This is a genomic window from Paenibacillus aurantius (assembly GCF_032268605.1).
Lineage (GTDB): Bacteria > Bacillota > Bacilli > Paenibacillales > NBRC-103111 > Paenibacillus_AO > Paenibacillus_AO aurantius.
Genome location: NZ_CP130318.1, coordinates 4,204,608 through 4,260,307, shown reverse-complemented (window position 1 = coordinate 4,260,307; position 55,700 = coordinate 4,204,608). Strand labels below are relative to the sequence as shown.

At 56.4% G+C, this 55,700-nt stretch carries 56 protein-coding genes and 1 other RNA gene (1 of these 57 only partly in view); 36 read left to right on the top strand and 21 right to left on the bottom strand.

What is annotated here, in order from left to right:
* Positions 1-14: 14 nt before the first annotated feature.
* The 3 genes from MJA45_RS19335 to MJA45_RS19325 form a co-directional block, all read right to left on the bottom strand.
* Positions 15-659 (bottom strand): nitroreductase family protein, encoded by a 645-nt coding sequence (locus tag MJA45_RS19335; protein WP_315603536.1) that lies wholly within the window; start codon positions 657-659, stop codon positions 15-17.
* A 190-nt stretch (positions 660-849) separates the two neighbouring features.
* Positions 850-2,052 (bottom strand): MFS transporter, encoded by a 1,203-nt coding sequence (locus MJA45_RS19330; RefSeq protein ID WP_315603535.1) that lies wholly within the window; start codon positions 2,050-2,052, stop codon positions 850-852.
* Between the two features lie 20 nt (positions 2,053-2,072).
* Positions 2,073-3,452, bottom strand: coding sequence for a multi antimicrobial extrusion protein MatE (locus MJA45_RS19325; RefSeq protein ID WP_315603534.1), 1,380 nt, complete (start codon positions 3,450-3,452; stop codon positions 2,073-2,075).
* A gap of 175 nt (positions 3,453-3,627) precedes the next feature.
* Here MJA45_RS19325 and MJA45_RS19320 point away from each other — a divergent pair, with 175 nt between their 5' ends.
* From MJA45_RS19320 to pfkA, 4 genes are all read left to right on the top strand, one after another.
* Positions 3,628-3,945 (top strand): hypothetical protein, encoded by a 318-nt coding sequence (locus MJA45_RS19320; RefSeq protein ID WP_315603533.1) that lies wholly within the window; start codon positions 3,628-3,630, stop codon positions 3,943-3,945.
* Between the two features lie 90 nt (positions 3,946-4,035).
* On the top strand, positions 4,036-4,629 hold the full coding sequence (locus MJA45_RS19315; protein ID WP_315603532.1) for a hypothetical protein: 594 nt from the start codon (positions 4,036-4,038) through the stop codon (positions 4,627-4,629).
* A gap of 47 nt (positions 4,630-4,676) precedes the next feature.
* The gene (locus tag MJA45_RS19310; RefSeq protein ID WP_315608064.1) at positions 4,677-5,705 is read left to right on the top strand and encodes a tetraprenyl-beta-curcumene synthase family protein; all 1,029 of its coding nucleotides are present in this window, start codon (positions 4,677-4,679) and stop codon (positions 5,703-5,705) included.
* Between the two features lie 19 nt (positions 5,706-5,724).
* Entirely contained in the window at positions 5,725-6,690 is a 966-nt protein-coding gene (pfkA, locus tag MJA45_RS19305; RefSeq protein ID WP_315603531.1) for a 6-phosphofructokinase, read from the top strand.
* A gap of 84 nt (positions 6,691-6,774) precedes the next feature.
* Here the strand turns inward: pfkA and MJA45_RS19300 are convergent, their stop codons facing one another.
* Together MJA45_RS19300 and MJA45_RS19295 are read right to left on the bottom strand one after the other, a co-directional pair.
* The gene (locus MJA45_RS19300) at positions 6,775-7,731 is read right to left on the bottom strand and encodes a D-2-hydroxyacid dehydrogenase (RefSeq protein ID WP_315603530.1); all 957 of its coding nucleotides are present in this window, start codon (positions 7,729-7,731) and stop codon (positions 6,775-6,777) included.
* A 40-nt stretch (positions 7,732-7,771) separates the two neighbouring features.
* Positions 7,772-8,230 (bottom strand): peroxiredoxin, encoded by a 459-nt coding sequence (locus tag MJA45_RS19295; RefSeq protein WP_315603529.1) that lies wholly within the window; start codon positions 8,228-8,230, stop codon positions 7,772-7,774.
* A 108-nt stretch (positions 8,231-8,338) separates the two neighbouring features.
* Between MJA45_RS19295 and MJA45_RS19290 the strand changes: the two genes are divergently transcribed.
* Together MJA45_RS19290 and MJA45_RS19285 are read left to right on the top strand one after the other, a co-directional pair.
* Entirely contained in the window at positions 8,339-8,545 is a 207-nt protein-coding gene (locus tag MJA45_RS19290; protein ID WP_315603528.1) for a DUF3906 family protein, read from the top strand.
* 15 nt (positions 8,546-8,560) lie between these two features.
* A complete protein-coding gene (locus tag MJA45_RS19285) occupies positions 8,561-9,103 on the top strand; it encodes an NADPH-dependent FMN reductase (protein ID WP_315603527.1) in 543 nt (180 codons plus the stop codon).
* 279 nt (positions 9,104-9,382) lie between these two features.
* Here the strand turns inward: MJA45_RS19285 and MJA45_RS19280 are convergent, their stop codons facing one another.
* On the bottom strand, positions 9,383-10,552 hold the full coding sequence (locus tag MJA45_RS19280; protein WP_315603526.1) for a putative glycoside hydrolase: 1,170 nt from the start codon (positions 10,550-10,552) through the stop codon (positions 9,383-9,385).
* 283 nt (positions 10,553-10,835) lie between these two features.
* Here MJA45_RS19280 and MJA45_RS19275 point away from each other — a divergent pair, with 283 nt between their 5' ends.
* Positions 10,836-11,981 carry an MFS transporter gene (locus MJA45_RS19275; RefSeq protein ID WP_315603525.1) on the top strand — a complete coding sequence of 382 codons (1,146 nt, stop codon included), beginning with the start codon at positions 10,836-10,838 and terminating at the stop codon, positions 11,979-11,981.
* Positions 11,982-12,026: 45 nt separating this feature from the next.
* On the opposite strand, the gene MJA45_RS19270 is transcribed toward MJA45_RS19275, so the two are convergent.
* The 4 genes from MJA45_RS19270 to MJA45_RS19255 form a co-directional block, all read right to left on the bottom strand.
* Positions 12,027-12,221, bottom strand: a complete 195-nt coding sequence (locus MJA45_RS19270) for a hypothetical protein (RefSeq protein ID WP_315608063.1) — start codon at positions 12,219-12,221, stop codon at positions 12,027-12,029.
* 135 nt (positions 12,222-12,356) lie between these two features.
* Entirely contained in the window at positions 12,357-13,175 is an 819-nt protein-coding gene (locus tag MJA45_RS19265; RefSeq protein WP_315603524.1) for a YitT family protein, read from the bottom strand.
* A gap of 104 nt (positions 13,176-13,279) precedes the next feature.
* Positions 13,280-14,062 carry a DUF4247 domain-containing protein gene (locus tag MJA45_RS19260; RefSeq protein ID WP_315603523.1) on the bottom strand — a complete coding sequence of 261 codons (783 nt, stop codon included), beginning with the start codon at positions 14,060-14,062 and terminating at the stop codon, positions 13,280-13,282.
* A 24-nt stretch (positions 14,063-14,086) separates the two neighbouring features.
* Positions 14,087-14,623: a DUF4178 domain-containing protein gene (locus MJA45_RS19255; protein WP_315603522.1), complete on the bottom strand. Its 537-nt coding sequence runs from the start codon at positions 14,621-14,623 to the stop codon at positions 14,087-14,089.
* Between the two features lie 352 nt (positions 14,624-14,975).
* Here MJA45_RS19255 and MJA45_RS19250 point away from each other — a divergent pair, with 352 nt between their 5' ends.
* From MJA45_RS19250 to fsa, 4 genes are all read left to right on the top strand, one after another.
* On the top strand, positions 14,976-16,559 hold the full coding sequence (locus MJA45_RS19250) for a degradosome RNA helicase CshA (protein ID WP_315603521.1): 1,584 nt from the start codon (positions 14,976-14,978) through the stop codon (positions 16,557-16,559).
* Positions 16,560-16,806: 247 nt separating this feature from the next.
* A complete protein-coding gene (locus tag MJA45_RS19245) occupies positions 16,807-17,658 on the top strand; it encodes a YesL family protein (RefSeq protein ID WP_315603520.1) in 852 nt (283 codons plus the stop codon).
* A gap of 65 nt (positions 17,659-17,723) precedes the next feature.
* Positions 17,724-17,905, top strand: a non-coding RNA gene (gene ssrS / locus MJA45_RS19240) — 6S RNA.
* 138 nt (positions 17,906-18,043) lie between these two features.
* Positions 18,044-18,706, top strand: coding sequence for a fructose-6-phosphate aldolase (gene fsa / locus MJA45_RS19235; RefSeq protein ID WP_315603519.1), 663 nt, complete (start codon positions 18,044-18,046; stop codon positions 18,704-18,706).
* A gap of 194 nt (positions 18,707-18,900) precedes the next feature.
* Here fsa and xylB read toward each other — a convergent pair whose 3' ends face one another.
* Positions 18,901-20,433: a xylulokinase gene (xylB, locus tag MJA45_RS19230; RefSeq protein WP_315603518.1), complete on the bottom strand. Its 1,533-nt coding sequence runs from the start codon at positions 20,431-20,433 to the stop codon at positions 18,901-18,903.
* Between the two features lie 108 nt (positions 20,434-20,541).
* Here xylB and MJA45_RS19225 point away from each other — a divergent pair, with 108 nt between their 5' ends.
* The 7 genes from MJA45_RS19225 to MJA45_RS19195 all read left to right on the top strand — a co-directional run bounded on the left by MJA45_RS19225 (position 20,542) and on the right by MJA45_RS19195 (position 27,965).
* The gene (locus MJA45_RS19225; RefSeq protein ID WP_315603517.1) at positions 20,542-21,705 is read left to right on the top strand and encodes an ROK family protein; all 1,164 of its coding nucleotides are present in this window, start codon (positions 20,542-20,544) and stop codon (positions 21,703-21,705) included.
* An 11-nt stretch (positions 21,706-21,716) separates the two neighbouring features.
* Positions 21,717-22,490 (top strand): DeoR/GlpR family DNA-binding transcription regulator, encoded by a 774-nt coding sequence (locus tag MJA45_RS19220; RefSeq protein WP_315603516.1) that lies wholly within the window; start codon positions 21,717-21,719, stop codon positions 22,488-22,490.
* 165 nt (positions 22,491-22,655) lie between these two features.
* Positions 22,656-23,828, top strand: a complete 1,173-nt coding sequence (locus MJA45_RS19215; RefSeq protein WP_315603515.1) for a galactokinase — start codon at positions 22,656-22,658, stop codon at positions 23,826-23,828.
* A gap of 13 nt (positions 23,829-23,841) precedes the next feature.
* Positions 23,842-24,834 carry a UDP-glucose 4-epimerase GalE gene (galE, locus tag MJA45_RS19210; RefSeq protein ID WP_315603514.1) on the top strand — a complete coding sequence of 331 codons (993 nt, stop codon included), beginning with the start codon at positions 23,842-23,844 and terminating at the stop codon, positions 24,832-24,834.
* Positions 24,835-24,851: 17 nt separating this feature from the next.
* Positions 24,852-26,405 carry a UDP-glucose--hexose-1-phosphate uridylyltransferase gene (locus tag MJA45_RS19205; RefSeq protein WP_315603513.1) on the top strand — a complete coding sequence of 518 codons (1,554 nt, stop codon included), beginning with the start codon at positions 24,852-24,854 and terminating at the stop codon, positions 26,403-26,405.
* A gap of 18 nt (positions 26,406-26,423) precedes the next feature.
* Entirely contained in the window at positions 26,424-27,350 is a 927-nt protein-coding gene (locus tag MJA45_RS19200; protein ID WP_315603512.1) for a hypothetical protein, read from the top strand.
* A 225-nt stretch (positions 27,351-27,575) separates the two neighbouring features.
* Entirely contained in the window at positions 27,576-27,965 is a 390-nt protein-coding gene (locus MJA45_RS19195; RefSeq protein ID WP_315603511.1) for a DUF1499 domain-containing protein, read from the top strand.
* 106 nt (positions 27,966-28,071) lie between these two features.
* Here the strand turns inward: MJA45_RS19195 and tpx are convergent, their stop codons facing one another.
* Positions 28,072-28,575: a thiol peroxidase gene (gene tpx / locus MJA45_RS19190; RefSeq protein ID WP_315603510.1), complete on the bottom strand. Its 504-nt coding sequence runs from the start codon at positions 28,573-28,575 to the stop codon at positions 28,072-28,074.
* A gap of 98 nt (positions 28,576-28,673) precedes the next feature.
* Between tpx and MJA45_RS19185 the strand changes: the two genes are divergently transcribed.
* The gene (locus tag MJA45_RS19185) at positions 28,674-29,564 is read left to right on the top strand and encodes a glutamate biosynthesis transcriptional regulator GltC (RefSeq protein ID WP_315603509.1); all 891 of its coding nucleotides are present in this window, start codon (positions 28,674-28,676) and stop codon (positions 29,562-29,564) included.
* 121 nt (positions 29,565-29,685) lie between these two features.
* On the opposite strand, the gene MJA45_RS19180 is transcribed toward MJA45_RS19185, so the two are convergent.
* Together MJA45_RS19180 and MJA45_RS19175 are read right to left on the bottom strand one after the other, a co-directional pair.
* Positions 29,686-30,372 carry a zinc metallopeptidase gene (locus MJA45_RS19180; protein ID WP_315603508.1) on the bottom strand — a complete coding sequence of 229 codons (687 nt, stop codon included), beginning with the start codon at positions 30,370-30,372 and terminating at the stop codon, positions 29,686-29,688.
* A 24-nt stretch (positions 30,373-30,396) separates the two neighbouring features.
* Positions 30,397-30,828 (bottom strand): MerR family transcriptional regulator, encoded by a 432-nt coding sequence (locus tag MJA45_RS19175; RefSeq protein WP_315608062.1) that lies wholly within the window; start codon positions 30,826-30,828, stop codon positions 30,397-30,399.
* Positions 30,829-31,148: 320 nt separating this feature from the next.
* Here MJA45_RS19175 and MJA45_RS19170 point away from each other — a divergent pair, with 320 nt between their 5' ends.
* From MJA45_RS19170 to MJA45_RS19155, 4 genes are all read left to right on the top strand, one after another.
* Positions 31,149-31,649, top strand: coding sequence for a C40 family peptidase (locus MJA45_RS19170; RefSeq protein ID WP_315603507.1), 501 nt, complete (start codon positions 31,149-31,151; stop codon positions 31,647-31,649).
* A gap of 301 nt (positions 31,650-31,950) precedes the next feature.
* A complete protein-coding gene (locus MJA45_RS19165; RefSeq protein ID WP_407083166.1) occupies positions 31,951-33,348 on the top strand; it encodes an ammonium transporter in 1,398 nt (465 codons plus the stop codon).
* Positions 33,349-33,402: 54 nt separating this feature from the next.
* A complete protein-coding gene (locus MJA45_RS19160; RefSeq protein ID WP_315603506.1) occupies positions 33,403-34,512 on the top strand; it encodes a DUF294 nucleotidyltransferase-like domain-containing protein in 1,110 nt (369 codons plus the stop codon).
* The gene (locus tag MJA45_RS19155; RefSeq protein ID WP_315603505.1) at positions 34,499-35,239 is read left to right on the top strand and encodes an exonuclease domain-containing protein; all 741 of its coding nucleotides are present in this window, start codon (positions 34,499-34,501) and stop codon (positions 35,237-35,239) included. The genes MJA45_RS19160 and MJA45_RS19155 overlap by 14 nt, the downstream gene beginning before the upstream one ends.
* Here MJA45_RS19155 and MJA45_RS19150 read toward each other — a convergent pair.
* A complete protein-coding gene (locus tag MJA45_RS19150) occupies positions 35,226-35,666 on the bottom strand; it encodes a M67 family metallopeptidase (RefSeq protein WP_315603504.1) in 441 nt (146 codons plus the stop codon). The two genes, MJA45_RS19155 and MJA45_RS19150, sit on opposite strands and share 14 nt — an antisense overlap.
* Positions 35,667-35,729: 63 nt before the next feature.
* A complete protein-coding gene (locus tag MJA45_RS19145; protein ID WP_315603503.1) occupies positions 35,730-37,031 on the bottom strand; it encodes an MFS transporter in 1,302 nt (433 codons plus the stop codon).
* A 177-nt stretch (positions 37,032-37,208) separates the two neighbouring features.
* On the opposite strand from MJA45_RS19145, the gene MJA45_RS19140 reads away from it, so the two are divergent.
* Entirely contained in the window at positions 37,209-37,742 is a 534-nt protein-coding gene (locus tag MJA45_RS19140; protein ID WP_315603502.1) for a TlpA disulfide reductase family protein, read from the top strand.
* A gap of 98 nt (positions 37,743-37,840) precedes the next feature.
* Here MJA45_RS19140 and cimA read toward each other — a convergent pair whose 3' ends face one another.
* A complete protein-coding gene (cimA, locus tag MJA45_RS19135; RefSeq protein WP_315603501.1) occupies positions 37,841-39,457 on the bottom strand; it encodes a citramalate synthase in 1,617 nt (538 codons plus the stop codon).
* A 206-nt stretch (positions 39,458-39,663) separates the two neighbouring features.
* On the opposite strand from cimA, the gene MJA45_RS19130 reads away from it, so the two are divergent.
* Positions 39,664-40,962: a DNA polymerase IV gene (locus tag MJA45_RS19130; RefSeq protein ID WP_315603500.1), complete on the top strand. Its 1,299-nt coding sequence runs from the start codon at positions 39,664-39,666 to the stop codon at positions 40,960-40,962.
* A 105-nt stretch (positions 40,963-41,067) separates the two neighbouring features.
* Positions 41,068-41,304 carry a ferredoxin gene (locus tag MJA45_RS19125; RefSeq protein WP_315603499.1) on the top strand — a complete coding sequence of 79 codons (237 nt, stop codon included), beginning with the start codon at positions 41,068-41,070 and terminating at the stop codon, positions 41,302-41,304.
* 98 nt (positions 41,305-41,402) lie between these two features.
* On the opposite strand, the gene MJA45_RS19120 is transcribed toward MJA45_RS19125, so the two are convergent.
* Positions 41,403-43,229, bottom strand: coding sequence for a CHASE2 domain-containing protein (locus MJA45_RS19120; RefSeq protein ID WP_315603498.1), 1,827 nt, complete (start codon positions 43,227-43,229; stop codon positions 41,403-41,405).
* Between the two features lie 208 nt (positions 43,230-43,437).
* Between MJA45_RS19120 and MJA45_RS19115 the strand changes: the two genes are divergently transcribed.
* The 3 genes from MJA45_RS19115 to MJA45_RS19105 are packed head-to-tail and all read left to right on the top strand — an operon-like array spanning position 43,438 to position 48,524.
* Positions 43,438-45,420 carry a FecR family protein gene (locus MJA45_RS19115; RefSeq protein WP_315603497.1) on the top strand — a complete coding sequence of 661 codons (1,983 nt, stop codon included), beginning with the start codon at positions 43,438-43,440 and terminating at the stop codon, positions 45,418-45,420.
* 23 nt (positions 45,421-45,443) lie between these two features.
* A complete protein-coding gene (locus MJA45_RS19110; protein WP_315603496.1) occupies positions 45,444-47,066 on the top strand; it encodes a stalk domain-containing protein in 1,623 nt (540 codons plus the stop codon).
* 45 nt (positions 47,067-47,111) lie between these two features.
* Positions 47,112-48,524, top strand: coding sequence for a L,D-transpeptidase family protein (locus MJA45_RS19105; protein WP_315603495.1), 1,413 nt, complete (start codon positions 47,112-47,114; stop codon positions 48,522-48,524).
* Positions 48,525-48,606: 82 nt separating this feature from the next.
* Here the strand turns inward: MJA45_RS19105 and MJA45_RS19100 are convergent, their stop codons facing one another.
* Positions 48,607-48,738 carry a hypothetical protein gene (locus MJA45_RS19100; RefSeq protein WP_315603494.1) on the bottom strand — a complete coding sequence of 44 codons (132 nt, stop codon included), beginning with the start codon at positions 48,736-48,738 and terminating at the stop codon, positions 48,607-48,609.
* Positions 48,739-48,924: 186 nt separating this feature from the next.
* Here MJA45_RS19100 and MJA45_RS19095 point away from each other — a divergent pair, with 186 nt between their 5' ends.
* The 3 genes from MJA45_RS19095 (at position 48,925) to MJA45_RS19085 (ending at position 51,332) form a co-directional block, all read left to right on the top strand.
* The gene (locus tag MJA45_RS19095; RefSeq protein WP_315603493.1) at positions 48,925-50,025 is read left to right on the top strand and encodes a quinone-dependent dihydroorotate dehydrogenase; all 1,101 of its coding nucleotides are present in this window, start codon (positions 48,925-48,927) and stop codon (positions 50,023-50,025) included.
* A 72-nt stretch (positions 50,026-50,097) separates the two neighbouring features.
* Complete coding sequence (locus MJA45_RS19090) at positions 50,098-50,895, top strand: GTP diphosphokinase (protein WP_315603492.1); 798 nt, start codon at positions 50,098-50,100, stop codon at positions 50,893-50,895.
* 26 nt (positions 50,896-50,921) lie between these two features.
* Positions 50,922-51,332: a DUF309 domain-containing protein gene (locus tag MJA45_RS19085; protein ID WP_315603491.1), complete on the top strand. Its 411-nt coding sequence runs from the start codon at positions 50,922-50,924 to the stop codon at positions 51,330-51,332.
* 65 nt (positions 51,333-51,397) lie between these two features.
* Here the strand turns inward: MJA45_RS19085 and MJA45_RS19080 are convergent, their stop codons facing one another.
* Entirely contained in the window at positions 51,398-51,868 is a 471-nt protein-coding gene (locus MJA45_RS19080; RefSeq protein ID WP_315603490.1) for a thioredoxin family protein, read from the bottom strand.
* A 167-nt stretch (positions 51,869-52,035) separates the two neighbouring features.
* Between MJA45_RS19080 and MJA45_RS19075 the strand changes: the two genes are divergently transcribed.
* The 4 genes from MJA45_RS19075 to MJA45_RS19060 all read left to right on the top strand — a co-directional run bounded on the left by MJA45_RS19075 (position 52,036) and on the right by MJA45_RS19060 (position 55,121).
* Positions 52,036-52,776 (top strand): pseudouridine synthase, encoded by a 741-nt coding sequence (locus tag MJA45_RS19075; protein WP_315603489.1) that lies wholly within the window; start codon positions 52,036-52,038, stop codon positions 52,774-52,776.
* Positions 52,766-53,566, top strand: coding sequence for a Cof-type HAD-IIB family hydrolase (locus MJA45_RS19070; protein WP_315603488.1), 801 nt, complete (start codon positions 52,766-52,768; stop codon positions 53,564-53,566). The genes MJA45_RS19075 and MJA45_RS19070 overlap by 11 nt, the downstream gene beginning before the upstream one ends.
* Before the next feature lie 155 nt (positions 53,567-53,721).
* Entirely contained in the window at positions 53,722-54,732 is a 1,011-nt protein-coding gene (locus MJA45_RS19065; protein ID WP_315603487.1) for a hypothetical protein, read from the top strand.
* Positions 54,733-54,848: 116 nt separating this feature from the next.
* Positions 54,849-55,121, top strand: coding sequence for a hypothetical protein (locus MJA45_RS19060; RefSeq protein WP_315603486.1), 273 nt, complete (start codon positions 54,849-54,851; stop codon positions 55,119-55,121).
* On the opposite strand, the gene MJA45_RS19055 is transcribed toward MJA45_RS19060, so the two are convergent.
* Positions 55,084-55,700, bottom strand: the final stretch of a protein-coding gene (locus MJA45_RS19055) for an RsmF rRNA methyltransferase first C-terminal domain-containing protein (protein WP_315603485.1). It continues 754 nt past the right edge of the window; the window shows 617 of its 1,371 coding nt (coding positions 755-1,371); its start codon lies beyond the right edge, outside the window; it ends in the stop codon at positions 55,084-55,086. The two genes, MJA45_RS19060 and MJA45_RS19055, sit on opposite strands and share 38 nt — an antisense overlap.

Genomic DNA, 55,700 nt, shown 5'->3' with positions numbered 1-55,700 from the left:
GGTGGGCTCTCTGCTTAAACAATCGTCAGAATGTCGTCGATCTCTTTACGGGGCAAACGGCCCGGCGTTTCGGACGGGTGTCCGAGGGCGATGACCATGTTCACCTGGCACTCCTCGGGGATATCCAGAACCTGCCGCAGCTGTTCCTCGGCCAGCAGGACGGGGCCGGTCATCGGACAGGTACCGAGGCCTTTGGCGTGAGCGGCCAGCATGAGGTTCTGGGCAGCGAGGCAGCTGCTCTTGATTCCTTCCTCCGCCCAGACATGCTCGCCGACCAGCTGGACCGGATCGAAGATTTTCTCCCGGAATTTGGACTGGTACGGAGTGGCGAGGCAGACCAGAAGGACGGGAGCCTGCGAGAAGGCCGTCGCATAGGGACCGAAGGATTTCGTCAGAAGCCGGGCTTCTTTGGACAATCCCTTCTTCTCCGCCTCCTCCGCGCGCTTGTGCAGCTGCTCCCAGGTGAGACGCTCAATTTCCTTGATCTTCTCCCGGCTGGTCACGGCAATGAACTGCCACGTCTGCGAATTGGTGTCGCTCGGCGCATAGCGGGCGCAGTCGATGATTTCGCGGATATCCTCCACGGCTACTTCCTGATCGGTATAACGGCGGATGCTCCGCCGGTCGAGAACAATGCTTTTGAATGCCTGATAATCCATTGCTAAACCGCCTTTAAGTAAAATAAGTTCTTTAACTCGCAACGCTTCTCAATCTTAAGACCTGGTCCTAAGGCTATTCTTATTATAACGGCCCTCCCGGGAAAAGCAAAGATAGGTTCCCGATTCCCTTGCTTGGGCTAGAAGGGGCTTGCGGAGCTCCCGGCGGGGGCAGCACTCCTTCGTCGGCTTGTTATAGAGATTCCTCCCCGGATTTCCGGAGCGACAGCCGGCCGAACACAAAGAAACCGACCGTGCTGATCCCGGCGAAGGCGGTCGCGGTTAAGTAGACCTCGTGTCCGCCGTACACATCGAAGAGCTGTCCTCCGAGGAAGCCGCCAATGAGGCCGGACAAGCTGCCCCACGTGACGTTAAAGACGGCCTGGCCGGTGGCCCGGAAGCGGTCTGGAACGATTCCCTGGAGGTAACGGAGCGCGGTAATCAGGAAGATGCCGAAGGACAGGCTGTGCATCGTCTGAACCGCCAGTATCATGCCGGGAGTAAGAGGCAGACTCATCAGAAAGAACCGGACGGTATACATCAACCCCGCAAAAGCAAGCAGCGGCAGCTCACGGAAGCGATCCCCGTACCGGGAGAGCAGGAGAAAAAGGGGGATTTCGCTCAGGGCGGAAACCATCCAGGACGAGCCGATGACGGCTTGGCCGGCCCCCCGTTCCAGCAAATAGAGGGACAGGAACCCGTCGTTGATCCGGGCCGCAACGGCAAGAAGCAGCACGAGAAGAAGGAAGACCGTCAGCCGGGGAGCGAGGAGAACCTTCCCTAATCCGGTGAACTGCATCTTCTTGAAGCCGGCCCCCCTGGCATCCTTCAGCAGAAGAGAGAGAAGGAGAGCCAAAGCGACGTTCCCGATGCAGAGCAGCGCCATTTTTCCGTGCGTAGGGGTCTTCAGCAGCAGGCCGAACAAGAGGGCCGCTACGGCAAAGCCGATAGAGCCCCAGACCCGGTAGGAGGCGTAGCTTTTGCCCGTCTGCTTCGTATGAAGCAGAATTTGGCTGTCGTTCAGCATATTGACCGGAGTTTGAAAGAAATAGTAGAGGGTCAGGAGAACGAAAATAACCGGGTAAGCCTCCGCCCGGAACATAAGGAGAATGAAGACAAGCTGTCCGGAGAGGATGGTCGTTATGATTTTCTTGATAGTCTGGAACCGGTCGCTCGTCACGCCCCAAACCAGATTGGCGATAATGCCAACGGTCGGCCCGATGGAATAAAGCATGCCGAACTGGAGACTGCTGAAGCCAAGCATGTGGAAATATACCGGGAAAATGACGGCGATAAACGCATTGACTCCGTAGTTGGTGAAGGAAAAAAGCTTAAGGAGAAACTCCTGGCTTCTGGATAGGGCTCCGGCGGGCTTCGGAAGGGTAAGGGCAGACATGGGCAAAATTCCTTTGTGAGTTATTTCCTTGAAGTGGGAGAATGGTTTGCCGTAATGGAAGCGGCAAGCCGCTGCTCGGCGGCGGTTTTGCGCAGCACCCAGGCGGCAGCGGCCAGCTCGGCGGCAACCCCTAACGATTGAGCCAGTGCTCCGATTCTGGCGTTCCATTCCGGATGAAAGCCTAAGCATAGAAATAGCGTAATCAAAGTGACGGATACGTTGCAGGCCTGGGACCAGACCATGATTTTGGTTTGGCCGTTAAGCATCAGAATGCCATTGCAGAAATCGAGCCAGGGGAAGATCAGCGTCATGATCATAAAAATTCTTAACGTATGCAGGCTGGCCGTCATCAGCTGTTCGTTAACGCCCATCAGGTGGGTCATGAACCAAGGTCCCGCGGCGGTATAAGAAAGAGTGCCGAGCAGGATAGTAGGAATTAGACACAGCAGGAGGGTGAAGCGGATCACCTGGTCCCGGTCCGCCCGGTAAAAGTTAAGCACGATCTGATGAATATAGCTGAAGAAGCTCTGAACGAGCTGCGTCAGGCTGGCCGCGATGGCAAAGGCGGCGATCGAAAGCTCCATATCCGACGTTTTGCCGAGAATGGCGTTAATGGACGGGCCGACTACGACAGCGAGGAAGGAGGAATAGAGAAGCGGACGATAAAAGGTGAAAACCTCTCCCTTGCGCTCGATCGGATGGTCCTCCAGCTTCTCGGGAATCCGCTTCTTCAGCAGCACGGTTCCTTCCAGGAAGCTGATCAAGCATTCGATGATCATCCCGGTCAGGAAGATAATCGCCCCCACACGGCCGCTGGTCACCTGATCGGTCCGGATGAAGTACTGGGCAAGGGAATACATGCCGACGAGCCGGATGACCATACCGATTGTTAACCAGGTCGTCCTCCGGTTGAAAATAATAAGGCCGTGATATAGACAGCGGACGCCGGAGAATAAGCTTACCCACATGAGAATCCGGTAGACGGCAATAACGTCGGGGACCCTGTCCGGCTCTACGCCGAAGAAATAAGTAAAGATCCACACGCCAAGCGGGGAGTACGAAACAAGGCCTCCGGCAACGGTGATGCAGCCAAACACGACATAGGCTACCGTCCGCATGGCCCGGAAGGAAATCCGGTCCCGTACGAGTGCCGAGCAGGTTTGTCGGAGCAGAACGGCCGGTCGCTCCGTGATGGCGAGCAGGCTCATCGCAATGGCATAGCTCGCTATGACGAGCTCGGGCGTGGAGGAACGGGCCAGGGTGCTGTTAATGATGACATGGGAAATCGTGACCAGGCTGGCGGACAGCCCTAACGGCAAAAAGAAAGCGAGCAGCCGGATAAGCGATACGGGACGGGCGCTCGGGGAGATGGATGAGACGGCGGTGCCGGGCTGTGACATGATTTTCTCCTTTATAAGGGCGGTTCTTTCTCCGGTTGGTTTCTTTAGAATTTTACCGCCTGGACGGGTCCCCGTAAAGGTTTAGTGCCAAACTTTTCGCCGTCTTTCTGTGGCGGAGCAAGGGGGAACATGGTAAAGTTAACGGAAGAAAACTAGGCATCTGAGGAGGAAACCGGTGAGACCCGAATTTGTATACAATGCCAGACTGGGCATTCCGGTGCCGGAACTGGACCGTTATTGGGAGGATTACCGTGACGAGGACCGCGCCGTCATTCTGGCCGAGTGGGAAGAAATCCGCGGGAGGATCCCCGACCGGATCGTGCAGCTGGAGAGGGATATTATCGCCAGGCAGAGCCGCTTGGACAAGGAAGACCATTTTCCGACGGCCTGCCGGTTAAATTCGGAGATCGCGGAGCTGGCCAGCATTATTAACGATCTTCATATTTGGTATCGGACCCAGCAGGACATCCGCTCCGGGCCTGCTCATCATTAGTTATTTGAGGGCGGCTTGCCCCTCATGGCAGGAAGGCTGACAAAAAACTTAAGGACCATGGTGCGTTTTTATCCGGTTTTATTATATAATATGGGAATGCAAACGGCGGGAGGGATGACGATGAACCGCAGCCTGCTGGAAACCTTCAAGCAGCAGCTTTGGGATCATGAGCCCGGCTTATGCCCGGACAAGCCTTGGAATAAGGAACTGGATGACGAGCTCGCCGGCACCCCGGTGAGTGACCTATATGAAGGAGCGGCCGATGCCGATCCTTACGCTTTATGCGTCAAATCGGGCCTGCACCTGTGGAACGAAAGCCTGAATCGTTCTCATTCCATTTCCCAGGAAGTGGAAAATGCGAGCGGCAGCTATTGGCATGGGATCATGCACCGGATGGAAGGAGACTACGGCAACGCCAAGTACTGGTTCCGCCGTGTCGGCGACCACCCCGTTTATGTCTCGTTAGCCCGGGAAGCCATTCAGGCGGCGGCAGGCCGATTGGATGACCGTCTTGTGGGCTCCGGCGGACCTTGGGACCCTTACCGGATGGTGGATCTGGTGGAGAAGTGGCGCGACCAACCGGAAGCGCCGGAAGCGCAAGCCCTCCGTTCCATTCAGAGACGAGAAATGGCTCTTCTGCTAGATTATGTGTACCGGAGAAGCACCGGGGGAGCGGAAGGGTGAGACGCGCCGGCAGCTCTCTGGATTATCCCAGGCATCCCTTTGGGCTCATGTACCGGGTTTACCGGTTTGTCCTGCCTTCGGTCCGGGCCTCGCTTAAGCAGTGGAGAGATGAGGCGGAGCGGATCCCGGATGAGGAGCTCCGGCGGCAGGCACTGGCCAGTCTCGCGACCAAGGCCTTCCACTGCCAGGGAGGAGCGGTCTACGCGGCCGCCGGGCTTCATGCGCGTCATGATCTGATTCCGCTCATCGTCGCTTTCCAGACCATCAGTGACTACCTGGATAACCTGTGCGACCGGAGCACATCGCTCGATCCCGAGGATTTCCGAAGCCTGCATGAGGCCATGCTGGATGCGGTGGATCCGGAACGCGTACCCGGGGATTACTATGCTTTCCGGTCAGAGAAGGAAGACGGCGGCTACCTCCGGCACCTGGTGGAAACCTGCAGGCAGTGCATCGGTCGGCTTCCGTCTTACAGCAAGGTTCAAGCGCCGGTTATCCGGCTGGTCCGGTTATATGCAGAGCTGCAGGTCCACAAGCATATCCGCCGCGACCTGAGGGAGCAGGCCCTTCTTCAATGGTGGGAGAGGCACAAAGCGGAGGTTCCCGGCATTTACTGGAATGAATTTGCCGCAGCCGCCGGCTCCACCCTCGGTGTGTTTTTGTATTTCCTGGCGGCGGCGGACCCCGATTTTCCGGAGGAGGAAGCGAACGTTATTCTGGGGGCCTATTTTCCTTATGTTTGCGCCCTTCATATTCTTCTGGATTATTTGATCGACCAGGAAGAGGACCGCGCCGGGGGAGATTTGAACTTTTGTTTCTATTACCGGGACATGGAGGAGACGGCCGCCCGCGTGGCGGAGGTAGCCGAACGGGCCAAAGAACGAATTGACGGCCTGAAGGCGCCTGCTTTTCACCGGATGATTATAGAAGGCTTGCTTGCGCTCTATCTGTCGGACCCTAAGGTTAAGAAACAATACGAGGTCCGCCGGATTTCCAGAGCTTTAATGAAGAACAGCCCGTTAACCCGGGTCTTTTTCTGGGTCAACAGCATGTGGATCCGGTCTATTGTCAAGTAACAAGGAGGAAGAATGTAAGATGTCTGTTAAATCGATTGCCGTATTAACGAGCGGAGGCGACTCCCAGGGAATGAACGCCGCGGTTCGCGCCGTGGTTCGAAGTGCACTTTTTCACAATTTGGAAGTCTATGCCGTGCAGCGGGGCTACTACGGGCTGATCCATGATGATATCCGCAAGATGGACCTGCGCAGCGTGGGCGATATTATTCAGCGGGGAGGAACCATCCTTCAAACCGCCCGCTGCAAAGAGATGATAACGCCGGAAGGCCAGCAGACGGCTGCCGACAATCTCCGCAAGCGGGGGATCGACGCTCTTGTCGTCATCGGCGGGGACGGCTCCTACCAAGGCGCCAATAAGCTGAGCAAGCTCGGGATCCGGACTATGGGCCTGCCGGGCACGATCGATAACGATATCTCGTTCACCGACTTTACCATCGGCTTCGATACCGCAGTCAGCATAGTGGTGGACGCCATCAACAAGCTCCGCGACACGATGACCTCCCACGAGCGTTCCTCGCTGGTAGAAGTCATGGGACGTCACTGCGGGGATATCGCCCTGTACTCCGGACTGGCGAGCGGAGCGGAGACCATTCTTGTTCCGGAGGTTCCTTATAACCTGGAGGAAGTCGCGAACCGTATGAAAGAGAACTTCCAATCCGGCAAACGCCACAGTATCATCATCGTGGCCGAAGGAGCCGGCAAGGGAGAGGATATCGCCCGGGAGCTGTATGAGCACAATAACATCGACCCGAGGGTGACCGTGCTCGGCCACATTCAGCGGGGAGGAACGCCGACTCACAACGACCGGATTCTGGCAAGCCGGCTTGGAGACTTTGCCGTGCGCCGTCTCTTGGAAGGCGACTCCGGCAAAGCCTGCGGAATTATCCGCGGCGAGCTCGTGGCTACGGATATCGACTTGGTGGTCAACACGAAGAAAGAATTCAACATGGAGCTGTATAACCTGGGCCTTCGTCTGTCCCAATAATCCCCTACGAAAACCGCACAAAGGCCCGCCGCTTGAACCGCGACAGGGCCTTTGTGCTTAGAGTGGGGCGGAGTTCCGGCCGGCTTAGTAGCCGGCTCCGTAATCCACGGTATTTCGCAAGGCTTCTCCCTTAAGGAAGCGCCGGACATTGTCGTAATAAATCCCGGCGAGCCTTTCTACATAATGGGGGGAGTTTCCCGAGACATGGGGTGTCAGGAGCACCTGCTCCATTTCCCAGAAGGGGGAATCCTCCGGCAGGGGCTCCTCCTCGAATACATCGAGCGCGGCGCCGGCAATCCACTTCTCGTTCAGGGCTTGAATCAATGCGGATTCGTCTACGACTTCGCCGCGGCCCAGGTTGATGAAGTAGGCGTTGATTTTCATGCGCTGAAATTGCTCAAGCCCCAAAAGTTTTTCGGTTTCCGCTGTTTTGGGCAGAAGGGATACGACATAATCGCTTTCTCGCAGCAGACGGGTAAGCCCTTCTTGACCGGTCAGCGTTACGTCATACTCGGGGCTGTCCCCGCCCGACCGGTTATAGCCGTAGACGGTCATTCCGAAAGCCTTCGCCTTTTGGGCGATGGCCTTGCCGATGCTTCCGGTCCCCAAGATGCCGACGGTTTGGCCATGGAGTTCGCCGGTCGGGACGCGGCGGGCCCAACGCTTCTCCTGCTGGCTGCGGTCGAACTCCCGGAACCGCCTCGCCCAGTACAGCATGGCGCCAAGGGCATGCTCGCTCATTTGAATGGAGTGGACGCCGCTTGCGTTGGTTAACACAATGTTTCTGTCGGCCAGCGCTTCAAGGGGGACCATATCGACGCCGGCGGATGACACCTGTACCCATTTTAGCTTGGGGGCCGCATCCAGGAGTTGATCTTGGAGACGGTACGAGGTAAGCAGCCCCTCGGTTTCCCCCAGGTGAGGGAGGGCCTCCTCGGCTTTTCGGTACCAAGTAAACTCTACCTGGTCCGTAAGGTCGCGGGGCCAGTTATCAACTAGCGGAGTAAGGTCCATATTGGTGACGGCCGTTAATCTGATCATAGCGGATTCTCCTGACTGAAAGTGTAAAGGCTGGCAGCGGTCAAGACTGCGGGGCCCCGACGGCCGATTCCAGCGCTTCCAGAATTTCGGATGTGGGGCGGTTTCCCTTACGGGCGTAGGCAATCTTCCCGTCCAATCCTATTACGTAAACGATGCGGTTCTGGCCGATCAGGCCAAAAAGAAAGTTCCCTACGTCATAGCTTTTGTTGATTTCTCCATCGGAATCGGACAACAAGGGGAAGTCGTAGCCGTGATGGCGGGCAAACTTCTCGTGCTGCTGAAGGGAGCCTTGGTTGACCCCGAGGACAAGCGCGTGGTAGCGGGCGTACTGCTGCTTGGAGTCACGGACGGCGCATAGCTGCTTCGTGCAGATCGGCGTCTCGTTCTTCGGATAGAAGATAAGCACGATCGGCTGCCTGCCTATGTATGGCTTAAGATCGATCTTTCCTTGTGTACTCTCCGCTTGAAAAGAGGGAGCGGTATCGCCGACTTGGAGCATAGCCTAACCTCCCATTCTTATATGGATTTAGGTGCTTACCTATATAGTACAGCTATTTCTATCCGGATGAAACCAAATAAGCCGAAACCCGGCAGAGGAGGACCCGTTATGTTCCTGTACAAGCTTGAGATTGTTCTGAAAGACCAAACCGTCTATTTGGTCGTCCTGGCCGAATCGGACGAGAAAGCGTTTCAGTCCCTGGAGGGGCAGCTGGCCCGCCACTTCATACGGACCCCCGAGGTCCTGGAGGCGGCGATCGTCGAGAAGAAGCGCGCCGATAAGGGAGCCGGTTATGTTATTGAAACCAAAGCTTAGAGGAGGAATACGACGATGAACATTTTTATTCTAGCGGGAAGCAACCGCAAGGACGCCACAAGCACGCAAATCTGCCGTTACCTGGAGAAAGAGCTGCAGGCCCGCGACTGCGCGACGGTCTTCTTCGACCTGTACGAAAAGCCGGTTTCCTTCTATACGCCGGAGGGCTATCCGGAGGGGGATGCCAACCTGACGGAGATGAAGAAAGCGGCGGCCGCGGCGGATGCCATTATTCTGGCAACGCCCGAATATCACGGGGGCATGTCAGGCGTGCTGAAGAACGCCCTGGACCATATGGGCGGGGCCGAGTTCGATTCCAAGGCCGTTCTGTCCGTCAGCTCGGCCGGGGGAGCCGTTGGGGTAAGCTCCTTGCAGCAGATGCAGGTTCTGGTCCGCAATGTGCACGGAATCAATTCGCCGGAATGGATCTCGATTGGCGGGGACCAGCGGGAGTTCGACTCATCCGGAGAGCCGGCAAGCGTTGCCGTTAAGGAGCGCGCCATACGGGCGCTGAATTATTTCCTCCAGTTGGCCGGTCAATTGAAGAAGGAAGCGTAAATCCGTTTCCTCAAGGGAGAGAGAACTCTATCAAGCGGGGTTCTCTCTTTCGTACATTCCCGCGAAGCGAAACGGGCCAAGCGCCAATAACCGGGCTGAGGCTCAGGGACGAAGCCGGAAAAGCGTCAACCAACGGGGTTGAGGAGGAGAGGAATTAGGGATCCCTACAGCAAAAGGGCGCCTTCCACTAGGGGAGGCGCCCTTTTGCTGCAGGATTATGGGCTTCCGATAGCCGAACGGCCGGTTGATTCGAACCGTTGCAATCCGGCGGGAAGGGAGTTACGGCTTGTAATTTACGTCAGGGGTATACGAATTTCCGGCATTCCACAGAAGGAATTCATTGATTCCGTTGTCTTTCAGGGCGCGGATCTGTTCCTCCACCTCGTGCTTGCCGTATTTGATGTGCCCGGGGATCCAGGTGGCGGTAAAGTCTTGAATCCAGGGCCGGTTGATCGGCTTATTCGTTCCAAGCGGCTCCAGCTTCTTGTGGATGTCGATGCTGGCCCCGTTGATTGTCTTGTAAGGCTCGGCATCCGGCACCTTGGCGCCGAACCAGCCGGCCGTGTAATGGCTCGGGTAAATCATCGGGCAGATAACGTCGACGTTCTGGGATATCTTGCTGAAGTCCTGGCCGATTCCGGCTGCCGGTGCGGAAGCCGCGTAGCCGAAAATATCCACGGAAACCCGGACGCCAAGCGGATTAAGCTGTTCTCTCGCATATTTGACGAATTCCGACACGGCTTGCAGCCGGGTGCGGTCGTCTTTTACGTATTTGAGTTTGTCCGCCCGGGTTTCGAAGCCCTCGGGGAAACGGACGTAATCGAATTCGATTTCCTTGAAGCCGGCCTTCACCGCCTCCTTGGCGACCGTGAGGTTATACTCCCATACGTCCTTGCTGTACGGGTTAACGAAGCCGTCTCCCTTGCCGTTCAGCCAGAGGGAGCCGTCGGGGTTGACGTAAGACAGCTCCGGTTTCTTCTTCGCGAGAATCGTATCCTTGAAGACCACGATCCGGGCAATCGGATAGATGTCATGCTCCTTAAGAGTGGCCATTACCTTCGGAAGATCGGCGATGTATTTCTGTTCCGCACCGGTTGCCGCCAGTTCAGGGTTGCCGGTTAAATACGTTATGTATCCGTTGTCGTCCTTAATATCGATAACCATAGAATTTAGTTCCGTATCGTCCAACAGCTTGACCAGAGAGCTGAACCGGGCCCCGCCCGCACTGTGGGCCGTTGAATAGATGCCTTTGATAACGGGAGCATCCTTCTGGGGGTCCTGCTTGTTAACAGGCATTAAATAGTCATCGGATGAGCCGCCTTGCGCCGGCTGGGTGACAGGAGGCGGAGGGGTAAGGGATGCCGTCACGACTTGATCCAGAGTGGCTTGAGGGCTCGCAGCGGTAACGCTTCCCCAGGCCATAAGCAGAGCTGCCAAAATTGATTCCATTTTCTTCTCTCTCCCATTTTATCTTCTCTTTAGCTATTGCGGCCGACGAAACTCCTGACCATAAAAAGGAATAAAAAGACAGTTCTTATTCTTTTAAACCGGAAACGGCTCCATGACGCACAATGGTATCATTATAAAGGACTTGGGACTTGAAGAACACAGGTATTTTGGCATATGTTGCTTATGTCATCTACTAGTTGAAGTTTGGCAGGGTTTTGCTATAGTTAGAGGGTCGGCCTGCCAGGCGGGTCTACCCCATCCCCAAAGAAGAGAAGGAAACCCATTGAACAACCAGACCCATCTTTTGCGCGGCCTTAACTTTTTCTTTTTTGCCACCCAATCTATCCTGCTGCCGCTGCTTCCGTTATACTTTGCTCTGCGCGGGTTTACCAACCAGGAGATCGGCCTCTTTATGATGATCGGCCCGTTCGTTGCCGTCTTCGCCCAACCGATGTGGGGCTATTTGAGCGACCGTCTCCAATCGATCAAATGGATTATCTTTACCCTGTGGTCGTTAACGATCGCCTCGAGCTTCGGGCTGTTTTTCGCCGCCGGCTATTCGGCGACGTTACTATTCGTGCTCCTGCTCTATTTCTTTATGCTTCCGGCCACCCCTTTGCTCGACAGCCTCAACATCCGGATGGCGATGGAACGGGGCTTGTCCTACGGCTCTATCCGGATGTGGGGCTCTGTCGGCTTTCTGCTCCTGGCCGCCGGAACCGGATCGCTTCTCCCGCTGTTCGGCGGGGTGGCGAATATCGGGGTGATGTATTGGCTGCTGTGGATAGTTCCCATGATTCTGATGCTGTTCCTGAAGGATAAGCCGGCCGCTGGCCCCCGGCTTACGTGGGCCTCCATGAAGGCGGTCTTTCATAACCGGACGTTTCTGTGGTTTCTGGTTATGGTCTTCCTTATTACCATTCCCCATCGCATGAACGATGCGTTATTCGGCCTGTACCTGCAGTCCCTGGGGGCGAGCCCGGGAATGATAAGCTTGGCCTGGGCTCTTGCGGCGGCAGGGGAGATCCCCACCTTTGCGCTGCTGGGGCGCTACATGAACCGGTATCACGAGCTGGCGGTACTCGGGCTGGTTTCGGTTCTCTACACAATCCGCTGGCTGCTGTATGCTTACATCCACGACCCTTGGGTGCTTGTGTTCCTGCAGCTGACCCACAGCGTCACCTACGCCGTGTTCTGGCTTGTCGCGGTCCAATATGCGGTACGCCTTATTCCGGAAGAGCTTCGTTCCACGGGGCAGGCCTTGCTGTCCGCCGTCTTCTTGGGACTCGCCGGCATTACGGGAGGCTTCGTAGGGGGCTGGTTCCAGGATGAATACGGCGGGACGGGAATGTACCTGTTCGGCACCGTCCTTACGGCGATCTCCGCCGTTCTGTTTCTTGTGACTCATGCACGCCAGAGGAAGAGATAACGGAGGGGCCGCTCCCCGGCATCCGTTCCGCAAAAAAAAGACGCCTCAGTGGAGACAGGCGTCTTTTTGGTGTTCAGAAATACTGAATTGAATAATCTCAAGTGCGTCTTCCTCTTCCAAAGCGTCGATCCCGTTGACCAGGACGATGTCCGAGTCCAATTCGTTCTTCTTGAGGAAGGGATACATTTGAGGGGTTAATTTCATAACAATGCTGGCCAGTTTTACGGTTTCCACAAACATCACCCTCCCAATCGTATTTTCTTGCGAAAAAGAATTGGAACGCCAGTGGCTGCTGCAGCTAAACCAGTACGGGGCAAATATGAAATTACCCTCTTATTATAACATATATCCGTGAAAATGTTAGGGAACCATGGTCTAATTTGTGCGGCGAAATTCTCCAATAATGCCAACCGTTTCGACAATATTGACAAAGGCCTTGGGGTCGTTCTCCAGCACGATCTTCTTCAGTTCGGCGAGCTCGTAGCGGGTCGTGACCGTCATCAGCATGTCATGCTCCTGCTTGGAAAAAGCCCCTTCGGTCTTGATAAGCGTCACCCCTCGGTGCTGCAGCAGCCGTTGAACGAGCTTTTCTTTGTTGCGGGTAACGATGAAGGCCGTCACCTTGATATGACGGATATGGATCATATCCATCACCTTGCCGGTAATGTACATGGAGAGCATGGAATATAAAGCCAGGCTCCAGTCACCTTTATAATACCCCAATGCCAGAATCACTAAACCGTTCAGTCCGAACAATACCATGCCGAGAGGGAAGTCCCGGTTGCGCGTTAGAATCGAGCCGATAATGTCGAAGCCTCCCGTCGATCCCCCCGCCCGGAGGGAAAGACCTGTGGCAATGCCGATTAGAACGGCGCCGAAAACGGAGCCGAGAATGGTGTCCGGGGTAATCGTTCTCTCAGGGATCAGCTGCATGAACCAGCTGGTGGCGAATACGGAGATGGCGCTCAGCAAGACGAACCGCCGGCCGATGACCATCATCCCCCAGATCATAACGGGAATGTTGATGACCAGGTAGATCATCCCGATATTCAAGCCGGTGAAGTAGCCGATGATCATGGCGATCCCCGAAAGGCCGCCGGTAATCAGCTGATGGGGGATGAGCAGCAGGTTAAAGCCTACAGTCAGAAGGACGGCACTGAGTAGGATAGCCAGTACGCTCCAAATGTTCTTCATGTTTACACCTCTAAGTTAGTTTGGCCCTCTATGTATAATTCATCCCCGGGACACAAAGCAAAACACCTCTTATCAAAAAAGAGGTGTTTGTTGGAATCCCGGAATTATCTCCTTCTTTTGGAGAAGGAGCCGGAACGTGTGCTCGTGCTTGGTTTGCTTGATTTGTAGGACGGGGTAGAGCCGTCGCTTTTGCGGACCGAGGAGCTGCTTCCCGTGGAAGGCTTGGAGCTCGTCGATCCCGAGCTTCCCGACCCGGTCTTGAAGCTGCCAGAGCTGCCCGAGCTGCTTGAGCTGCCCGAGGAACTGTCGGAAGAGCCTGGCGTCGTCGGCTTCGTGTTGAAGCTGCCCGAGCGGTCCGTCGTATCCGGCTTCTTAACATCAGGAGAGGAGTACGGGGACTTGTAAGAGCCACCCGAACCGCTGCTGCTCGGCGGGACCTTGCTATAGCCGCGGTAATCCTTGTAGCCTCCGCCTCCGCTGAACCATCCGCCTCCGAAGAGGGATTGGATAATGGAAGCCGTCAGATAGCCCTGCAGGAAGGAGCTGTCATAGTGATTTTTGGCGTATTCGATCGTACTGATCTCGACCAGGGTGTTCTTCTCTTCGACCGGATCCTTCTGAACTTGAATCAGTTTATCGTCATAGGCAAGAAACATCTGGTCCGGACTTTCCTTGCTGATTTCGTCCGGCTTCTCTTCCTTGGCCAGCTCTTTGGCGACCGTCGGGACATCTTTGCCTTCAACGGAATAAATTTTGGATGAATCCTTGCCCTTGCCCTGAACGTCCACCAGCGGGTAGTTGTCCTTGACATAGCTGCTCGCATTGGAACAGCCGAAGATCAGAGAAAGGACAAGAAGGCAGGCAATCCAAGCCGGCCAACGCTTCATGTGACTTTCACCTCCTGAGGCCGCTTACTTGGCGGACCTCATGAATTTGACATCGCTCGGAGGGACGCGCGTGCCCTGCATGGCCACGAATTTGCCGTCCTGCCATTGAAGGAAGAAGTAACGGTCCTCCGTTCCAAAATAACGCCAGAACAAGGCTTCGTCCCCCGTCCGGAAATCCGTATTCCCTTCCGTACGGGTGATGTCGTTCTGGTGATTCTCGAGCTCATAATGATCCTCACCGTCTACATCGAGGCGGGTCGGTACATTCGCGGGATCGTCCAGCGCCCCTTCCACGAATTCGCATAGAAAGCAATCGTAGCTGCGCCCTTTCTCGACGAGCAGGCAGGAGATGTTCCGCCCGTTCTGTACATAATAAGCAAAGCGGTGCGGGGCGTATCCCCGGTCAAAATAGACTACTTTTCCCGTCACCACATACTCCTCCAAATCCACATTGACGATGTCGCCGATCGACGAGCCTTCGAGGGGATGAACGGAGGGGGCGGCGGCCGGCGTCTCTTTGCGGCTGCGCATAATATCTCCGATTCTTTTAAATATGGACATGTTCAACGCTCCCTGTAAGCCGAAATAATGGATGATTCGTTAATCTTACCATACACCTTAGCTGTGTACAGTTCTATACGCATTTAGCGTTCTTTCGGTTTCGTTTCTTGACGGATTCGAAAATTTTGCGGCCAAACTGGCGTTGAATTATGGAAATGTGTTATACTACGTAGTGATGTTCTTAAGTACGGCGGTATTTTCCTGCTGAACAGGGAAATGCTTTTTTGGTGTGAATCGATTCGGTGTTCAGATGGATACTATATATTCTGTATAGGAATAGGAGTCGCACTTAAGGGTATAAAGAGATATGGGTGATTCACCTTACCCGACAAGTAAAGGAGAATGAAGACATTTGAAAACATTTAACGAGTTCGGCCTGGAGCCGAAGGTCCTGCGTGCCATTACCGAGATGGGGTTCGAGGAATCCACTCCGATCCAGGAGAAAACCATCCCGCTTGCCATGGAAGGAAAAGATTTGATTGGACAGGCCCAGACCGGTACGGGAAAAACAGCTGCATTCGGCGTGCCGCTCATTCACAAGATCCAGCCTACGGAAGAGAAGATTGTGGCCCTCATCATGTGTCCTACCCGGGAACTGGCGATCCAGGTTGCTGAAGAGATCAGCAAGCTTGGACGGTTCAAAGGAATCCGTTCCCTGCCTATCTACGGCGGTCAGGATATCGTCAAGCAGATCCGTGCCCTGAAGAAGAAGCCTCAGATTATTATCGGAACCCCTGGACGTCTTCTTGACCACATCAACCGTAAAACGATCAAGCTCGACGATGTTCAGACGGTTATTCTGGACGAAGCGGACGAAATGCTCGACATGGGCTTCATGGAAGATATCCAGTCGATTCTGAAGCTTGTTCCGGAAGATCGCCACACGATGCTGTTCTCGGCTACGATGCCGGCGAACATCCAGCGCCTTGCCCAGCAGTTCCTGCGGAATCCGGAGCATGTTTCCGTCATTCCTAAGCAGGTAAGCGCGCCTCTTATCCAGCAGGCTTACATCGAGATGCACGAGAAGCAGAAGTTCGAAGGCTTGTGCCGTCTCCTCGACATGGAAGCGCCTGAGCTTGCTATCATCTTCGGACGCACGAAGCGCCGGGTCGACGAGCTGTCGGAAGCTCTGCAGAAGCGCGGTTATCCGGCCGAAGGGCTGCATGGGGATCTGTCCCAGAATCAGCGTGACAACGTCATGCGCAAGTTCCGCGACGGCAGCATCGACGTGCTGGTAGCGACGGACGTAGCGGCACGCGGGCTCGATGTGTCGGGCGTAACCCATGTCGTGAACTTCGACCTTCCACAGGATCCGGAAAGCTACGTTCACCGTATCGGCCGTACGGGACGGGCCGGGAAAGAAGGAACCGCTTGGACCTTCGTTACCCCTCGCGAGATTGATCACCTTCACTTCATCGAGAAGATTACGCGCCACAAAATTCCGAAGAAGCCTCTGCCAAGCTTGGCGGAAGCCATCGAAGGAAAGCAGAAGGCAACAGCCGAGCGTATCATCGACATCCTTCAGAACGACGAGAACCACGAGTTCAAGGGAGTGGCGATTCAGCTGTTGGAGCAGTATGATTCCGTCAATCTTCTGGCTGCGGCCATGAAGCTGCTTACCGGGGACAAGAAGGAAGTGGCCGTCGAGCTTACTCCGGAAGATCCGTTGCGGGCCAAGAAGCGCCGTCCGGATGTCCGTTCTGCAGGCAGACGCCCAGGCGGATCCTACGGATCGAGAGACGGACGCGGCGGCAGCCGCTACGGTTCCGGCGGATCGGGAGGCTCAGGCTATGGCGGGTCGAGACCGCGCCGCGACAGCCGGGACGGCGGAGGCAGCCGTGACAACCGCGGATCTGACCGTCCGTCCGGATCAAAAGACAGCTGGGGTTACTCTCGTGACCGCAACAGTACACGCTCCCGGGACACCTACGAATAAGCCGAGCGAATAAGCCAATAAGAGAAGCGGGTCCGAAAGGATCCGCTTTTTTATTTACGGGGGACTCGGGTTTGCAGTTAACCGAAGGATGACGTTGGATCATCGGATGCCGCAGGGGATGCCAGACGGCACAAAATAGGCTATAATGGAGTCACGTACCGAATGAAAACGATTAACCGTCAGCGGGACGAGCCTCGTCCGCGACTGGTCCGGTTTATTACGCACACGTCTGAAGGAGGAAACGGTTTTGGAATTTCGCGGCATCATGGGTGGGTTTTACCGGATTTCCGAATGGATCATGAGATTATCGGTTATCAACGTACTTTGGGTGGTGTGCTCGCTTCCCTTCTTCTTCCTGCTGGCCTCGGCCCTGCTGAATCCGGAAATCACGGCCAGCACGGACCTGGTTCTGCAGTCTCTTATTCTCATCGCCATTGTGGCTCCTTTTACGCTGGTGCCGGCATCGGCCGCCATGTTCACGGTAGCCCGCAAATGGACGACGGGAGAAGAGGACGCGCCCCTGTTCAAAACTTTCTTCAAGGGCTATAAGGAAAACTACCTGCAGAGTATGCTGGGCGGTCTGGTATACCTGGCGATCGGCGGGATCCTCGTCGTCAATTACCGCTTCTACGGCACCCAGGGAGGCACGCTCGGGCTTGTATCGATATTGTTTATCGTGCTGTTCGTGCTCTTGATCGCCTCGTTCTTCAATTTCCTGTCGATCACGGTGCATTTTCATATGAAATTTTTCCAGATCATCAAGAACAGCCTGCTCATTACGATCGGCAACCCTGTTAACTCGCTCTTTATCCTGTTGTCGAACGGGCTGATCCTATACTTCAGCACCCGGTTCACGTTCCTCATTCCCTTCTTCATGGGTAGCCTCATGGCCGTGGTCTCGTTCTGGTACTTCCACCGCAGCTTCGTCCGCATGCAGGAGAAGATGGAGAAGATGGAGCTGGCCAAAGCGGAAGCGGAGGCCCAGAAGGGGGAAGACAGCAGCCAGCCGGAAGGGCTGGAGGAACGCTCCTTGACCGATCGTTATCCCGATGCCCCTGACAGGGAAGAAAGCGGTCCGCAAGGCGACAAGAAAGCCTAACCAGCTTTCCCAGCAATCCGATTTGCCTTTCGCGGCAGCAGACCTTATAATAGAGATATCGAAAGTAACTCCTGCGATGTTCGTAACGGTTTTTAGTTGTTTTGAACCAATGACTAGTTTCCGGGAGACCTATATTGCGGCGCGGCTGACATGCCCTCGAAAGGGGACCTCAAAACCGCCGCTGCGGACACCCACCTGCGAGAGCGGGTTTGAAACGCATAAATCGGACGGCATTCGCGGGTTTACCTCTTACAATCAAAGATCCCTGTTAGTTCTTGAGATAGCTGGCAAGCTCTCCTGACCTGGCAGGGATATTTTTGTGTCAGGGGGTAAATACATATAAGGAGCCATTCCCATAACCGGTCTCGAGGAGGAGAAACGAATCATGCGGATCTTTATTGACAGCGCCAATGTGGAAGAAGTCCGGCAAGCCTTCGAGCTTGGGGTCATATCCGGGATTACCACCAATCCCTCGCTCATTGCAAAGGAAGGCAGAGATTTCGTAGGAACCATTCGGGAAATGATAGCCATTGTCGGGGATTTGCCCTTAAGCGCAGAAGTGGTGAGCCTTCAAGCGGAGGAAATGGTGGAGCAGGGCAAGAAGCTCGCGGCTCTCGGAGAGGGAATCGTGGTCAAGATTCCGATGACGGAGGAAGGCCTGAAAGCGACGAACCGCTTGGCCAAGGAAGGAATCAAGACCAACGTGACGCTTATCTTCTCGTCTCCCCAAGCCATTCTGGCGGCACGGGCGGGAGCGACGTATGTGTCTCCTTTCATCGGGCGGCTGGACGATATCAACCAGATCGGGATGAACCTGATTCAGGAAGTGAGCCAGATTTTCCAAGTCCACGAGCTGCCGACCCAGATCATTTCGGCCAGCATCCGGCATACGGCCCACGTGATCGAGGCGGCTTCCCTCGGGGCGCATATCGCCACGCTGCCCTTCAAGGTCATCCAGCAGATGGTCCGTCACCCGTTAACGGATGCGGGCATCAAGAAGTTCATGGACGATTGGGACAAGGCCGGCTCCAATCTGGGCTCCATCTAGAACCGGAGTGCGGCAGCACGTTTGGTTAAGGAACACCCTCATGCCGAGGGTGTTTTTTTTGGTTTATCCCGGGAAGAGGAAGCGGGACACGGCAAAAAACCCGCAAGTGGCCGGAGCCTATTGCGGGCGGATGGAGGCGCGGCTCCCGGCGAGGAAGCCAACCCCGGGGAGGGTCCCATTCGGAGGAGGGGCCGTTAAGCCTGCCTCGCCAGTCCGGTCAGCCGGTGGAAGCTGTCCTTCAGGATAGGGTACAGGCTGCGGTAGACGGCGTAGTACGGCTCATAGCGCGCCTGGTGGTCCGGGTTCGGCTCCACCCGGTCGACGACCTGGATCCACTCCTCGCACAGCTCGGAGACGTCCCGCTTAAGAACGCCGGAAGCCGCCATAACGGCCGCTCCGTAAGCGGGTCCGTCGGTGGAGTTAACCGTCACGACGGGGTAGCCGAAAACATCGGCGATCATCTGGCGCCAGAACCGGCTGCGGGCTCCGCCGCCGTTAACCCTAAGCTCGGTGATTTCCACGGAGGATTCCTTCATGAGCTCCAGGGAATCCCGGAGCCCGAAGGTGATTCCCTCCATAACGGCCCGGGTTAAGTGAGCTTTCGTGTGGCGCAGATTCAGCCCGATGAAACCGCCGCGTGCCTCGGGATCGGGATGCGGCGTGCGTTCGCCCGTCAGGTAGGGGAGGAAGACCAGCCCTTCGCTGCCTATCGGGGCTTCCGCCGCCAGCTCCGTCAAGTATTCGTAGACATCGCGGTTGTCCCGTGCCGCCAGCTGCAGCTCCTCATAGGCGAAGTGGTTCTTCCACCACTGCAGGGAACCGCCCGCGGCCAGCATGACGCCCATGCGGTGCCACTTGCCCGGCACGCCGTGGCAGAAGGCGTGCAGCCGGCGCTCCGGGTCGGGCTCGTACGTCTCGTCGTGAACGAACACGACACCCGACGTGCCGAGCGCGACGCTCGCAATGCCCGGCTTCACGACGCCGACGCCGACGGCGCCGCACGCCTGGTCGCCGCCGCCGGCGACCACCGGCGTGCCCTCGCGGAGGCCGGTGCGGGCCGCCGCTTCGCCCGTCAGCTGCCCGGCGACTTCGTTGCTCTCGTATAGGGGGGGAAGCCATTCCATCGGAAGGCCGAGCTTCTCCACCACTTCCCGAGACCAACGGCGTCCGGCTACGTCCAGAAGCAGCGTTCCGCTCGCGTCGGCCATGTCCATGCCGAACGCTCCCGTCAGCTGCAGGCGGACGTAGTCTTTGGGCAGCAGGAGATGGGCGGTGCGGCGGTAGTTCTCCGGCTCTTCCTCGCGGAGCCAGACCGCCTTGGGCGCCGTGAAGCCCGTCAGCGCCTTGTTTCCGGTCAGCTCGCCGAGCTTCTCCGGACCGACGGTCCGTTCGATCCACTCGCACTGCCGGGAGGTGCGCTGGTCGCACCACAAGAGAGCGGGGCGGACAACAGTCCGATCCGCATCGAGAAAGACGGAGCCGTGCATCTGGCCCGAGAGGCCCACTCCGGCGACTTCGCCGCCGTCCACCCCGCTAAGCTCCAGCAGAGCGCGGATGCAGCGGGACGTGGCCTGCCACCAGTCCTCCGGATGCTGCTCCGCCCAGCCGGGATGCGGCTGCAATAGAGGATACTCCTCGCTGCGGCTTGCTTTTACCTTTCCATGATCATCGACGAGAATGCATTTGACCGCCGACGTTCCCAAATCGATACCAAGAAAATAGGCCATGACCTTCACCTCATAGATTAGTTGTCCTTTTTTGTTATAATGTATTCTAGCAGCAGGGTGGAAATCCTGCTAACTTTGTAAAAACAATTAACAAAGGGTGGGCAAACGGTGCAAAAGCCTTTCGCAGGGGACCATTCCCTGCTCAAATCCATAAACCTGACGAGCCTGCTGGATCTGATCCGGCGGAAGGCTCCGATCTCGCGGGCGGAGCTCGCCAAGTCCACCCGATTGACACGGGCCACCGTCTCGACTCTGGTCGAGGAGCTGATCGCGCGGCACCTGGTGGTGGAAACCGGAACGGGGGAATCCAGTGGAGGTCGCCGTCCGACCATGCTGGAGATTAACCGGAACGCGGGCTATATCGCCGGGGTGGACCTGCGGGCGAAGGATCTGCTGGTGCTGGCGGTCAACCTGCAGGGGGAACCGGTTCTAAAGCGGACGGAGGAGTATGAACGGCCTCAGGATGAGGAGCATACGCGGAAGCAGCTGACGGCTCTCATCGGGGAAATCCGAAACGAGCTCCCGCTAAGCCCACTCGGCCTATGCGGGGTGGGAGTCGGCATTCACGGCTTCGTCGGGCATCCCGGAGGAGAGATTCTCTTCGTCCCCCACTTCGGATGGAAGCGGCTTGCTTGGAAGGAGGCGCTCGAGAAGGAATGGAGGGTCCCCGTCTGGATCGACAATGAAGCCAATTTGGCCGCCCTGGGTGAGCTCGAAAGCGGGGCGGCAGCCGACTGCTCCGACATGCTTTATGTCAGCGTGGGGGCGGGAATCGGGGGAGGCTTGATCCTCGACCGGAACATTTTCCGCGGGTCGCACGGGTATGCCGGAGAGATCGGCCACACGACGATCGAAAGAGGCGGGCGGCTGTGCACCTGCGGCAACCGGGGCTGTTGGGAAATGTATGCTTCGGAGAAAGCGTTGGCCGAAAGCCTGGGGCTCCGCTACAAGCCTGGGGTGACTGCTGAGGTGACCCGGAGGCTTCAGGAAGGGGATGCGGAGGCGCGGGAGGCCATAAGAGACATCGGGGGCAGCCTGGCCGTGGGCATCGGCAATCTGATTAACACCTTCAACCCCCAGATGGTCGTCCTCGGGAACGCCATCGCCTTCTACCGGAGCTGGCTCGAAGAGGTGATGGCAAGCTCCATGCGGAGCCGGTTTCCCTTCCGGTCGGGGGAAGCGGTGGAAATCCGTTACTCGGAGCTCGGGGAGGAAGCCTGCGCGCGGGGGGCGGCTTTTATGGGGATTCGGGAAATGATGAAAAGGGTGTAAGGAGGGGCGGTATGTTCGCTGAGGAAAGGCTTGTCCGGATTGTAGAAATCGTCAACCGGCAGGGCAAAGTGACGGTAGCGGAGCTTAGCGAAGCGCTTGACGTGTCCCCGGTAACCGTCCGCCGGGATTTGGAACGGCTGGAGGAGGAGAAGCTGCTGCGGCGCACCCATGGCGGAGCGATGGCGGCCCGGGGGCTGCTGAGGGAAGCGGCCCACGAGAAATCCTTTTCCGAGAAAGAAGAGGCCTTTGCGGCGGAAAAGGAACGAATAGCGGCCGCGGCGGCGGCTCTTGTACAGGAAGAGGAAGCGCTTCTGCTGACGCCGGGGACGACCAATATGTTTCTTATCCGCAAGCTGGCGGACAAGCGGCGGCTAACGGTCGTCACCAACGCGTCCAATCTCCCCGCCCTTGTTCCACCGGGAAACGAATGGGAAGTCCTGCTGATCGGAGGGAAAATGAGGCCCAAATCCTTCGCCCTGGTTGGTCCGCTTGCAGAACGGTCTCTGGACGAGGTACGGGTGGACAAGCTCTTTCTCGGGGTGGACGGCTTTCACATGAAAGACGGCCTGTCGACGCCAAGCCTGGAGGAAGCGAGCGTGAACCGGCGGATGATCTCCATCGCCCAGCAGGTCATCGTCGTGGCCGATCACAGCAAGTTCGGCAAAGTGACATTCGGCCGCATCGCCTCGCTGGATTCGGTTCACACGGTTATTACCGACCGGCTTCTATCGAAGGCGGACCGGGAAGCCTTGGAGGAGAGAGGCATCGAAGTGATTCTCGTCTAACCCTTAGATTGCCACGGTTTGCCTGCAAACGCTGATCGGCCAAGGGGGCACACAAAAAACCATTGCCACCTCGGTCCCAATCCGATACAATTGAAATGAAAGTAAATGATCATTAATTATCATAAACGAAAACATTTAACCATTATGAACAGGGCGGTGTTGAGGATGGCCGATTTGTCAGTTCTCAAGAACAAATTTGTGGAGAGGTACGGAGGCTCCGAAGAGGGGATCCGGGTGTTTTTTGCTCCGGGCCGTGTAAATTTGATCGGGGAGCATACGGATTACAACGGAGGCTACGTTTTTCCCGCTGCGCTTACCTTCGGGACGACGATGCTCCTCCGCAAGCGGGAGGATCAAACCATCCGCTTCGCTTCCGAAAATTTCCCTGTATCGGGAGACGTTCACTTGGCGCAAGCCAAAAATGTGAAGGAAGACGATTGGATCAACTACCCGAAGGCCGTGCTGGTGCACCTGGGCAAGAGAGGCTATACCTTTGGAGGCTACGACGTCTTGTATCTGGGAGAAATTCCGAACGGGGCGGGGCTGTCCTCTTCGGCTTCCATCCAGCTCGTCACCGCCTTCGGCTTCATGACGATGGAGAATCACAAGATCGATAAGGTGGAGCTCGCGCTTGTCGCCCAGGAATCCGAGAACCAGTTCATGGGGGTTAACTGCGGCATCATGGACCAGTTTACGGTCGCGATGGGCGAGAAGGACCATGCCGTTCTGCTGAAATGCAACACGCTGGAATACGAGCAGGTCCCCTTTGAGAGCCAGGGGTACAAAATCGTCATCGGCAACACGAACAAGCGCCGCGGACTGGTGGACTCCGAATATAACGCAAGAAGGTCGCAGTGCGAGCAGGCGGTCGGTTACCTCAAAGCGAAGTTCCCGGATTTAACGCTACTGGGCGAGCTTACGCTGGAGCAGTTCGAGGCCAATGAATCCCTTATTCCGGATGAAACGGTCCGCAAGCGGGCGCGTCACGTGATCGAAGAGAACGACCGGGTACTCCGCTCCGTAGAGGCTCTCAAAAAACGGGATCTCGAGGAATTCGGACGGCTGATGATCGCTTCGCATAACTCGCTGCGCGACCTCTATGAGGTGACCTGCAGGGAGCTCGACGTGATGGTGGAGGAGGCTTTAAAGGCCGAGGGCGTGCTGGGCTCCCGGATGACCGGAGCGGGCTTCGGCGGATGTACGGTATCTCTTGTCCATGGCGATCATGTTCAGGGCTTTATCGAGCAAGTCGGCAAGGCTTATGCGGACCGTACCGATTTCCAAGGGGACTTTTATGTCGGAGAGATCGGCAACGGGGTTATGGAGCTTACCCGATAAGGAGGAAAAAGCAATGGCGGTACTGGTAACGGGAGGAGCCGGTTACATCGGTTCCCATATGGTAGCGGCGCTTCTTGATCATAACGAGGAGGTTGTAGTGGTTGACAACCTTCAGCAGGGCCACCGGCAGGCGGTGCTTGGCGGAAAGCTGTATCAAGGAGATTTGCGGGATGCCGATTTTCTCGAAACGGTTTTCCGGGAGAACGAGATCGATTCCGTGATTCACTTCGCAGCCAATTCCCTCGTGGGGGAAAGCATGAAGCTTCCCGGAAAATATTATCACAATAACGTATACGGAACCTTGTGCCTGCTTGAGAAAATGCAGGAGCACGGCGTACACCGGATCGTCTTCTCCTCTACAGCGGCCACCTATGGGGAGCCGGAGCGGGTTCCGATCCAAGAAGACGACCGTACGCTTCCGACGAATGCCTATGGCGAAACGAAGCTGGCCATGGAGAAGATGATGAGATGGTTCGATACGGCACACGGAATCAAGTACGTTTCCCTGCGTTATTTCAACGCAGCGGGAGCTCATGAAAGCGGCCGGATCGGAGAGGATCACTCCCCGGAAACGCACCTTATTCCGCTTATCCTTCAAGTGCCCCTCGGCCAGCGTGAATTCATCTCGATATATGGCGATGATTACGCGACGGAAGACGGAACCTGCATCCGGGATTACCTGCATGTTTCGGACTTGGCCGACGCTCATATTCTGGCCCTTAAGAGACTGAGGGAAGGCGGAGAAAGCGCCGTCTATAACCTCGGCAGCGGGCAGGGTTTCTCGGTTAAGCAGATGATTGATGTAGCGCGCCGGGTGACGGGCCATGCGATTCCGGCTAAGGTGGAAGCCCGCCGCGCGGGAGATCCGGCGGTCCTGATCGCTTCCTCCGAGAAGGCGAAGAAAGAGCTCGGCTGGACGCCGAAACGGGACAGCCTGGAGCAAATCATCGAGACGGCCTGGAACTGGCACCGCAGCCATCCGGACGGATACGGAGACGGGAAGTAGAGAGAGGAGAATCGTCCGTGGAAAGCTTGGACATTAAACGGGAGATTGCCCGTTTGGTTCGTTTTGCGGAGCAGCGCGGCATGATCGAAAGGGAAGACCGCATTCCGGCGACGAATGCCCTTCTTGACCTTCTTCAGGTCGAGGAGCCTTTTGCCGGAAAGCTTCCGGATGAGCAGCTGGAGAGCCCGGTGGAAATTCTGGACCGGATTCTCGATTACGCCGCAGCGCAGGGTCTGATGACCGAGAACACCACGACCCGGCGGGACTTGCTCGACGCCCGCCTGATGGGTCTGCTGATGCCCCGGCAGTCGGAGGTGGCCCGTCGGTTCTGGCGGACCGCGGAAGAGGAATCCATCGAGAAGGCGACGGATGATTATTACCGCCTCTCCATGGACTCCAATTACATCCGCATGGACCGCATCCGTAACAACCTCTATTGGAGAACGCCGACGCCTTACGGGGAGCTCGAGATTACTATCAATCTGTCCAAGCCGGAGAAGGATCCCAAGGACATTGCGGCCGAAAGGGCCCTGCCCCAGAGCCAGTATCCGAAATGCCTTCTCTGCCTGGAGAATGTAGGCTATGCCGGCCGGCTGAACCATCCGGCCCGCCAGAATCACCGGGTCATTCCGCTACGGCTCGACGGGGCGCCTTGGTATCTGCAGTATTCCCCGTATGTGTACTACAACGAGCACAGCATCGTGTTCAGCGAAGCCCATACCCCTATGCAGATCAGCCGGCAGTCGTTTGTCCGCCTGCTGGATTTCGTCCGCTCGTTTCCTCATTATTTCATCGGCTCGAACGCGGATCTGCCGATTGTGGGCGGCTCCATCCTGAGCCATGACCATTTCCAGGGCGGCCGACACCGGTTTCCGATGGAGCTTGCCCCCGTGGAGGCCGTTTTCACTCATCCCGGCTTCCCGGCGGTAAAAGCCGGCCTCGTCCATTGGCCAATGTCGGTTATCCGGCTGGCTGCGGACGACAAGGAACCGCTTGTGGAGCTTGCGGACCGTCTGCTGTCCGGTTGGAGAGCCTACAGCGACGAATCCGTCGGCATCCGCTCCCATTCGGAGATTGAGGGCACGCCGGTGCCCCATAATACGATCACCCCGATTGCGAGACGTAACCAGGACGGGCAGTACGAGCTTGATCTCGTTCTGCGCAATAACCGGACCTCGGAGGAGCATCCGCTTGGTATCTTTCATCCTCATGCGGATCTCCACCATGTAAAGAAAGAGAACATCGGTTTAATCGAGGTCATGGGCCTCGCTGTGCTTCCCGGCAGACTGAAGGAAGAGCTGGAAGCGATCTCCGATTACCTGACCGGCGGCAAGAGCGATTGGGAGGGCTTGCAGAGTCCGGAGCATCCGCTTCACCAGCATGCTCCCTGGATCCGAACCCTTGTCGAGCGCTTTGGAACCGGGCTGGAGCGGGAACAAGCCCGTCAGGTGCTGCAGGATGAGATCGGAGGAATCTTCCTGCGTGTTCTGATGGACGCGGGAGTATACAAACGTAACGAAGAAGGAAACGAGGCTTTCCGCCGTTTTATGACGGAGATGGGCTTTCACTAATTCGAATGGGGGAGAACGATGGGGAACGTGACAATCGAGACGATCACCTATGGAAGATGGGGGAGGGCAGTCAGGCTGACGAACGGAGTCTTGGAGCTCGTAGCGAGTCTGGACTTCGGCCCTAGAATCATCCGCTTCGGCTTTGTCGACGGGCCGAATTTCTTTATGGAGGACGCGGAGGAGGCCATTGTCCAGCAAGGGGACCGCTTCGCGCCGGTAGGCGGAGGAGCCTGGAAAATTTACGGCGGCCACCGGCTTTGGACCAGTCCGGAGGCTGTGCCCCGGAGCACTTACCCGGATAACGATCCGGTCGAATGGAAGGAAATCGAGAACGGTATCGTGCTGACCCCTCCCGAAGAAAGATGGACGCAGCTTCAGAAGGAGATCGAAGTCCGAATGGAGCCGGCTTCGGGCGAAGTAACCGTTGTTCATCGCGTCACCAACCGGGGGGCGTGGCCGGTCGAGTTCGCCCCTTGGGCACTATCGGTTATGGGTACCGGCGGCATGGCGGTCATCCCGCAGGCCAAGCGCGAGACAGGCCTCCTGGCCAACCGAGTGCTAGCCGTCTGGCCGTACAGCCGGATGAATGACGAGCGCGTGTATTGGGGAGAACGGTATATCGTGCTGAAGCAGGGCAACGGGCCGACTCCTTTCAAGATCGGAACCAACAACGAAGAGGGATGGGCCGGTTATTTCAACCACAACAGCTTGTTCTTGAAGAAATACAAGCACGAACGGGAAGGCTGCTATCCGGATTACGGGGTTTCCTTCGAATCGTATGTGTGCGATCACTTTCTGGAGCTGGAGTCGCTGGGCGAGCTCCGCACCGTGCAGCCGGGGCAAACCGCGGTTCATGAAGAAGCCTGGAGCCTGATCGCGGATGTGGCCGCGCCGTCGCCGTCTGACGAGAAGGAGCTGGACCGTCTGCTGGAGCGTTACCGGTAATAAGGTTCCGGCGTTCTAGGAATAGTAAGGGAACGGGGGATGCCCGTTCCCTTTGGCTGTTCTCCCGGTTGTGAAATGCTTTTCATGTATTCGCTTACATAGGATTAAATAAGCCGAGGGGCTTCTTTTCCTCTTTTGCTATGCATAAAAGAATGTTAAGATTAAATAGTTGAAGACCTATATAGACCATCGGGTTGGAAGGATTATACTGAGGGGGGCAAGGCGTTGCTTAAAAGAACCTTGATTGGCTTGCTTCGCAGCCATGAGACCACAGGAGAGAAAGCCAAGGATCCTGCTTTGAGAACAAGGCACTACAAGCTTTCCAAGGACAAGCTCTGGGAAGAAGTGACCACCATCCTTAAGAAGCTCAGCGGCTACAAGGTGCTGCATGAGGTTAAGAACGTCGGCGAGATTGTCGTGGAGAAACGCACCATGAGCGGACGAAAACAGGACATCACGCTTACCCTGTTCGGAATTAACCCGCTGGAATCCGCTGTTGACATTTACTCCGCATCCCGCGGCTCCCTGGGGGACCTGGGCTCGAACTACCGGACCATACTGGAGATCTACCGGCACCTGGACAAACGTCTGGCCCCCTATAAAAAGAACAACTAATGAAAGTGCATAGGAATAAGCCCTTTCGGATGCCGTCCGGCTCCTGAAAGGGCTTATTTGTTTAGGCGGGCAGAGCCCGAAGGTCCCCGGCCTGGGTAACTATGTATTACACTAGCTTCTTAACCGCTTCAATGGCCGCTTCATAGTTCGGATGATCGGTCATTTCGCTCAAGTATTCCACGTATTGAACTTTGTTGTTTTCGTCGATAACGAAAATGGAGCGCATCAGCAGGCGAAGCTCTTCAATGACGACGCCGTAAGCTTGTCCGAAGCTGAGGTTTTTGTAGTCGGAGAGGGTAACCACACGGTCCACTCCGGCTGCTCCGCACCAGCGGGCTTGAGCCATCGGCAGGTCGTTGGAGATCGTCAGAACCACGACTTTGTCGCCAAGCTTGGAAGCTTCTTCGTTGAAGCGGCGGGTTTGGGCATCGCAAACGCCGGTGTCCAGGGAAGGAACGACGCTGATCAGCTTAACCTTGCCTTCGAAATCTTTAAGAGACGCCGTTTCCATGAGGTTCTTATTCACAGTAAAGTCGGGGGCTTGGTCGCCCACTTTCACCTGATTGCCGACCAAGGTAATCGGATTTCCTTTCAGTGTTGCTTGAGCCATGGTTTCCGGTTCCTCCTTTAAGGATATAGATGGTGTTTTGACACATCTTATTATAAACTGTTGGAAATGGGATTGTCCAATTGAGAAGGGGTTATAGAGTGGAGCTAAGACAATTGCATTACTTCATCAAAGTAGCCCGCAAGCAGCATGTGACCCAGGCTTCGGAGGAGCTCCATGTCGCCCAATCGGCGGTCAGCCGGCAGATACACCAGCTCGAGGAGGAGCTAGGGGTGACGCTATTCGTCCAGAAGGGCCGCAACCTTCAGCTGACCCCCGTAGGAAAGCTGTTTCTTAAGAGGGTGGAAGGCATCATGAATGACTTGGAACGGGCGGTCGGAGAAGTGCACGAGTTTTTGGATCCTGCCATGGGAGAGATCCGGATCGGCTTTCCCCATACGCTCGGCATCAACCTGCTTCCGACCGTCGTGGCGGAATTCCGTAAAAACCATCCGAATGTGAAGTTCCGTCTCCGGCAGGGGACTTTTAACAGCCTGGTTAAGGATGTTATCAACCGGGAGATCGATCTGTCGTTCGTCTCGCCGTTTCCCGAGATCCATGATTACGTGGCCGGTGAGCTCCTGATGGAAGAGGAGCTGCTCGCCATCCTGCCTGCCCAGCACCCGTTGGCGGGGGAGGAGATGATTCGGCTGGAGCAGCTTAGGGAAGACCCGTTTGTTATGTTCAGTGAAGCCTATTCGCTTCGCTCAATCGTTCTAGCAGCCTGCAAGAAGGCCGGTTTTATTCCGAAGATCGGATTCGAAGGGGAAGAAACGGATACGATACGCGGCCTGGTGGCGGCCGGCATGGGGGTTGGCCTGCTGCCCGAGATGGCCCTGCTTGAAATTTCGCCGCTTCAGCCGGCCATGGTGAAAGTTTCGGAGCCCCGGGTAACTCGTACCGTGGGGCTTGTGCGGCGTAAGGACGAGAAGCTTCCGCCTGTAGCGGAAGGCTTCCGCCAGTTTCTCCTTGACTATTTCCGCAGCCGCTGAAGGACGCCGAGTTTCCTGACAAGTGTTTCCCCAGCCGCCGGCTGGGAATAAGAAAAGAGCCATTCCGCTTTTCGGCGGGATGGCTCTTTTGAGTGATGCCAAGCATAATCGCTTTGCAGGATTATTCGTTGGAACGGCTGCCGCTGAAAATCATGATGAACTTCAGCAGCTGGAGAAGCGAAACGAGAGCGGCCGCTACATAGGTAAGGGCGGCGGCGTTAAGCACCTTGCTTACTCCGCGGCTTTCGTCACCGGAGATGAAGCCTTCGGTGACCATAAGCTGCTTGGCCCGGTTGCTGGCGTTGAATTCGACCGGCAGCGTGATGACCTGGAACAGAACGGCTACGGAGAAGAAGATGATGCCGAGCAGAATCAAATTAGAAATGCTCATCAGAAACCCGGCAATGAGCAGGAATGGAGCCACGCCGGAAGCAAAATTCACGACCGGGAAAATCTTGTGGCGGGCGACCAGCATCGGGTAATGCACTTTATGCTGGATGGCATGGCCCACTTCGTGGCAGGCGACGGAAATAGCCGATATGGAACTCTCGTAGTAAACCGGCTCGGACAGCCGAACGACCTTGTGGATCGGATCGTAGTGGTCCGTCAGGGCGCCGGGAGTCGGCTCGATCGGAATGTCATGAAGGCCGTTGTGATCCAGCATGCGGCGGGCCGCTTCGTATCCGGTCATCCCTGACATGGCCCTGACCTCGGACCACCGGTTAAAGGTTCCCCTCACCCGAAAAGAGGCCCACATCGACAAGCCGAAGGCAATCAGAATGAGAAAATCCATGGGGTGAAAGAACATTAGCGAAAACCTCCTGATATGAGATTAGAGAAGAGGTCCTTTCCCTAAAAGGAGCAAAATCGCCTCTATGCAGGCCGCGCTTTGGGGTGTCAGAATCTTTGACACGTACTTGAGCTGCTTGGGTTTAAGCTGCTCGATCATCGGTCCGAGCTCCTTGGCTTCCTTCTCCAGCTGGCGCATGCGCGCCTGGAGATCGGCCAGCTTGTTCGTAACCAGATCGTCGTGTCCGACGCGGTCCAGTTCCTTTAGGCTGTTTTTGATTTCTTCGAGGGTATACTTCTCTTTCTTCAAGGATTCAATACGTTTCAAACGAACCAAGGTTTCATCACTGTAATACCGGTAATTGGTGTCCGAGCGCTTCTCGGGTTCAATCAGACCAAGCTTGGTGTAATAGTCAATGGTCCGCTGACTTAGGTTGGACAGCTTCGACAGCTGGCCGATCCGGTAAAGCTTCACATCCCCAAGAACATCACGCCCTCTCCGCACTTGTTATTTCTTCATTATATGCCCCATTCTACTGAAATTAAACCATACAGTCAAACGGTACGCTTCGGCTCCTGAACCCTTGTCAACCGGCTGAAAGGGCTGTCAACCCATATGAGAAAATAATTATTCACGGAATTGTCACAAAGGTACCTAAACCTAGAACACGCTTGCAATGAGGCCAATGGTAGTAAATGATGGCAGGTTTAAATTTGTTATACTCGTTTCACAGCAGCCGCTAACTAACCAGAACCTTGGTCAGGCAGCTGAAGTCAGACATCAGGAGGTACATTGTGGAACAACGTAACAGAAAGAATTTTGCAGCGAAAGTAGCCATCGCCTTGACCTTGACTTTTACTGCGGCGGTTCCGGCCACCCTGGCTTTGCCGGCTGGACAAGCTCATGCTTATAGCGTCTCGAAAGCTAACAACGTTATTAAGATGGGGAACCGTTTTCTCGGTGTCCGTTACCAGTTCGGAGCACCGTCCGGGGTAACCAACCGTTTTGACTGCTCTTCCCTCACGCAGTATCTGTTTAAGAAGCAGGGAGTCTATCTCCCCCGCACTTCCAGCCAGCAGTCGAAAAAAGGGAAGTATGTCCCCATCAGCCAGCTGAAGAAGGGCGACCTGATCTTCTTTAAGGCATCGAAAACAAGCGGCAGCAGGGTGACCCACGTGGCCATCTATGCCGGTAACGGCAAGATGCTTCACACCTACGGCAAGCCGGGCGTTACCTATTCGTACTTCAACAGCTACTGGAAGGGACGTTACGTAACCTCCAAACGTTTCTTGTAGGAGTACGCACCCCTATTTAATAGAAGGAAGCCATGCAAAGGACCTGTAACAGGTCCTTTTTTTGTATGGATCAAAGGTAGTAGTGCTGGGATAGGCAGGCCGCTAGCTTAGTAAGAAGAGGTCCCAAACCGACAATTGTAACTTCCTATGTTAGATTTGTGTAATTCAACAAGGAAAATAAAATTTAATGTTGCATTATCTAACATGAGGTCATATAATTACTCCATACAAGATGTTATGTTATATATTATGACATTGGGGAGTGGTTATATTGATTAAGAAGTTATCCGCTGCTGTGCTGATGCTGACTCTGTTGTTCCCGACCATGGCCTTCGCGGCCGACGAGGCGACGAGTCCTCAGCTCCAGGCGGCTATTGACGCCGTGTGGGTCATGCTGGCCGCCATTCTGGTCATCTTCATGCAGGCAGGCTTCGCCCTTCTGGAAGCCGGCTCGACCCGAATGAAGAATGCCGGTCACGTTGCCGGTAAAACGATTCTGACCTTCGGCATTTGTGCCCTGGCTTTCTGGGCGGTAGGCTTTGGATTGGCCTTTGGCGAAGGCAACTCGTTCTTCGGCACAACCGGGTTCTTCGTTAATGGATTGGAAGAGCAGGCCAAAGCCGCATTCGGATCCCTTTCCTTCTCCGATGTTCCCATCGGAATAAAGTTCCTGTTCCAGCTGGCGTTCTGTGGTGTTTCCCTAGCCATTGCCTGGGGCGGATTTGCCGAAAGAGGAAAGCTTCCCGTTTACTTCTTGTTTGGCGTTCTTTACACGATCCTGATCTATCCGATCGTCGCTCACTGGGTATGGGGCGGCGGATGGCTCGCCGATCTTAAGATGCAGGATTTTGCCGGGTCGACCGTTGTTCACCTTCAGGGAGCGACCGCCGCTCTTGTTGCGACTCTGCTGCTTAAGCCGCGTATTGGCAAATACAACAAAGACCGCACTCCGAACCTGATCCCCGGTCATAACCAAGTATTCTCCGTTCTCGGCGTTATCATTCTGTGGATCGGCTGGTTCGGCTTCAACCCGGGCAGCACGCTGAGCGCCATGGGAGACGGCTTCTTCGGTTACATTGCCCTTACGACAAATCTGGCCGCCGCTGCCGGTGCGGTAGCCGCCTTGATCGTGTCCTGGATGTACTTCGGTAAGGCCGATATTCCCAGCATGCTGAACGGGGTTCTGGCCGCTCTGGTCGCCATTACCGCTGCCTGTGCTTTTGTTGAGCCTTGGGCCGCCGTCGTCATCGGTGCTCTGGCGGGAATCATTACCTTCTTCACGGCTCAATGGTTCGAGAAAGCCGGCGTGGACGATCCCATCTATGCTTTCTCCGTACATGGAATCGCCGGGATCTGGGGAACGCTGTCCACCGGCTTCTTCGCTACACCGGAGCTTGCCGAACGCGTAGGCGTCGGTAGTGCAGGCCTGTTCTACGGCGGGGGACTTCATCAGTTGGGGGTTCAAGCCCTTGGGGTATTCGGAGCGTTTGCCTTCGTCTTCATCCTCAGCTACATTATTCTTGGGCTGATGAAAGCCACTATCGGTCTTCGTGTTACGGAAGAGGAAGAAATCATTGGTCTCGACCTGAGCGAGCATGGAACCTACGGCTACCCCGAGCAAATGAAGAAAGCTTCGGAAGCTGCGGCAGGCGAGACGGCTGGAGCCAAAGCGGGCACAAGCGGAAGCCTGGTCGGATAATCCCAGCCTGATGATTCTTCAATCACCTTACTATTAGAAGGCGGGGATGCTGCTGTGAGAAGGGTTCGGCCGGAAGCCATCCGAGAGAGAATAAGCCGGGCGGAGCACTTCGCGGAACTGCTGGAGCTCCGGATGGAGCTCAGCGGCCCCCTCGCGGCTGTCCCTCCTCCTGAACAGACAGCTGCCTGGTACGGCGGGGTCAACGATCTTCACGATGCGGTGATCCGGCGAACGGTGCAGCTGGCGGAACAGCTGCTAAAGGAAGAAGGGATGGGGGCTGCCCCCGTCCCTTATGCTTTTGTTCTGTATGGAAGCGGGGCGCGCCGGGAGCAGACGCTGTGGAGCGATCAGGACAACGGGCTCCTGTACCAGAATCCTTCCCAAGGGGAAGAAGAAGCGGTGGAGGCCTATTTTGAGCGATTGGCTGCGGCGATTTCCGAGGGGCTTCAGGAGGCGGGGTATCCCCCCTGCGAGGGCGGGGTCATCTGCACCAACCCGCAGTGGAGAAAGCCTCTAAAGGCCTATCTGGAAATGCTTGCCGGCTGGGAGCAGGAGCTGACCTGGGAATCCGTCCGGTATCTTCTTATTTCCTCCGACCTGCGCTGCGTTTACGGGGATGAGAGGCTGTGCCGGGTCATTGTGGAGAAGCTTTTCGGGGAAGCCCGCCGGGATACGGTTCTGCTGGAGCGAATGCTTCATAATACGCTGCACCGCAAGACAGCCTCCGGCTTTTTCGGCCGGATCGTTACCGAAAGATATGGCGAGGACGCGGGCGGATTCGATGTTAAGTACGGGGCTTACATTCCGCTGGTCAACGGGATCCGTATGCTCGCCGTCTGCTTCGGGCTGACGGAAGCCTCGACCTTGGATCGGGTGAAAGCCCTGCATCGCATTCAGGCGATCGGCAGCGGGACGGCAGGTTATTGGCGGCAGGCTTTTCTGGAGGTGCTGCATGTCCGCGCCTTGGTTCCCCGCCGCGAGGAGAACGGTCTGTACCATAATCATCCGTATTTAAACCGAACCTTACTAACGGCAGAGGTGCAAAAGGAGCTTAAGCATGCTCTCGCCGTCGGCCGCAAGCTTCGTGCCGAAGTAAAGAAACAGGTGAAGCGGCAGACCAAGTCCTTGTTGAAGGAGGAGGAAGCCGGTTATGAAGCCGATTAGACCTACGGGGAAGCAGGGAATGTGGAACCTCTATAAGATGGGGGGGATCGCTCCGGCCTTCACGTCCATGTTCGACCCCCGAAGCGCGCAGCATATGGCTTTCATCCGCTCCATGATGAAGGAGCAGCGGAAGGAATCCATGTATGAGATCCGGCTGCAGGAAATGGAGGCGGTCGTCTTCGATTTGGAAACGACCGGTTTTTCTCCTTATCATGGAGATGAAATTATAGCGGTTGGGGCGGTGGCGGTTAAGGGAGGGGTCGTGCTGGAGGAGGAAACGTTCTACAGCACGGTCCAGTGCAGCCGAAAGATCCCCGAAGACGTGATCCGGCTGACCGGCATTACGAACGAAATGGCCGCTGCCTCGCCGGACCTGCTTGATGTGCTGAGCCGCTTTCTGGCCTTCGTCCACCGGCGGGTCCTGATTGCCCACGGAACCGGCCATGACAAGCCATTTCTCCGCTCCGCCCTGTGGAAAACGTCCAAAACGGCGCTCACTCACCGGATCGTGGATACGATGATGCTCGGCAAATGGCTTCATCCCGGGATGCCCCACTACGGGCTCGATATTCTTCTGGAGAAATACTCGATCCGGGCCGAAAACCGCCACCACGCCTTGGCGGATTCCCTAATGACGGCGCAGCTGTGGGCCGGGATGCTGGCGCTTATGGCCGAGAAGAATGTGCTGACCTTGGGCGACCTTTACGCCCATCTTAGTCAGCGATAAGCCGAATGGAATGCTCCCTGAAGACGAGGGGGCTTTTTTGTTGTCCAGAGGCCCCTTCCAGCCGGTACCCCTTCACCTCGGGAGTGTCCCGGTTACGGAGAGAAACGATCCAATACGCCGGGAAGGTCCATAGGCTGTCAGCATCGCTTGCAGAAGGGACGGCCGGCTCCGTCGGATGGGAATGATAAAGGCCGACCAGGGAACGGGCCTCCGTCCGGTCGGCATACAGGAATGCGATCCACGCTTCCGGGTCGGCGAGGAAGTGCAGGCGGGGGTCCCGGGACAGGTTGCGAAGCGGCTCCGCCGCGGAAACCTGCACGTCCCCGCCGTTCGGGCTGCCGAGCAGGAGGCCGCAGGCTTCTTGGGGCCATTCCTGTTGGCAATGGGCGATCACTTGAGCCAGGACGGTCGGTGTGGTCAGGATCAAGGGCGGTTCCTCCTTTTCTCCTTCTATTATAGCCCACGGCCGGAGGCCTCGTAACGTCTATGGTCAGCTCACCTGTTTATCCGGCTTGATGAGAAAGAATACCAGCCCGAGTGTAATAAGCGACAGGGACGACACCGTTATGAAGATAAGCCCGTGTGATTTGTCCATCATCCAGCCGAACAAGGGAGGGCCGGCGGCGACCCCGAGGAATCGCAGGCAGTTATACAGGGAGGTGATCATGCCCCGTTCCGATTTGGCGACGGCTCCCGTAATGATAGTGTTCAAGCAGGGAAGAATCAGCCCGGTCCCTATGCTGCTGACCGTTAGGAGGCCGATTAAGAGGTACAGGTTCTTAAAGAAGAAGATGGTCAGGCCGAGCGAGACCGTCATGAGAATGAGGCCGATGTTCATCAGCCAACGCATGAGGATCCCGTTCTTCTTGATCCGGCTGCCCGTGATATAGGCGGTAGCCACCATGCCCAGCAGAGGAATGGCAAGAATAAAGCCTTTGCGGATGCCGTCGATCGAATAGGGGGCTTCTTCCAGAATATTGGAAAGAAAGAACAACACCCCGAACAGGATAAACAAGGCAAGCGAACCGGCGAAGAACGACGTAATGAGCCAGCGGCCTTTTTTCTTAAGAACGGTGGATATGCGATGAAGGTACTCCCTCAGCTTGGGCGGCTCCTTATCCTTCTTCGGCTCCTTGATGAGGAAAATAACAGCCAGAATGGAGAGGACACAGAAGACCGGGAAGGCAAAAAAAGCCGCGTACCAGACGATTAGCGCCAGCAGGGAGCCGAGGATCGGACTCACCACTTTCCCGGTGCCGTTCGAAGCCTCCGTCAGACCAAGCGCCTTGCTCTCCGTCCCTCCCTTGTACATGTCGCCCACCAAAGCCATTGCAATGGGTGCCGTTCCGGCTGCTCCCAAGCCTTGAAGAGCACGGCCGATAATGACGATGGTGTAGGAGCCCCAAACCGCCCCGAAACCGGACAGGATCCCGGCTGCTCCGTAAAGAATAAGGGAAGGAATGATAACTTTTTTCCGGGTAAGGCGGTCGGACAAGTATCCGAATAGCGGAATAAACAAACCGGCTGTCACCGAGAAAAGCGTAATGACCATACTGCTTTGGGTTTTGGTGATGCCCATCTGCGTCATCATCTCCGGAAGAATGGGCACGAGCATGGAATTCCCGAGTACCATAACCAAAGGTATGGTGGCAATGGCGATGAACTCCCAAATTTGTCCCTTTCCCCCCGCATCCTTCCCTTTGCTCGCTTTTTTGCTTTTGGCTTGGGGCTCTTTGGGCTCCATGTCGCTTTCAAACCGGATTCGAAGCCGTTTCTCTTTGACGTTCTGCATATGGGGACTCCCTTCCGCAATGGTGTAACTAATATTCCCGCGCCTTCCGCCGTCCATACCCCTCCACCGTTCCCAAAAAGTTCATGGGACTGTCAGACGCGAAGGATGGAAATGCGGGAGCATTGGAGATATTATAGAAAGAACGGGTAACGATAACGAAAGGGACTGACGCGAGAGATGAAGAAGAATGTGCTGGTCATCTTGATCATTGGCCTCCTTGCCGGACTGGCCGTGTACCAGAACCTTTCGGCGAAGGAAGAGGCGGTGGTGCTGCCTTCCGAAACGGCCCCCAAACCGCAATTTCTGGCGCCAAGCTTTACCCTTACGGGCATGGACAATCAGTCTTATTCCGTAGGGGGGAAGAGGGAGAAACCCCTTCTTGTGAACTTCTGGGCGTCCTGGTGCGGTCCGTGCGAAGCGGAAGCCCCCGATTTGATGCGTATTTATGACAAGCTTAAAGACAAGCTGGACATCTATGCGGTGAACGTGACCAAAGGGGACAACTTGAAGGAAGTGAAGGAATTTCTGGACCAGTACCCCTATCCATTTCCGGTTCTGCTTGATAAGGAAGGGAAGGCTGCGGAGTTATACCAGGTTCAGGTGATCCCGACGAGCTTTCTCGTGGACCGCAACGGAGTCATTGTGGATGTGATCCACTATTTACCGGGCAAAGAGCTGGAGAAGAAATTAAAGGAATTCGCTGATTCTTAACGTTTCCATAAGCTCTGGTCCGCCAACGTTAAAAAAGCTGTCTAATCCATCCCGGTAAAGGGACGGTTAGACAGCTTTTTATTTAGGAAACGCAGGGGTTAGTGGTTAACAAGCCCGAGCCGTTCTCTTGGAGCCTCGGCGGACTGAGGGGAGCGGGTTTTGCCGATGAGGGCATACCGGATGCTGTCCACCAGGGCCTGCCAGCTTGCTTCAATGACATTCTCCGAGACGCCGACGGTGTTCCAGCTGTTGCTGAAGTCGGTGGACTCGATGAGCACGCGGACCTTGGCCGCCGTAGCATCCTTCTCGTTAATTACCCGGACCTTGTAATCGGACAGGTGCATATCGTCGATCTGCGGATAGAACTGGTACAGCGCCTTGCGAAGGGCGTTATCCAGCGCATTGACGGGGCCGTTGCCCTCCGCCGCGGTATAGACGGTCTCTCCATGAACCTTCACCTTAACGATGGCTTCGGAAACGACCGACCGGTCCTTCGTTTTCTCAACCAGAAGCTTGAAGGATTCGAGCGTGAAGATTTCCTCCAGGTCCCCGGAGGCTTCCCTCAGCATGAGCTCCAGGGAGGCGTCCGCCCCTTCGAATTGATAGCCCTGGTGCTCCAGCTCCTTGATCCGGTCGATCATGGCGCGCGTCTCCGTGTTCTCCATATTGAGGTTCAGGTTGAGTTCCTGGGCCTTGAACAAGAGGTTGCTCTGCCCGGCCAGCTCGGAAACAAGTACACGCTGCTTGTTGCCTACAAGCTCCGGCTGGATGTGCTCGTACGTTTTGGAATCCTTCAGGATCGCGGACACGTGTATCCCGCCCTTATGGGCGAAAGCGGCGTTTCCGACATAAGGCTGGTTGACCGGCATGTTGACGTTGGCGATCTCGCTTACGTAGCGGGCGGTCCCGGTCAAAAGCTTGAGCTGGTCGTCGGTTACGCAGGAGTAGCCGAGCTTAAGCTGCAGATTCGGCAGGATGGAGCAGAGGTTGGCGTTGCCGCACCTTTCTCCGTAGCCGTTAATGGTGCCCTGGATCTGGCGGGCGCCGGCCTGTACGGCGGCCAGCGTGTTAGCGACCGCGAGCTCGCAGTCGTTATGCGTATGGATGCCGATCGGTGTCGAGATCTGCTCCCGCACCCGCGAAACGATTTCGTGAATTTCGCCGGGGAGGGTCCCGCCGTTAGTATCGCACAGCACGACCCATGCGGCACCGGCTTCCTCGGCCTTCTTAAGCGCGGCGATGGCGTATTCGGAATTGTTCTTGTAGCCGTCGAAGAAATGCTCGGCGTCATAGATCGTCTCCATTCCCTTGCTGCTCAGGTAGCGGAACGAATCGTAAATCATGGCGAGGTTCTCTTCAAGGGTCGTCTGCAGGGCGGTATGAACATGGAAATCCCATGCCTTGCCGACGAGCGTGGCCGCCTGCACCCCCGATTCAATGATCCGGTTAAGGTTGGCATCCGATTCGGCGATGGCGCCCTTGCGACGGGTGCTCCCGAACGCCGTAATCTTGGCTTGGAGCTTCAGCTGCTTAACACGCTGGAAGAATTCGATATCCTTGCTGTTGCTGCCCGGATTTCCGCCTTCTATATAATGGACACCCAAGGTGTCCAGTTTAAGTGCGATTTTGATCTTATCCTCCGCCGACAGGCTGATGCCTTCTCCCTGGGTTCCGTCCCGGAGGGTCGTGTCAAAGACCGAGATGATAGTAGACATAGTTTCGTTCCTCCTAGCTCCAATTCCATTCCAAAAGATATTGTTTCATTATACCATATTCTCCGCCGGAGGACAGGGGATTTGTGGGGGAGTGGCAAGTCCGGGCTGTTTCCGCAGGAGAGGAGAGTTGACCTCTTGAAGGACGGAAGCTATGCTTTAGGGAATGAATACGAAGACGGAAGGAAACCGCGGGAAGGAGGACGGAGATGAACCGGTCGGCGGAAGGCTTTTATCCCAAAAAAGGGCGGGTTGTTCTACATATTGATATGAATGCTTTCTACTGCTCGGTGCATGAAGCGGTCGAGCCGGACAAGTACCGGGGCAAGGCGGTGGCCGTGGCGGGAAGCGTGGAGCTGCGCAAGGGCATCGTGGTGACTTCCTCCTATAAGGCAAGGGCCAGCGGAGTCCGGACGGGCATGCTGGTCAGCCAGGCGCTTAAGGCCTGTCCGGAGCTTATTCTGATCCAGCCGGATTTTCATCTCTACCGCCACTTTTCCCGCCGCTTCATGGACATTGTTGGGAATTACTCTCCCCAGATCGAGGCGATGTCCATAGACGAGTGCTTCGTGGATATTACCGGCTCGAAGCAGTTCGGAGCCCCGCTCGAAATAGCGGAAACCATTCAGACCCGGATCCGGAACGAGCTTGGATTGCCATGCTCCATCGGGGTAGCGCCCAACAAGCTTCTGGCGAAAATCGCCTCCGATATGAAAAAGCCTAACGGCATCTCGGTCCTCCGCCTTCGCGACGTTCCGCTCATTCTGTGGGATAAGCCGTGCGACACCATCTATGGCATCGGCGGAAAGACGGCGGAGAAGCTGCTGAAGCTGAACATCCGCACGGTCGGCGAGCTCGCCCATACCGGGGAAGCGCTGCTGACGCGCGAGTTCGGCGTGCTGGGCGCCTGGCTTAAACGGGCGGCGAACGGCCACGACGAATCGCCCGTTAATCCGGTCCGCGAGCCCAGCAAGTCCGTCGGGCACACGACGACGCTTCCGAGCAATTTTACCGATCCGGCGGATATTCAGCGGGTCTTCCTTAACCTGGCGGACCAGGTGGCGAGAAGAGCGAGGAGGCAGGGGCTTGTCGGCAGCACCATCCAGATTACCATCCGGGATCCGGACATGCGGACGATTACCCGCTCCTGCACGGTTCCCGTGCCGACGGAGAACTATGAAGACCTGTATCGGGAGGCCTGCCGGCTGTTCGAAGCGAATTGGCAGGCCGGGAAGCCGGTCCGCCTGCTCGGCATCACGCTTCAGAATCTGCAGCCGAAGGCCGAGTCGGCCATTCAGCTCGATCTGTTCAGCTACGAGCAGCAGCCGAAGAAGGAGAGCCTGACCCAGGCGATGGACCGCATCCGCGATAAGTTTGGCGAAAGCGCCATTCTGACCGCCGGCATGATCGGCAGCGATCCTTCGTCGCTGATCCGCAATCACAAGGTTAGAGGAACCTCTCTGCAAATGGATCATTTAAAGGCTGCCAAGAGCGATTCGGGCGAATAGTTTGACAGGGTTGCACGAACAATAAGGGCGCTCGTAAGGAATTGAACTTTATAGGCTTTTGTATTATAGTTACTTTGAGGAAATTATTGAGGAGGAAACTATCACATGGCAAAGTATACTTGGGTAGACAAGGAAACCTGTATCGCCTGCGGTGCTTGCGGCGCTACGGCACCTGACATTTACGATTACGACGATGAGGGTCTGGCCGAGACGATCTATGAAGGAGACGGCAACAAAGGGAACACCGAAATTCCGGAAGACCTTTATGACGATCTTCAAGACGCTCAAGACGGATGCCCAACGGATTCCATCAAAGTAGCCGACGCTCCGTTCAACAACTAATCAGACGGACCATCCTCTTATAACAAGACAAGCTCCTGCCTCCCTGGCTACAGGGAGGAGGAGCTTTTTTTGATAGGAAATGGTAGTCAGGATGGGGGTTACCGGGGCTTTCTTCTTTCCTTCAAGCCGCCGCCAGGCGGTTCGGGGGTGCCAAGCGCTCCGGTCACTTCATATAAAGGAAACGCGGACGTTTTGCCTTTTAATGTCCTCTCTCCGACGGAGAGGTATTCGAAATAATCAAGCGTGCGCACCCGGGTTGCTTCCGAGACGAGAATCTGGTTGGCCGCCGCCTGCGACTCAATACGGGCCGCCAGGTTCACATTATCCCCAATCGCCGTATAATCGACTCTCACGGAAGAGCCGATGTTTCCGACGACAACCTCTCCGGTATGAATGCCGATCCCCACGCTGATGGTGACTCCGTACAGCTCCTTTACCTCGGCTCGAACCTTTTCCATTCCCTGCTGAATGTCATAAGCGGTCCGGACGGCATGGTATTCATGATAGGGAACATCCAGAGGGGCGTTATAAAGAATCATGGCCGCGTCGCCGATAAATTTATCAATGGTGCCGTGGTGGGCATGCGCCTTCTCCGTGATCAAATCGAACATCCGGTTGAGAAAGCCGACGACTTCTTCGGGCCTTAGCTTCTCGGACAGAGCCGTAAACCCTCTCACATCCAGGAACAGAATGGTCAGCACTTTATTCACGCCGCCCACTCCGATGGCTTGATCGCTTCCGGCAATTTCCTTCACGACTTCGGGGGACAGGTACCGGCCGAACTGCTGAACGATGTGCTGCTTGTGCCTGGATTCCTGATAAACCTGTACGGACAAGTTCACCAAATAAGCCAGAAGCATAGCGGTTAACGGATAGACGGCATCTACGAAATACCCGGCTGAGAAAGCGGCATATTGGGCGGCAAGGGCGAGAAGGGCAAGGAGCAGGAGGAAGCCAGCTCCTGCTGCAGGCCGGGTTCTCCGCGTAAGCCACCAGCCGGCGGCGAGGAACAGGAACAGCAGAGGCAGGGAAAGGCGGGCTTCCGCTTCTTTCAATAAACGACCCTGCATAAGCTGGTTGATGATGTTCGCTTGAGCGTACACCAGCTTGGTTCTTCCTTCGACAGGCGTCATTCCGTCATCGTTCTCAAAGCCGGAAGCGGTAAAGCCCACGAGCACGATGCGGTCCTTCAGGTTGTAGCTGCCCGTTTGAACCTTGGAGAAAGGAATGTACTGGATATCCTCCGACAGCAGGTCGTAACGGATGGGCATGGAGTAAGGAAACCGTTTCGTGACGGACCGGGTATCCACCCCAGCCATTTCGGCGGCTTTCAATGCAAGCGAAGGGAACAAGCCGGAGGGAGTCCGGATTTGCAGGTACGTCCGGCGGATCACGCCGTCTCCATCCACGGCGGCATTAAGATGAGCGGGTTGGGAGGCTTTGCCGAACAGGTCCAAAGGCAGATTCATCCGTTTGGCGGCCGGCGCCTGGTTCCGGTTCTGTTTGGCAAGACTCCCGTTCGCCACATCGTTGTAGCTTCCTTCAAAGACAGCCTGGCCCGGCAGGACAATGTTCCGATGCTTCTCGAGCTCTTCCGCCAGGCTCCGGTCGCTGTCCGGGTCGCCTTTTTCACTGAAGAGGATGTCGAACGCAATGACTTTGGCTCCGGCATTTTCGAGCTTCTGAAGCAGGGGGATATAGGCTGTACGGTCCCAGGGCCAACTTCCTATCTCCTTCAGGGACTGGTCATCGATGCCTACGACAACGATGTCATGATGGTACCGGTGATCCATGGTCATCCGCATATGGAAATCATAGAGGGACAGCTTAAGCGCATTCAAGGAATCCGTCAGCAGGAGAAGCAGAACGGCGAGTACCATAACGGCATTGGCAGGGACGGCGGTTTTTAACAGAGTCTTTCTCATGGCTTCCCTACTTTTATCCCATTTTATGAATCTAGGAAAACAATAATACAAAAACCGGCCAGCGACAATATAGGAACAAAGAATCACGCGTAAAAAGTCGAAAGACGGAAGGGGGAAGCTATCCGTTCCTAGGAAACTGGAATTGCAGTCCTCTTATGAGAGAATTACAATGATAGAAAGATAGGGAAAAACAGGAAGGGGAAGACAAATGATAGAATCGATTAGCTCGCTAAGGCGAGGGGGCCGGAAAGGGGCCGGGCTGCTACTCAGTCTGCTTCTTCTGGTTGGGCTCTGTCCCGGGCTCGGGACCGGCATAGCGGCGGCCAAATCGGGAAGGGTAGCCGTGGTAACCGAGGTGGGCGGTGAGGCAACCGTGAAGAGCGCGGGGGGTTCGCGTGCCTACGAGGTCTATGTGGATATGGGCTTGAACCAGGGCGATTACATAAGGACCGGGGACCATTCCTACGTTTCGATCAAGCTGCAGGACACAGGCTCTGAATTTACCATTGACGCGAATTCGGAAGTGTACCTGTCGGAGCTCGCCAAGAAAGGCTCCGGCAAAACGAGCAAGATCCGGATGTGGGCCGGCGCCATCTGGTCCAAAATCCAGCATCTGACGGGGACCGACGAGATGGAGATTGAAACCTCAAGCGCCGTCATGGGGGTACGGGGCACTCATTGGTTCGTCCGTGCGAACCCGTCAACGGAGGAGACCTACGTGACCGCGGCCTCCGGTTTGGTAACCGTGAAGGACCGTTCGACCGGAAGCCAAGTGCTGCTTCTTCCGACCCAGCAAATCACCGTTGGCCCCAGGGGCGAGGTGGAGGACTTGGACCCGAAAGTGACGATTGTGGACGTATCCGAACTGGTTCGCTATTCGTCTCCGGAAGTTATCGAAAGAATCCTCCGGAACAAGCAGGATATCGACAAGGAGCTGGAGGAACAGAAGAAGACGCTGGAGAAGCAGCTGGCGAACGGAGGAACCGCGGTCAAAGAGGGGGCGGCTTCTCCCTTGCAAACGGAAACGCCGGAGAAGCTGAAAAGCGTATTTAGCAATTTCGATCAGATGGTGGGAAATATCGTCAAGGAAGGGCTCGACCAAGGAAAAATGAGCGCCTCCGAGGTAAACCGCCTGCTACAAGAAATGAAGGAGCAGGCGGGCGGCGAAGTCCTGAACCTGTCGGAGGTAAAGACTATCGACCGTTCGGCCGGTGTTTCAGACGAGATGAAGCGGCTGCAAGCCAAGCTTTTCCCTGAGCTGGAGGAGCAGAAGGAGAAGCTTATTCAGAAGCAGGAGCAGACCATACTGGATGCCCTGCTGCGGATCGGGCGTGAAGCCTACGGGGCCCTAGCAGAGAAGAGAGAGCGGCTCCATCAGGCGAACGAGCAGTACGAGAAGGAACAGGCGGAGAAAGCCAAGCTCGCTTACCTAAGCCAGCTTAGCGGCCAGGAGCGGGAGGACTTTCTGGAGAGGGCGAGGAAGGCGGAGGGAGGGCTGGTTCCCGTGCCGGGGACCGGCGGCGGAAACGTACCGGGGCCTACCCCCGGGCCATCGTCCGCTCCAACGCCAACGGGAACACCCGAAAGGACACCGGTCGAGACTCCATCTCCAACGCCTGCTCCAACGGCGAGCGCAGGCCCGGGAGGTAGTCCGGGAAGCAGTCCGGGTAGCAGCGCCGCTCCTACCCCGACCGCAACCCCGGCACCGACGGAGGCTCCGGCTCCCCAATTGACGGCAGCCCTGAACCTTCTTCCTGGGACTGTGAATGGGGAAGATTACCGGCAAGCTTACCTGGACATCACCGTCCAGAACGTCCCCGCCTTTTACGGCGTTCAGGTGGAGCTTGACCTGTCATCCCGCTTTATCAAGGCCGATTCAGCCACAACGAGCGAGCTTCTGCCTTCCTCACGGCTCGAATCGCTGATTTTCCGGGAACGGTCCGGCAGCCGGCAGCAGCTGATCTATGCGGCGGCTGCTTATACGGCAGGGGAATATGCCGACCTGCCGGCCTCCGCGGCTCAGAAGAGACTCCTTCGTCTTCCTCTGCTAGTAGATCCTGCACTCTTAACTGGCGAAGACATGCGCTTTCTGGTGTCGAAATTCAAATGGGTGAACAGCCGGGGAGAAGCGGTTTGGGTCTCGTCCGGTACAACCGAATATACAGCCGTAGTCCGGACGGATGCTAACTAACTTATTGACGTAAGGAGAAGCGTATGAAAAAAATGACTGCTTGGCCCCTGCTTTCCCTTGCCGTTTCCCTTTGGCTTATCCCGGTGCCGGCCGTATCCGCTATGGATGCCGGGAATTCCCCCGTCCTCGGCGAGAAAGGACGAATTCTTAGCGAGCTGGCGACGTATGCTGGCACCGGTGACTTCGCACTTCAGGACGGCCCGCTTGCCGAGGCTTCCTTCCGGGAGCCGGGCTCGGTGCTCGTCCTTTCCGACGGAAGCGAAATCGTGTCGGATACCCGAAGCCAAGTCATCCGGCGGATCCAGGAAGGGAAAGTGAGCACGCTCGCCGGCGTGACCGTCGAAAAGGACAGCAGAGGCTTTCCGGTGGGAGGCCTGCTCGACGGCCCGTCCGGCGCCTCACTCTTCCGCGAACCGGAAGGGCTCGCTGCCGATGCGTCAGGCCGGCTGTATGTGGCGGATCCGGGCAATCACGCCGTTCGGGTCGTTCGTCCGGATGGAACGGTCTCCACCTTGGCCGGTAACGGGCAGGCAGGCCTTTCCGACGGAATCGGCGTGGAGGCCCGTTTCAACCATCCGAGAGACGTCGCCGTGACCGCGGACGGAGTGGTCTATGTGGCGGATACGCTCAATCATGCCATCCGGCGGATCGATCCTTCCGGTAAGGTGACGACCTTGAACCACCCCTCCTCCCGTGTTGTCGAAGCGGTCCCCGGTAAGCCCCAGTTTGCCGGAAATTACCGGGACGGGCGTCTCGACCAGGCGGAGTTCAACGAGCCGTCCGGCCTTGTTCTCGATGCGAAAGGGAACCTGTATGTGAGCGATACGGGGAATCAGCGCATTCGTTACATCGACTTCCGCACCGGAACCGTTACAACGGCGGCTGGGGGCGGGACCGGCGGCTCCCGTTCCCTCTACGGGAAGGACGCGCTTTACGCCGAGGGGGATTTTGCCGACGGCCCCGCCGGCAACGCGAAATTTCATTCTCCCCGCGGACTCGCCTTGGATGCAGCCGGTGCGCTTCTTATTGCGGACAGCCTGAATCATTCCATCCGGCGTCTCGCCGACGGAAGGGTCACCACGATAGCGGGGGAGAGAGAGCAGTTCGTAGGGGAGCTCGACGGGATCGAAGAGAGCGGAGAGCTTCATCTTCCGGCGGATGTGGCGGTTAGACCGGACGGAAGCCTGTTGGTAGCCGATTCCTACAACAATAAGCTGCGTCAAATCACCTATTATTCTCTGCCGGCGGCAGGTGCAGGAAGTTCATCTTTACGGATAGCCGTGGGAGAGAAGACGCTATCCCTCGAGGCGGAGCCTGAGCTTACGGACGGCCGTACGATGGTGCCGGTAAGGCAGGTAGCGGAGAGCCTCGGTTACCGGGTCGACTATCTGCACGATGGCCGGCGTGTGCGCTTGACCCGCGGCAGTCGGTCTCTTGAGTTCGCAATCGGCCAAAAGGCCATCTCGGTTCAGGAAGGGGATAGCCCAAAGGAAATCCATACCATGGACACGGCGCCTTATCTCAGCAAGGACCGGACCTTTGTCCCGGTCCGGTTCTTTGCGGAAGAAGCGGGATTCGATGTCCAGTGGCTTGGGCCGGAGAAGCTTGTCATCATCCGCGATCCGTACGGGATGATGCCTAGATAGAAGGGCTGGGAGTTCAGGAACGGGGGATGAGCGTTGAAGGAGGACATGGTCTTTCTCAAAAAGTTCGTGGCGGACCACCCCGGCAATCAGATGGGCTGGTACCTCCTGGGAAAAGAATACGAAGCCCAGGGCAAGCAGGGGAAGGCCCACTACTGCTACGCCAAGGCAGGGGAAATATATGCGGCCTTTGAGAAGAAGGAACCGCCTTTTACCCTTCAGGATGTTAAGGAGCGGCTCGCCGCGGATAAGCGTGCCGGCAGCCTAAGCTCCCCTGACGAGGCCGAAACGGAGGCCGGGAGGAGACGAGGGGGGGCCGTGATTGGCCGAATGGCATTTGCGCTCCCTTTCCTGCTCCTTCTCCTGGCCCCCCTTTCCGGATCCGAGCTGCCGGCCGGTCCGCCCTTCCTGCAGGAGTCAGAGGCCGTTGCTCGGCCCGTGCCCTCCAACGGAGAGCCCCGCACCGACGTTTATCTGGCCGGAGGGATCGGGAAGCCTAATGAATGGAAAGAACGGCTTAAGGAGATTCTAGTAGCGCCTTCCAAGGGAGAGACGATATCCATTCTCGCCGGAGCCCGCACGTCTTCCGACGGGAAGTGGCTGGATTGGGCGCAGAAGCTGGTCCCTCTGGCCACGGCGGAGCGTTCCGCTGACGGCGGGAACGTAACGGTGCGCTACCACAATCGGGAAACGTGCGAATGCGAGCCGGCGGACGGAAAAGAGGCGGCCAGGACGGTGGAGAAGTGGCAGGAAGAAGAGGAACAGCTCGCCGTGCTCCGTTCCGCCGTTACCCATTTCCGAAGCCGGAATGGAAAGCTTCCGGAGACGGTGGAGGAACTGGTCCGCCCTTATCCCGATAATTGGCTGCCGGGTTATACCTCTTATATGAAGGAAGCGTTCGCCGAATTAGCGGGAGAGATAGCCGGGGGTGAGGGACAACCTCAGAGCGGAGAGAAAGCCTCTCCGAAAGCCCCAGCGCCAGCCGGCAGCCCCGCAAAGGCTAAGGGATTGAACGAACCTCTCGAGATCATCATCGACAAAGCGAGCCATCGCCTGGCTCTTGTCAGCGGGGATGTCATCCTGAGGAGCTATCGGACGGGGCTCGGCGGGGACCGGACTCCCGAGGGAGTGTTCGAGATTACCGAGAAGGTCCGGAATCCGAACGGACGGTCGAACGGTGAATACGGCAGCCGGGGGATGACGCTGTCGGATCCCCGCTACGCCGTCCATGGAACCGATAAGCCGTCCAGCATCGGCAAGGACGAGTCTCTCGGGTGCATCCGGATGCTGAGGGAGGACCTCGAGGAGCTGTACGATCTCGTGCCGAAAGGAACCCGGGTCACCATTGCTGCGGAGGGCACGCTTTCCCCGGATGAGCCCGCCCATTCGGTCCCCCGCTTCCGCTTGGCACCCCAGGTCAAGGAAACCAACCCGGGGACCCGGTATCGCTGGCTGGATTAGCCGCTTCTGCCGCCATCCGGCCAGATCGCCTTCCATAACAGAGGAGCCGCCCCGGCTTAATCGGTGACGGCTCCTTTTTTAACTAGCGGTTAATAATAAGGAGGACAGCCATAAGAATGACGATGGCGGCCAGGATGGAGCCTGCCCAGACAATGGCCTTTTTGTTGACTTCGTTCTTGGCTCTGCGGGACACGGGGGTTGCTTTTCTTTTCACGGGAATCGACCGTCCTTTGGTGGAATTAGACCTTTATCTTCCTATAGTTTAACATAATGAAAGCGGATTAGCAGGGGGGATTTGCTTTCGGCCGGGGTCGTTTTTGGGTGGCCGCCCCTTTCCTTTTTGTGCGGAAAAAGATAAACTGATCGATAGAAGTCATAAGGAAAACGGAGTGTTGTTGGCATGCTTTACAAATCATTAGTAAAACCCGCGCTGTTCCGGATGTCGGCGGAAAGCGCCCATCATCTGCTGATCGGAGGGCTTAACAAATCCGCCTCCTTGCCGGGCTCCATCGCTCTGCTGCGTTCGCTCTATGGGGTATCCAAGCGGCCTGAGCTTGCGGTTAAGCTGTTCGGGATTGACTTCCCGAATCCCGTAGGGCTTGCGGCGGGTCTCGATAAGAACGGGGAAGCAGTGGAGGCTTTTTCGGCCGTCGGCTTCGGGTTCATGGAGGTCGGCACGGTAACGCCTAAGCCCCAGCCGGGCAATGAGCTGCCCCGGTTGTTCCGCCTCCCTGAGGATCTCGCTCTTGTGAACCGGATGGGCTTCAACAATGTCGGAACCGAAGAGATGGCCCGCAATCTGGAGGGAATCCGCAAGAGGCCGATTCCCGTTGCGGTCAATATCGGTAAGAACAAGGCGACGCCAAATGAATCGGCCGAGGACGATTACCGGGCATGTATCCGCAGGCTGTATACATACGGTGATTTTTTTGTGGTCAATATCTCCTCGCCGAACACGCCGGGGCTTAGAAACCTGCAGCACGGGGATGAACTCCGCCGGCTTCTGGCTGCCGTCAAGGACGAAATGGCCCGGCAGCAGCAGCTGGCCGGCGACGGAGGAAAGCCGGTGCTCGTCAAGATTGCACCGGACCTGAGCGAGCCCGAGCTCGATTATATCGTGGATACGATCGTAGAAAGCGGAGCCTCCGGCATTATCGCCACCAACACGACCATAAGCCGGGAAGGACTTAAGAACCGGCATGCGTCGGAAACGGGAGGATTAAGCGGGCGCCCGTTAACCGCAAGAACGACGGACATTATCCGCCGGATCTATGCTCATACCGGAGGCCGAATCCCGATTATCGGCTGCGGAGGCATATTCGATGCGAGGGATGCTTATGACAAGATCAAGGCGGGAGCAAGTCTGGTTGAAATTTACACTTCGCTAATCTATGAAGGACCGGAGCTTCTGCGCAAGCTGAATGGAGGCCTTCTTGACCTGCTGCGCAAGGACGGCTTCACGAACATCTCTGAAGCGGTAGGTGCGGATCACAGAAGCTAGTGCTCGTCCGGCAGCCGTATCCAAAGATCGCAGGAACGGAGGAAGCACTGGCGAAGGAAGGGGTTTATCTAGATGGACGGACGAGATTGGAGCAAATTTCTTCTCCCTTATGAACAGGCCGTAGAAGAGCTGAAAATGAAATTCAAGCTGCTCCGGACGGAGCTCAAAAGCCGGGAGGAATACTCTCCCATTGAGTTCGTAACCGGGCGCGTTAAACGAATATCGAGCATATTGGACAAAGCCAAACGGCTAAACGTCCGCATGGATCAAATCGAGACCGGCATCGAGGACATCGCAGGAATCCGCATCATGTGCCAGTTCGTGGAAGACATTGAGAGGCTGTCCCACATTATACGCGAGCGGCAGGACCTGACCGTCGTTTATTTCAAAGACTATGTCACGAACAAAAAGGAGAGCGGCTACCGGAGCTATCACATTATTGTGGAATATCCGGTGCAGACCTCGCTAGGGATGAAAAAGGTGCTGGCGGAAATTCAGATCCGTACGCTCGCCATGAATTTCTGGGCGACGATCGAGCACTCCCTTAATTACAAATACAAAGGCGCTCTCCCCGAGGACGTGACCCGGAGGCTGAGCAAGGCGGCGGAAGCCGCCTATCAGCTCGACCAGGAGATGTCGAGCATCCGCGATGAAATTACGGAGTCCCAGAAGGCGTTCGAGGATAAGAGCAACGTGGTCAGCAAGCTGATGAATGACATTCAGCGGCTCTACTTCTATAACCGGATCCGGGAAGCGGCGCAGTTCCAGCTGCAGTTTAATGAGATGTGGGAGAAGGAAGATATCTGGGGATTGAAGCAGCTCTCGGTCGCCATTGAACAATCGCTCTCCCGCGCGAAGAAAGATCATTAGCGGCAGGGGGAAAGGAGTTGGCCGTCATGCCCTATGATCCGCTGTACGTTCAGTTTCTCTACCATTTCAATGTGAGCCTGGACTACTTCGAATGCCACGAAGTGATGGAGGAGCTGTGGCTCGAGGAAGGTCGCGACCTTCTGTATCAAGGGCTGCTGCAGGCGGCCGTCGGCCTGTATCATCACCGGAACGGCAACCCGAGCGGAAGCCTTAAGCTGTTCACCCAGGCTGCGGATAAGCTGGAGCGTTATCCGCGGCACAGCCTGGGCATCGACCTGGGCGAACTGCTCGAGAATTGCCTGGCTTACCGAAATCGGTTGGCAGGGGGAGAATCTTTTGCTTTCTACTCCTTCCCGATTACGATTCTGGACCCCGATCTGGCCGGTCTCGTGGAAGAAATGAAACGGAATCCCCCGGCGGCCCTGGAAGAGGACTAAAGGAACGAAGAGAACCGAAATTCCATGCCTACACACAAAAAAAGGCGGCCGTTCGGCCGCCCTTCCTATGATTTGAACTTGTTAAAGAAATCTTTAAAGGTCTTCTCGTCGTTCTCGCCTTCGAGCCGGCCCGCTTCCTTGCCGTCCTTGTAATACACCAGAGTCGGCGTATATTGAATATTGAAGTTCTGCCAGCCGTCCTCGAACTCCAGCAGGTTAAACTGCTTCATGTCGATCCCCATGGTCTGAGACAGAGGGTAGAGCATCGGAGTGGTCTTCTGGCAGTGAACGCAGGTGGGAGAGAAGTAATAAACGAACAGGGATTCTTTGTTCTGGAGCCGTTTCTTCAGGTCATCCGGCAGAATGATATTCTGATAATTCTTGTCCTTCAGCTGGCTGACGGTGGCCGGATTGAGCTTCTTGGCCGGCATGCCGTATACATTGTTGTCCTGGCCTTTCAGCTGCAGGGAATTGATCCCATAAAGTATGGCAAAAAGAGCAATGATGCAGGTTAAATAAATGCTTAGTTTCTTCACCTTAACCCTCCTTTTGAATTGGACATGCCCTGGAAATTCAGGATGTTTCCGGACAGGCTTCTCTATTAATATGATATGACGTTCCCTGCCCAAATGCAAAGGAAATTGGTGACGATTCTCTTACGGATAAGTACAGCCTGCACCAGGTAGGAGAGTGTAATCGACCGATGAAAGCAACCCAAAGGCTGGATAAGCTGCTCGCCCACTCCGGCTTCGGCACCCGAAGCGAAATCAAGGCGCTGGTCAAGAAGGGCGCAGTTCAGGTTAACGGGAAAGTCGTTAAAGACAGCGGAATCCAAGTGAATCCCGAGAACGAGGAAGTGTCGGTTCATGGCGAGGTGCTCCGCTTCCGCGAGCATGTCTATCTTATGCTTCACAAACCGGCCGGCGTGGTCTCCGCGACCGAAGACAACCGGGACCGCACGGTTCTCGACCTTATCGGAAAGGAATACGCGCACTTTGAACTGTTCCCGGTGGGACGCCTCGATAAGGACACGGAAGGGCTGCTGCTGCTGACCAATGACGGGAAGCTGGCCCATCAATTGCTTTCCCCTAAGAAGCATGTTCCCAAAACATACTATGCCAAGGTGGAGGGGATCATGGACGGGGAGGACCAGCGGGCGTTTCAAAAAGGGGTCGAGCTGGACGACGGGTATGTTACGCTGCCGGCCGAGCTCGTTATTCTGTCGGCGGACCTCGAGGAAAACCGTTCGGAAATCCGGTTGATCCTGCATGAAGGCAAATTTCATCAGGTGAAACGAATGGTGGCGGCGGCAGGCAAAAAAGTAACCTACCTTAAAAGAACTGCCATGGGGATGCTGCCCCTGGATGAAAGCCTGCCCAAAGGCGGTTACCGGGAGCTGACGACAGAGGAATTGGAAGGATTGAGGAAAAGCCATGAAGTATAAGCTGATCGCGCTTGACGTCGACGGAACGCTGCTGACGGACGATCATGTCTTGACGGACTCGGTGAAGCAGGCGGTCCGGGAAGTGCATGAAGCCGGGGCGGTCCTCGTGCTGGCAACGGGAAGAAGCCCCACCAACACCTTGCCCATCCTGGAGGAGCTCGGCTTGGAGGGCCTCGTGATCACCCACAACGGCGCGGCCGTGGTGGAATCCTCCGACCGCCGCGTCATCAACAAATTTCCATTCCATGCGGACGAGGTGCTGCCCGTTCTGCGGTACTGCCGCGAGCACGGCATTCATTTCGATGTCTGCTCCCCGTTCGAGCTCTATGTCGAGAAGCTCGGAGAAGAAGAGAAAGCGATGTACGAAGGATTCATGCTTCAGCCTAAGCTCGTTCCCGATGTGCAGCAGGTGGATGAGCCCCAGGTCAAGCTTTCGATCTTCAGCACGGAGGAGAAAATCAACCGGATGGAGCAGGACTGGACGAGCCTCGGAAGCCCCTTGCTGCTGATCCGCAGCGGTCACCGGTTCCTCGATGTCATGAACCCGGAAGCGAACAAAGGCCACGCGCTGAGGAGCCTGGCCGGGGAGTGGGGAATCCGGCGCGAGGAGGTGCTCGCCATCGGAAATTACTTCAACGACCTGGGGATGATCGAATGGGCCGGTCTTGGCATCGCCATGTCCAACTCTCCGGAAGGGGTAAAAGAGAAAGCGGACACCGTGACCCGGGCCAGCAACAACGAGAACGGAGTGGCGGAAGCCCTTCGGGAGCATGTGCTTGGCCGCGTCTAAGCCCCGGGAAGCTGGGAATAGCGGGATAACGGGATGAAGCCGGCCTCTGGCCGGCTTTTGGTATGGAAAGGGGGCAATATTTTGCTTGCCGTCCGGGCACTCTAAAGGCGTTCGACCTATTCCATCACGAAAGGGCGATGAGGATGAGCCAAGTCATGCTTAGACCGGACTTGCGAACGGCAGGCGGGGAAGTCAGCGACATTTTGCTGCGGGGACAATATGTGGGCTCCTTGACGTTGGTGTTCCGGGAACAGGACCGCGTTTCGGGATCCGTTCAGCTGGAGGAAGATTCGCTGTCGGAAGCGGACAAAGAGTCCGTAGCGTCCTTTATTCAGGACTATATTCAATCCTTCATTATGGCGGTCCGTGCCGTCTCTTGTGAGGTCCTGCTCACGTACAGCCCTTATGACCGGATCATCGCCACCACTCCCGAAGAGGAAAGGGAAGCCTTTATAGAGGAAGACGATGAGGAAGGATATGGCCTGGAACCCGATTGGGAGGAAGACGAGGACATTCTGGAAATGGACGAGGACGAATGGGCGTCCGCCGAATACGAACTCGTCACGGTAAAGGAAACGGGAAGCCGCGTGGACTATCACGTCTACGATGCGGAGCAGGAATTGATCGCGGAAGCCTTCCTTCGGACAAGAAGCGAGGATCTGACGGGTGACGTCACCTGGGAAAGAGAGCCGGAGGATTGGGAAGTCGAGCATGTGACCGAGCTTCTCGTGACCGACTTCGATGAGGAGCAGGCCGACACGTTCGTCATTAACCACATTTACGAAGGCGAGATCGTGGAAACGGTGGAGCTGACGCATGATGATCTGCTGGATACCCCTTATGAAGCCTTTGGAGAAGAAGCCGCTGAGGAGGACTACTCGGTTGTTCTCGTTCGGGATGACGGAGATACGCTGACCTATGAGATCTACCAGCAAACGCTGGGCGGCCTGCCGATCGGGACCGCTACGGTAGACATCGCCCACCGCCAGCTTACCGGGTTTATCGACTTCCGCGATAAAGGCGGAGCCGACGATGCCGAGATCATCTCTTCCCTGCTCATGAGGGAGCTGGACAAGGAAAAGGAATATGACGAGCTGAGCCTAACCTTGCTGTATCAAAATGAGCCCATCGATGAAATTTATTTCGAGAACGAAACGGTGCATTAAGGAAGGGAAGGCCTCTGTCCGATGAAGGATAGAGGCCTTTTTGTTGAAGAAACATCTTCCATAATCCGACAAAAGCCTCCATAATTAAGAAAGAGACAAAAAAGGGAGGCTTATTCATGAAATGGACCGAGCAGGAGCTCAGCCATTTGGTTGTTCTGGCCGATATGGTGCGGAACAGCCGCAAAACGGCGGTGATGGAGGACATGGTGGAATGCCTGCTGTATGTAGCCAAGGCGGTCCGGGAGGTAGAGCTTCCCGTCCCTGTAGGGGAACGGATGGGCTTGCTCATCGGACGAATCGAGGACCGGCTGCGTCTGGAGAACGACCTCAGCCGTCCGGAGGCTTTGTGGCCTAGGGCAAACGAAGGCCTTTCGGGTAGTGGTTCTTAATCCATCCTCCGCTCGCCTTGCCCCAGCCAAGCGGGCAGCCCTCAGCGGTCACCAGGCACCAGCCGCGGATGGAATCCGGGGAGGGCAGGGCTTCTCCCCTCAAATAGGCAGCCGCTTCTTCTCCTTCCGGGTCGAGCCGGAAGGAATGACCCGCTTCCGCGGGTTCCATCGCCATAGCAAGTGCATGCGCCGGCTCCGCCCGGCCTTTTTTGATTTCGGCCAGATGCAGGCCCGGTCTCAGCACCTTGAGGCCATCGAGCCAATGGGCTTGAAACGGGCTGCTTTCGGCCTGAGGCAGCCAATACAGCTGATCCCCGAAGAGAAGCGGTTCTCCTTGCCTCAGTTTAAGGCCGGGGAAGGCCTCTTCCCGGAGCCGGGAGAACAGCTCCCAGGCGTCGGCCGTACCCTTCGGCCGTTTGCCGGCTGCCGAGGCGCCCTTGCGGGTCTTCCGATCGGGGCCCGCCGCCGCCTCGGTTACCGCGTCGCGGTCTTTGCGAAGCAGGCACACGAAATGGCCTTCCCCCTCGCCTTTATGGGGCCACAGCCTCTCGGTCCGGACTCTCTCGAGCTCGGGAAACT

What these genes read in the sequence shown, in the direction of transcription:
- MJA45_RS19335 (WP_315603536.1), bottom strand. Translation starts at nt 659, where the DNA reads ATGGATTATCAGGCATTCAAAAGCATTGTTCTCGACCGGCGGAGCATC.
- MJA45_RS19330 (WP_315603535.1), bottom strand. Translation starts at nt 2,052, where the DNA reads ATGTCTGCCCTTACCCTTCCGAAGCCCGCCGGAGCCCTATCCAGAAGC.
- MJA45_RS19325 (WP_315603534.1), bottom strand. Translation starts at nt 3,452, where the DNA reads ATGTCACAGCCCGGCACCGCCGTCTCATCCATCTCCCCGAGCGCCCGT.
- MJA45_RS19315 (WP_315603532.1), top strand. Translation starts at nt 4,036, where the DNA reads ATGGGAATGCAAACGGCGGGAGGGATGACGATGAACCGCAGCCTGCTG.
- MJA45_RS19310 (WP_315608064.1), top strand. Translation starts at nt 4,677, where the DNA reads ATGTACCGGGTTTACCGGTTTGTCCTGCCTTCGGTCCGGGCCTCGCTT.
- pfkA (WP_315603531.1), top strand. Translation starts at nt 5,725, where the DNA reads ATGTCTGTTAAATCGATTGCCGTATTAACGAGCGGAGGCGACTCCCAG.
- MJA45_RS19300 (WP_315603530.1), bottom strand. Translation starts at nt 7,731, where the DNA reads ATGATCAGATTAACGGCCGTCACCAATATGGACCTTACTCCGCTAGTT.
- MJA45_RS19295 (WP_315603529.1), bottom strand. Translation starts at nt 8,230, where the DNA reads ATGCTCCAAGTCGGCGATACCGCTCCCTCTTTTCAAGCGGAGAGTACA.
- MJA45_RS19290 (WP_315603528.1), top strand. Translation starts at nt 8,339, where the DNA reads ATGTTCCTGTACAAGCTTGAGATTGTTCTGAAAGACCAAACCGTCTAT.
- MJA45_RS19285 (WP_315603527.1), top strand. Translation starts at nt 8,561, where the DNA reads ATGAACATTTTTATTCTAGCGGGAAGCAACCGCAAGGACGCCACAAGC.
- MJA45_RS19280 (WP_315603526.1), bottom strand. Translation starts at nt 10,552, where the DNA reads ATGGAATCAATTTTGGCAGCTCTGCTTATGGCCTGGGGAAGCGTTACC.
- MJA45_RS19270 (WP_315608063.1), bottom strand. Translation starts at nt 12,221, where the DNA reads ATGTTTGTGGAAACCGTAAAACTGGCCAGCATTGTTATGAAATTAACC.
- MJA45_RS19265 (WP_315603524.1), bottom strand. Translation starts at nt 13,175, where the DNA reads ATGAAGAACATTTGGAGCGTACTGGCTATCCTACTCAGTGCCGTCCTT.
- MJA45_RS19260 (WP_315603523.1), bottom strand. Translation starts at nt 14,062, where the DNA reads ATGAAGCGTTGGCCGGCTTGGATTGCCTGCCTTCTTGTCCTTTCTCTG.
- MJA45_RS19255 (WP_315603522.1), bottom strand. Translation starts at nt 14,623, where the DNA reads ATGTCCATATTTAAAAGAATCGGAGATATTATGCGCAGCCGCAAAGAG.
- fsa (WP_315603519.1), top strand. Translation starts at nt 18,044, where the DNA reads ATGCGGATCTTTATTGACAGCGCCAATGTGGAAGAAGTCCGGCAAGCC.
- xylB (WP_315603518.1), bottom strand. Translation starts at nt 20,433, where the DNA reads ATGGCCTATTTTCTTGGTATCGATTTGGGAACGTCGGCGGTCAAATGC.
- MJA45_RS19220 (WP_315603516.1), top strand. Translation starts at nt 21,717, where the DNA reads ATGTTCGCTGAGGAAAGGCTTGTCCGGATTGTAGAAATCGTCAACCGG.
- MJA45_RS19215 (WP_315603515.1), top strand. Translation starts at nt 22,656, where the DNA reads ATGGCCGATTTGTCAGTTCTCAAGAACAAATTTGTGGAGAGGTACGGA.
- galE (WP_315603514.1), top strand. Translation starts at nt 23,842, where the DNA reads ATGGCGGTACTGGTAACGGGAGGAGCCGGTTACATCGGTTCCCATATG.
- MJA45_RS19200 (WP_315603512.1), top strand. Translation starts at nt 26,424, where the DNA reads ATGGGGAACGTGACAATCGAGACGATCACCTATGGAAGATGGGGGAGG.
- tpx (WP_315603510.1), bottom strand. Translation starts at nt 28,575, where the DNA reads ATGGCTCAAGCAACACTGAAAGGAAATCCGATTACCTTGGTCGGCAAT.
- MJA45_RS19180 (WP_315603508.1), bottom strand. Translation starts at nt 30,372, where the DNA reads ATGTTCTTTCACCCCATGGATTTTCTCATTCTGATTGCCTTCGGCTTG.
- MJA45_RS19165 (WP_407083166.1), top strand. Translation starts at nt 31,951, where the DNA reads ATGCTGACTCTGTTGTTCCCGACCATGGCCTTCGCGGCCGACGAGGCG.
- MJA45_RS19155 (WP_315603505.1), top strand. Translation starts at nt 34,499, where the DNA reads ATGAAGCCGATTAGACCTACGGGGAAGCAGGGAATGTGGAACCTCTAT.
- MJA45_RS19145 (WP_315603503.1), bottom strand. Translation starts at nt 37,031, where the DNA reads ATGCAGAACGTCAAAGAGAAACGGCTTCGAATCCGGTTTGAAAGCGAC.
- MJA45_RS19140 (WP_315603502.1), top strand. Translation starts at nt 37,209, where the DNA reads ATGAAGAAGAATGTGCTGGTCATCTTGATCATTGGCCTCCTTGCCGGA.
- cimA (WP_315603501.1), bottom strand. Translation starts at nt 39,457, where the DNA reads ATGTCTACTATCATCTCGGTCTTTGACACGACCCTCCGGGACGGAACC.
- MJA45_RS19130 (WP_315603500.1), top strand. Translation starts at nt 39,664, where the DNA reads ATGAACCGGTCGGCGGAAGGCTTTTATCCCAAAAAAGGGCGGGTTGTT.
- MJA45_RS19125 (WP_315603499.1), top strand. Translation starts at nt 41,068, where the DNA reads ATGGCAAAGTATACTTGGGTAGACAAGGAAACCTGTATCGCCTGCGGT.
- MJA45_RS19120 (WP_315603498.1), bottom strand. Translation starts at nt 43,229, where the DNA reads ATGAGAAAGACTCTGTTAAAAACCGCCGTCCCTGCCAATGCCGTTATG.
- MJA45_RS19115 (WP_315603497.1), top strand. Translation starts at nt 43,438, where the DNA reads ATGATAGAATCGATTAGCTCGCTAAGGCGAGGGGGCCGGAAAGGGGCC.
- MJA45_RS19110 (WP_315603496.1), top strand. Translation starts at nt 45,444, where the DNA reads ATGAAAAAAATGACTGCTTGGCCCCTGCTTTCCCTTGCCGTTTCCCTT.
- MJA45_RS19105 (WP_315603495.1), top strand. Translation starts at nt 47,112, where the DNA reads ATGGTCTTTCTCAAAAAGTTCGTGGCGGACCACCCCGGCAATCAGATG.
- MJA45_RS19095 (WP_315603493.1), top strand. Translation starts at nt 48,925, where the DNA reads ATGCTTTACAAATCATTAGTAAAACCCGCGCTGTTCCGGATGTCGGCG.
- MJA45_RS19090 (WP_315603492.1), top strand. Translation starts at nt 50,098, where the DNA reads ATGGACGGACGAGATTGGAGCAAATTTCTTCTCCCTTATGAACAGGCC.
- MJA45_RS19085 (WP_315603491.1), top strand. Translation starts at nt 50,922, where the DNA reads ATGCCCTATGATCCGCTGTACGTTCAGTTTCTCTACCATTTCAATGTG.
- MJA45_RS19075 (WP_315603489.1), top strand. Translation starts at nt 52,036, where the DNA reads ATGAAAGCAACCCAAAGGCTGGATAAGCTGCTCGCCCACTCCGGCTTC.
- MJA45_RS19070 (WP_315603488.1), top strand. Translation starts at nt 52,766, where the DNA reads ATGAAGTATAAGCTGATCGCGCTTGACGTCGACGGAACGCTGCTGACG.
- MJA45_RS19065 (WP_315603487.1), top strand. Translation starts at nt 53,722, where the DNA reads ATGCTTAGACCGGACTTGCGAACGGCAGGCGGGGAAGTCAGCGACATT.
- MJA45_RS19060 (WP_315603486.1), top strand. Translation starts at nt 54,849, where the DNA reads ATGAAATGGACCGAGCAGGAGCTCAGCCATTTGGTTGTTCTGGCCGAT.